The organism is Pseudoduganella sp. UC29_71 (genome assembly GCF_042693265.1).
Taxonomy (GTDB): Bacteria; Pseudomonadota; Gammaproteobacteria; order Burkholderiales; family Burkholderiaceae_D; genus Rugamonas.
Genome location: NZ_CP170549.1, coordinates 4,538,191 through 4,594,682, shown reverse-complemented (window position 1 = coordinate 4,594,682; position 56,492 = coordinate 4,538,191). Strand labels below are relative to the sequence as shown.

Here is a 56,492-nt window from a genome sequence, read left to right as displayed (position 1 = left end):
GGGCCTACCTGCGCACTTATGCGCAGGAGTTCATCCTGCAATTCGCGCCCGAACTGCGCCGCGCCGATATCGAAGTAGCCCTTGCCGGCGCTGAGGCCGCTTAGGTATATACTGACGCTCACTGTTGAGCCGCACTGCACCGATTTTTGAAACGTCGTTTTAAACTTCAGGGAGCGTCAAATGGGTATCGGCAATTGGAAGATAGGGACGCGGCTTGCCGCCGGGCTGGGGCTGTCGCTGGTGTTCATGGTGGGCATGTCCGTGGTGGGCATCGGCAATCTGGGCAAGCTGAACGACGGCACCGATGACCTGGCTGCCGACAAGGTGCCCAAGGTGATCGAAGCCTACGAGGCGGTGGGCGGCGTCAACGACATCGCCCGCGCCATGCGCAACGCCATGCTGTCCACCGATGCGGACACCGTGCGCAAGGAACTCAAGCGCGTGGACGACAAGAAGGCGGAAATCGCCGCCCATCTGGATAACCTCAACAAGCTGATCTCGGACGACACCGATGCGGAAAGCAAGGCCAGGCTGAAGGCCGTGCTCGACGCGCGTGCGCGCTACGACGTGGTGCAGACGGCCTTCATTGCCCGAACGGCCGACGCGGCCAAGCGCGACGAGAACGTGGTCTACCTGCTGACCACGGTGCGCAAGGAGCAGACCGCCTATCTCAATTCCCTGACCGATCTGGTCAAATACCAAACCGAAGCCGTGGCCAAGGCCAGCACGGACGCGCAGGCGGCCTACGTGGGCGCGCGCAACATGATGATCGCGCTGACGGTGATCGCCTCGGCGCTGGCGGCCGCCGTGGTGTACTGGATCACGCGCAGCATCACGCATCCGCTGAACCGCGCGGTGGGCGTGGCGGAAGCGGTGGCCAGCGGCGACCTGACGCAGCGCATCGAATGCGACACGGCCGACGAGACCGGTCAGCTGCTGCGGGCGCTGAAGAACATGAACGAGAGCCTGGCGCGCACCGTGGGACGGGTGCGCTCGGGCTCGGACACCATTTCCACCGCGTCGAGCGAGATCGCCAGCGGCAACCTGGATTTGTCCTCGCGCACCGAGCAGCAAGCCTCCAGCCTGGAGGAGACCGCCTCCTCGATGGAGGAACTGACGTCCACTGTCACCCAGAATGCCGAGAACGCGCGCCAGGCCACCACGCTGGTGGTGTCTGCCTCCGAGTTTGCCACCAGGGGCGGCAAGGTGGTGGGCGAAGTGGTGACCACCATGGGGGCTATCAAGGAAAGCTCGAACAAGATCGTGGATATCATCGGCGTCATCGACGGCATCGCCTTCCAGACCAATATCCTGGCCCTGAACGCGGCGGTTGAGGCGGCGCGGGCTGGTGAGCAGGGCAGGGGCTTTGCGGTGGTGGCGTCCGAGGTGCGCAACCTGGCGCAGCGCTCGGCGGCGGCGGCCAGGGAAATCAAGGCGCTGATCGGCGAGTCGGTGGAAACCGTGGACGCGGGCGCGCGGCTGGTGGAGGAAGCCGGCGCGACGATGGACGGCATCGTCAAGGCTGTGCGGCAGGTGGCCGACATCATGACCGAGATCAGCGCGGCCAGCCAGGAGCAGAGTTCGGGCATCGCGCAGGTGAACCAGGCCATCGTGTCGATCGACGATGTGACGCAGCAGAACGCGGCGCTGGTGGAGGAAGCAGCAGCGGCCGCGCAGTCGATGCGCGACCAGGCCGAGATGCTGGCCGAAGCGGTCAGCGTGTTCCGCCTGGCGGAGCAGCAGTACCAGGCGCACGCCGCGCCGCCGGTCCGCCGCCTGGCCGCCGCCTAATCGCCGCCTGATCGCCGCCTGATGCCGTAGGGCGGGTTAGACGCCACGCGTCGTAACCCGCCAAGCCGGTCACCAGCTATAGCCAGCCTTGGCATAGTAATAGCGCCCGTTGAAGCCGTTCGGCGCAAAGCCGCTGTACGGATTGATGCCGTTGTTGTTGAGGTTGTTCAGCGACGTCACCTGGTCCGGATACTTGTCGGTCAGGTTGTCGATGCCCGCGCTCAGCCTCCAGTTCTTGCCCAGCTTGACGCTGCCCGACACATCCAGCACCCACTGCGGGCTGTACACCTGGTCCTGCGCGGCCACGTTCTGCGGCACCGTGAAACTGCCGTAGCGCGTCACCAGGCCGCGCGCGCTCCAGACGCCCGCCGTGTAATCGGCCGCCAGGCTCAGCTTGTCCTTCGGCGAGCCCACCGTGGCGCGGTTCACCGTCTGGCGGTCGATCAGCAGCAGCTTGTTCGCCGTCAGCACGGCCGGATTGTCGGCGATGCGCACCACTTCGTTCTTGTTGTGGTTGTAGGCCAGCGTGAAGTCCACGCGGTCGCGGTTGGCCAGGTCCACGCGGTAGGTGCTCACCAGGTCCACGCCCTTGGTGCGCGTGTCCACCGCGTTGGTGAAGTAGCGCGCCGCGCCCACCGGCGCGCCCTGCGCCGCCAGCGTGGCCTTCAGCGCGTCCGGCAGGATCAGGTTGGCCGAGAACAGGATGCGGTCGTCGATGTCGATGCGGTACGCGTCCACCGTGGTGCTGAAGTTGCGGAATGGTTGCAGCTGCAGGCCCAGGCTCAGGTTCTTCGCCTTCTCCGGCTTGAGCGGCTGCGAGCCCAGTGCCAGCGCGGCGGTGCTGTTGACGGCGAAGGTGCCCGTTTCAATCGGCGTGTTTACGCCGTTGATGATGGAGAAGTTGGTGGTGGTGATGGTGTAGAACTGCTGCGCCAGCGACGGTGCGCGGAAGCCGGTGGAAGCGGTGCCGCGCAGCGAGAACGCGTCGCTGAAGGCGTAGCGCGCCGAGGCCTTGGCCGAGGTGGTGTTGCCGAAGTCGCTGTAGTTCTCGTGGCGCGCCGCCAGCGCCCCGGAGAACTGCCTGGTGAACGGCGCTTCAAGGTTCAGGTAGATGGACTTGTTGTTGCGGCTGTTCTTGCCCGCGTTGACCGGGCGGAAGCCGCTGAAGCCTTGCGAGCCGCTGCCGGTGTAGGAGGCCGCGTCGCCCGCTTCGATCTCGTAGCTTTCGCGGCGCGCTTCCACGCCGGTGGCCAGGGTCAGCGGGCCGCTCAGGCCGGGCACGGCGAACTCGCGCGCCAGGTCGAAATTGAACACGGACTGGGTGTTGGTCAGCTTGCCGAGGTGGAAGCTGGTGGGGCTCTTTTCCTTCAAGTCCTGGTTCACCGTGTTGTGGATGTTCAGGTCGAAGCGGTTGCTGCCGTAGTCCAGGCTGGCGTCCCAGCGCCACGCGCCGGCCGCGCCGCGCAGGCCAGCGGTCAGCGATTCGTCGATGGAAGTGCTGTCCTGCAGCGGCAGGAAGCCTTCCGGGAACAGGGGGCTGCGCAGCGAAGTGCCGTTCAGCGCGGTGCGCCAGGTGGCGGCTGCCTCGGTCTTGCGCTGGCCGAAATTGCCGAAGGCGTAGAAGTCGATGTCGTCGTTGACGCGCAGCTGGCTGTTGACGAACACGTTGCGCGGCTTGGTGTCCGGGTCGCCGTAGCGCTGGTTCACCTTGCCGTAGCGCGGCTCGGCGGGGTTGCGCAGGTCCGGGCCGGCGCGGTTGGTTGGGTCGCGGTCGGCCGCCTCGGCCGCCAGGCGCAGCCAGTTCCCGTTGCCCAGGTCGAAGCCGGCGGACGCTTTCAGCGTGACGCTCTGGCCGTCGCCTTCCTTGTGTTCGCCGTAGCCAATTTCCGCTTCGCCGCCCTTGGCGCCTTTTTTCAGGATGATGTTGATGACGCCGGCAATCGCGTCCGAGCCGTATTGGGCGGCGGCGCCGTCGCGCAGCACTTCAATGTGGTCGATGGCGGCGATGGGGATGGCGTTCAGGTCCACCGGCGCGGAGCCGCGCCCCAAGGTGCCGTTGACGTTGACCACGGCGGAGGCGTGGCGGCGCTTGCCATTCACCAGCACCAGCACCTGGTCCGGCGACAGGCCGCGCAGCTGCGCGGGGCGCACGGCGTCGCTGGCGTCGGCGCCGGAGGGGCGGGGGAAGTTCACCGACGGCAGCACGCGGCCCAGCACCGTGGCCAGTTCGGTCGAGCCGGAAGCTTGCAGCTCGCGCGCGCCGATGATGTCGACCGGCGATTCGGAGTCGGCGGTGCGGCGGTTCTTGGCGTAGGTGCCGGTGACGAGCACGGTCTGCACGTCGGCTTCCGGCGCCGGCTGCGCGGTTTGCGCTGCGGCCGGCAGGCCGAGCGAAGCGACCAGGCTGAAAGCCAGCAGTGCGCGGCCGGGGTGTGGTTGGGTGTGGCGGAAGCTCATCGTAAACTCTCTGGCATAGGGAAAGCCGAGAGCTTAACGATGAGTTGTCAACGAGGGAACGAATGCTTATTGCTAAGCTTATGTCCCACCGACATATGAGGACTTATTGCCCCGGGTTCGGCAGGCTGGCATGGATGGCGTCGATCTGCGCCACCAGTTCCGGCGCCAGCTCGGTGCCGAGCGCGTCGATATTTTCCTTCAATTGCGCCAGCGTGGTGGCACCGATGATGGTGGAGGCCACGAACCAGCGCGTGTAGCACCAGGCCAGCGCCATCTGCGCCGGCGTCATGCCATGCGCACGCGCCAGCGCGGCGTATTGCGCCACCGCTTCCAGCACGGCCGGACGCAGGTAGCGCGGGCTCCAGCTGGGCGGGAAGATGGTCAGGCGGCCGTGCGCTTTCGGATTGTCCAGGTACTTGGCGCTCAGCTGGCCGAATGCCAGCGGGCTGTAGGCCAGCAGGCTCACTTGCTCGCGGTAGCAGGTTTCGTTGAGCAGGCTGGTTTCGTAGTGGCGCGCCGTAAGGTTGTACAGGTTCTGGATGGTGGCGATGCGCGGCAGGCCTTTCATTTCGGCCTGCTTGACGAATTCATTCACGCCCCAGCACGATTCGTTGGACACGCCGATGTGGCGGATCTTGCCTTCCTGCTGCAGCTGGCCCAGCACGGCCAGCGTGTCTTCGATGGCCACGCATTCGCGCTCATTGGCCGGGTCGAACACGGAGGCGCCGAAGATGGGCACGTTGCGGCTCGGCCAATGCAATTGGTATAAATCGATATAGTCCGTCTGCAGGCGCTGCAAGCTGGCGTCCACGGCAGCGCGGATGTTGGCCGCGTCCAGGTTGTTGCGGCCGCCGCGCACCCAGTGCATGTTCGGGTTCGGGCCGGCCACCTTGGTGGCCAGCACCACGTCGGCACGCCTGCCGCTTTTCTTGAGCCAGGTGCCGATGTGGCGCTCGGTGGAGCCTTGCGTTTCGGCGCGCGGCATCACCGGGTACATTTCGTATGGCGATAAAATATGTCGGTTGTCACTTGGTATGACTGGCTCAAACGCTATGGGCTCGAGGTGAAAACGAGCGGAATAGCAATTCGTGAGAGCGAAAATCGTACAATAGCAGGCGCAGATGTAGTGTAATGGCTTCCTAACTGCAAATAAAGGCCAATTTTTTACATTTAGACAGTCTCGGCCTTAGAGTGATTTTTTCAAGATACTCACCATTCCTCGGCGCCGTGTCTCCAGCGCGGGTGCATAGGGGCCGCGGGCTGAGCTACAATAAATTGGTATAGGTACGCGTATGTGCCGTCCCCATCAAGCAATTCCGGAGAAAATCTGTATGGAAAAGACGCAACTTGGCACAAGCGGCATGTCTGTTTCGAAAGTCTGCCTTGGTACGATGACGTTTGGCGAACAGAATAACGAAGCGGAGGCCCACAGCCAACTTGACTACGCCCTCGATCGCGGGGTTAATATCGTCGATTGTGCGGAAATGTATCCTGTGATGCCGCGTGCTGAGACGCAAGGCTTGACTGAGTGCTTCATCGGTAGCTGGCTAAAAAAGAGCGGACGGCGCGATGACATCATACTGGCAACCAAGGTGGCCGGACCGAATCCCAACATGACGTGGATCCGCGGTGGAACGAACAACCTTGATGCGGCCAATATCCGTAGCGCCGTCGAGACGAGCTTACGACGCCTACAAACGGACTATATCGATTTATACCAATTGCACTGGCCGAGCCGCAACGTGCCGATCTTCGGCGCGACTGTGTTCAATCCGAACGCCGAGCAGCGCAGTGTGGCCATTGAAGACACGCTCGCCGTGCTGGGTAGCCTGGTCGATGCTGGAAAAATCCGTCACATTGGCGTATCGAACGAGAGCTCATGGGGCGTCAGTGAATTCATCAAGCAGGCAGCGCTGAAAGGCTTGCCGCGCATCGCCTCAATTCAGAACCTGTACAACCTGACGGCGCGCGGTTTCGAAACGAGCCTACTCGACGAAACCTGCTTTCGCGAGCAAGTAGGCCTGCTGGCGTATAGTCCGTTGGCATTCGGCCAGTTGAGCGCCAAGTACCTGGATGATCCGAAGGCGCACGGCCGCCTGACGATCTTCCCGGCTAGCTGGAGTCCACGCTATTTACGCGCCGAGGTATTGGCGGCTGTGAATGAATATGCCGCGCTCGCGCGCGCGAACAGCATGACGCCGGCGCAGATGGCGCTGGCCTGGTGTTATTCGCGCTGGTTCGTCGCCTCGACCATCATTGGTGCGACCACGCTGGCGCAGCTGAAAGAAAACATCGACGCGACCCAGACCGTGCTGTCTGAAGAAGTGACTAAGGCCATCAACGAAATCCACGCACGCCTGCCCAATCCGGGGCAGTAGTGAGAGCCAAGGGAAATATTGATTCGTAATGCCGTTTCCCCCAATTAGGTTCCCTCGGTTTTGCATCTCCCATCAGACGGCTCTTATGCGTCCTTCTTTTCCTGATTCTGCGCAAGTAGCATCTGGTCGCTCATGCCCAGCTACTGTGCTGTTGCGCTGATAGACTCGCAGGCCTTCACACGCCTGACCGCGGAGCCGGCAAGCTGACCCTGTAACTTGGTAGCCCCTCAATGCCAAGCATCCGTGGATACGAACACGCGACGATCAACACCTAAAAGCGGCCATGCAGGCCCACCTGCACACCGTGCGGCATTAGTTGCAAAGTGAAGGAGTGGTTGCTGCGATGTGCGTACCAGCCTGCCGCTGTGCCGATCGCCAAGCCGGCGAGCACGTCGGTTTGCCAATGCCCGCGCGTTTTCATCCGGGCATAGCCGTCGTAGGCGGGCAGCGCCGCCAAAGCATAGACCCATGGCTGTTCCTGTCCATACTCCAGGATAAATGGGGTCACCGCCGCCGCAAAGCTGGCCGTTTCACCGCTGGGGAAACTGCGGTCATGGGCCGAGCGGAACCATGCGTTTGGGTCATCGGTATTGCTTGGGCGCACGCGGCGAAAGGTTCGCTTCAGTACCTCGGTGCTTACCGCTGAAATCAACAGCGCATCCACCGACTTCCAGTTGGTGCGGCCGAAGCGCGTGTCGCCGCCTTCCCAGACCCCTGAGACAATTTCCGCAGTGATCAGCGTGCCGAGCATAATGTGCTGCGTCCGGCGTGCCCAGATGCCATCATTGTCTACGCCTAGCCGATGATCGATGCCAAGCGGTCCGTCAGCCGCCATGGCACTTGCCATCGACAAGCCACACAACATCCCCATCAGGGTTTGCTTCGATATAGCGGACATAAAGGTCTCCAAGGTAGCAATACATAAACAGAATGTGATGCTGTAGACAGGAATACTCTCACGCGCGCCGGCCCATTGCATTATTCGTTGTCAACTAGCTCGCGAATGACAACTTTGGTGGTTCTTTGCGCTGGCGGTGCCCTCATCGTTGCCGGTTCGCTGGTGGTCGTCAAGTACGGCTGAGGGGGCGCGGAAGGCAACGCGCGCTCGTAGTCCGTTGCCATGATCGCCGGCGTGCAGGAACAGTGTGGCACTATGCAGGCAGGCGATATGGCTCACGATGGCCGCTCCAGAAACAGAGATAGACGTCATCCCGGGCGCCTCGAAGCCGCGCTCCAGGCGGGCCAGCGCAAGCAGGTAGTTCGCCAGTATGATCGGTGAATCGGTAGTATTAGCAATTGAGCGCACGAGTTCTTGCGGCGTAGTGGTGTCGTTCTCCCGCAGTGCCAAATGCGCCAGCGTTTTGAAGATCGTTAAAGGCGAGCGCAACTGGCAAGACGCACGTCGTATGGAGCGGCAGCTCGCGATCAGATTCAGAACATCATCGCCATAGACGCAGCCAGGAGCCGTCGGAAAGCTGTCAGTCACGGCCTAGCCCCCAAGTGCTGGCACATTGCGCCAACTGGCGTCGCATGATCAGCGCAAGTCCGACGCACCACATACACGCCGCGCACCACCCTGCCAGCACGTCCGAAGGATAGTGCGCGCCCAGATAGATACGCGACATCCCGACCAGCATCACATAAAAGCCACCAGGGATCAGCCACAAAACAACACCTGGTCTCCCTGCCATCAGGATGGCTGTGGCGACCACCATAGCCATCGTCTGCATTGCGTGGCCACTCGGGAAACTGAAGCTGGTTTCAGGTGGTAGAAGCTGCCATAAATCGGGCCGCGGCCGTCCGAAGCTTAGCTTGGCAATGGCATTTAAGGCGGCAGCCCCACCGGTGGCCAACATCCAGTATAAGGCGCGAGGCTGCCGCTTCCGTAGAGCGACAAACACCACTACGTTGACCGGCAGCACGACCCAGGCCGACCCAATGGTTGAAGCGAATAGCATGCAATGGTCCAGAATAGGATGGGCGGTAGCGCGGAGCCAGTACAGCAACGGCAAGTCAAATCCAATTCGTTCCCGTTCTAGTACGTCTTCTGCCAGGGCTGAAAACAAGAGCAGCGGCAACAGCACACCCAGGAACAGCGGCAAAATTGCCGAGCTCGACAGGATGGTCCTAATCGCAAACCGGTACATAGACGCCAAGATGTCCTCCTGTTGAGCTGTCCTCTGTCCTCCCTTTCGCAGGTTACGCGGGAGGACGTTAGAGGAAGGTGAAATGCTTGTTATGTTTTCGATATGACGATTGCGGTTGCATACCAACTAGTACATTGCACTGTATTGCAGCCGCATAGCGTCGGGCTGTGCGTATGGCATCGGTGGTGACTTCACACAATCCTCACATCTGCTTGACGTGCCGTTGAGGACCGGAATGCTACCGTGCTTACCTCATTAGAATTCCCTCCCATGCCCCCCAGTGTGTAGATTCGCTCCGCGCCTTCGCGCGCACTACTTGCCATTGATCGGCGCAAGCTTCCTCGTCAGCGCTTTCAACTTTACCTTCTGGGAACGGTTCGTGGCCGCTGTCGGTGGATGGGAGTGGCACAAGCTGCCCTTACTCGCTGCCACTTTCATCATGCTGACACTAGTGTTCACCGCCGCGCTCAGCTTGGTGAATTTTCCACGCACCATCAAACCGGTGCTCATCGTCCTGGTTGTCAGCGCTGCGGGCGCGAGCTACTTCATCAACCAGTATGGCATCCAGATCGACAAGGCCATGATTCAGAATGTGATCGAGACCGATCTGCGAGAGGCCCGTGAACTGTTGAGCTGGAAAATGCTGCTCACGATCTCCTTGCTGGGGATATTGCCCTCCGTCCTTCTGGCACGCACGACCCTGGAGTTCGCGCCGCTGAAGCGCCATCTCGCGCTGGGCGGCGGCACGGCGGCGGCCTCCGTTCTGATCGCGGCGGCCATTCTTATTCTCTTCTTCAAGAGTTACGCACCTGCGGTGCGCGAGCACAGGGAATTGCGCTTCCTACTCACGCCCAGCAATGTGATACAAGCCATTAATGGCTACGCGCGTCAAAAGTGGGCCAAGCCATTAGTTGTCGCGCCGCTCGGCACCGACGCGGTGAAAGGCCCGACATGGAACGGCCAGCTGAGGCGCAGCGTTACGATCATCGTTCTGGGCGAAACCGCGCGGGCAATGAATTTTTCGCTGAACGGTTATGCGCGGCTAACCAATCCGCTGTTGACGGGACGGCCGGGACTGATCAACTTCAGCAATGTTTCCTCCTGTGGTACGTCGACTGCCGTGTCTCTGCCGTGCGTCTTTTCGGCACTCGGCCGGGAACACTACTCCGATACCAAGGCGCAGGGGCAGGAGGGCCTGCTTGACGTCCTTCGGCACGCTGGCTTCGGGGTGCTGTGGCGTGACAACAACTCCGGCTGTAAAGGCGTCTGCGCGCGTGTGGAATACGAAGACCTGTCCCAGCCCGAGGTGGGCAATGCCTTCTGTAATGCAGAGGAGTGCTACGACGAACGCCTATTGGAAAACCTGCCGGAAATTATACGCAATGCCAAGAAAGATCTGGTCATCGTACTTCATCAAAAAGGCAGTCACGGGCCAGCATACTGGAAGCGTTATCCTGCCGCCCATGGAAAATTCGGGCCTGTGTGCGAGACCAACGATCTGGAAAAGTGTTCGCGCGAGTCCATTATTGCCGCGTATGACAACACTATTCTCTACACGGACCTCCTGCTCAGCAAGACCATCGACTTACTTGAGAAAACCGCCAAGAGCGAGGATGTCGACACTGCTATGATTTATTTCTCTGACCATGGCGAATCGCTGGGGGAAAGCAATATGTATCTGCACGGCGCCCCCTATATCATCGCGCCGGAGGAACAGACCCACGTGCCCTTCATGCTATGGTTCTCGGAACGTTTTTCGCAGCGCTTTAGGGTCGATACTAAGTGCGTGGCGGCCCGTTCAGAGCAGAAATTCACACATGACAATGTGTTCCACTCCGTCCTGGGCCTGCTGGACGTCAGTACGGCGGTCTATAATCCCGGCCTGGACCTGTTCCATGCCTGCAGTCGTGACGGCTGATAGCGGAGCAAATCAATGACTTCGCTTCGTCGACGCATTACTGCCGCATACACACTGTACGCGCTCGGCTTCGTCATTTTTTTTGCCCTGGTCACCATCTTCGCAGTGGAGGGCATAGAAGGTCATCTTGTCGACGCGCGGTTGCGGCAAGCAGCTCTCTGGGCGGTTCCCCGCCACGCAGCCGGGCTGCCGATCGAGATGCCGGCCGGAATCAGCTTTCATCATGGCCGCGACATTCCGCACGCGCTGCGGGGCTTCCCGGATGGCGTCCACGACCTGCACATCGAAGGGCAGGGCCTGCATGTCCTTGCGGGAAGCGATCATGGGCGACCCTATGTGGTGGTTGACCACCAAAGCGACTACGACAAGGTCGAGCTGGTGGTTTACTCCATGCTCGGAAGCTGCTTGCTCGGCTTCCTGCTTTTCTCATATTTCCTTGCCGGCCACGTAGCACGCCGCGTCATTGACCCGCTTACCGCATTGTCCGCTGCTGTCGCGTCTGGCAACCAGCTCCCCAACATCCCCGATCCGAGTGAACTGGCCGCACTTGCCAAAGCGTTTGACGAACGTACCGATTCGTTGCGCCGCGCGCTGGAACGGGAGCGCTATTTTGCCGGCGACGTCAGCCACGAATTACGTACGCCGCTGACGATCATCCTGGGCGCGGTCGAGGTGCTGCAGGCACGCCACAGCTGCGACATCGACGCGGCGCCACTAGGCCGAATTTACCGTGCCGCAGTCGAGGGGAGCGAACTGGTGCAAGTCCTGCTGTTGTTGGCGCGCGCCCCCGCATCCGACAACTGGGCCCCGGTGGAGCTGGACGCAGTGGTGTCCAGAGAAGTCGAACGCCACACAGTGCTGGCATCGCAGAAGAAGATACGCCTGCATCAGGACGGAACGCTGCCCATGGTTGTCCATGCCCCGGTAGAACTGTGCAGTGCAGCCATAGGTAACTTGATACGGAATGCTTGTATGTACACCGAAGCAGGAGAGGTTGCTGTGCGGATGGAGCAAGGGCAGATCGTGGTGGAGGACACCGGGGGCGGCCTGCCTGACGCGGTTATTGCTGCTATCGAAAGCCGGACGCCGCTGCCCTCCGCCGGATCCGCCGGAACTGGCCTGGGGCTGAGCCTGACGATGCGCATTTGCGACCATCTCGGGGCGCGACTAGGTTACGAGGCTACGGCCAGCGGCAGCCGGTTCACTATCGCATTCGCAGCGGCTTAAGGACAAATCATGTACACCATATTCTCCCCCCAATTCCTCTCGCCGCGCGCCCGGTTCGCCTCAGTGGTGGCCATGGCCGTCTCCGGTCTGATACTGCTGTGGCTGGGGAATTTCACCAATCTCGACTTGCGCTTGGCAGAAGCCATGTTTGACGAGCGCACGCACAGCTTTCCTTGGCAACACGCTTGGCTGACCGAGCGCTTCGGTCATGAGATTGCCAAGCGCGTCCTCATCGGCCTGGCCTTGGTTCCCATCGTAATTTGCGTCGGCGACTTCGTGATGCGCCGTCCGCTGCTTACGCCGTGGTGGCGCCTGCGCTGCCAGGTCATTGCCGCCTGCGCGGTACTCATTCCTACCATTACTTCCTTGCTCAAACAGGCCAGTTCTTCGCACTGTCCGTGGGACCTGCGGCGCTTCGGCGGCAGCGAGACCTACTACCGGCTACTGGACCATGTGCCTGCTTGGGTTGATGCCGGCAAGTGCCTTCCGGGCGGACATGCGTCAAGTGCGCTGTGGTTGATCGGGCTGACGGTGCTCTGGCTGCCGCACAGGCCGAAGGCGGCGCTGCTCGTGGCGGCAGGGCTGCTAGTGCCGGGGCTGGCACTTGGTTGGATGCAGCAGATGCGCGGCGCGCATTTTCTGAGCCATAATCTGTGGTCGGCCTGGATCGCATGCGCAGTACTAATTGCCGTGCTCGAATTTGTGCAGTGGTATGTATCGAGGCAGTCCGGGGGAACTGAGGCGCGCAAAGTCGCCATCTAGCTAGAAAAGGGAACCATCAATGCCCGACAGCGACATCATTCATGACCCGCATGCGATGGTGCTGCGGGCAAGCGAACTCCTAGCGCAGAGTACTTTTCTGTTGGAGCACGTCATTCGCATTGCGACCGAAGGAACGGCCGTGGCGAAGCAGGTCGCCGGATCGATCAAGTGCCTTGCGGAGCGCCCGCACAATCAACTTGCGTCGTCAGGCGGCCGCCTGCTGTACGGCGCGCGGCTGTTTTTTGCAAGCTTGAAAGCGGGTACTGCGGCTAAGCAGGCGGCCCGTGCCGCGCTCGACGTTCGAGAACTCATAGGAGGTGCTGATGTGTCACCCATTCATGCACTGCAGTCCCGTCGCGCTTCAGCGTTGACCCTGCACATGGCGCAGGATCTCCTTAGCCAACTTAGCGAGGCTGCGAGGCTGCAAGCACCGGCATGGCAAATGGACAGAAATGAGGCCGACGCGATTCGGCATGACATCGCCGCTATGGCAGAGGCCGCCAAGCGGAATCGCATGATTGCAAACACGGCAGTCCAGGCCATTGAAGTATTGCTGTCGCAGGCGAGTAATTTCACGCGCGTGGCTAAGGACTCGAAGTGGTCGATATGGAGCTAACCAGGCGCGCCGTCCGCTGACGAAGCCCTCATTCGTAGGTGAAATCGTCCTTGCCCTTCTTGGTCCCGCCGAATGCGTATGACAGGCCGACATAGAGCACTTGGCCGCGCTGGTGGCGGCGGTAGGTGCCGCTGAATCCCGGCGTCTCATAGACGCGGAGCATGCGCTGGCTGTTGAACAGGTCGGACACCGTGGCCACCAGCGTCAACTGCTCGTCGAACTGCCGGCGGTAGCCCAGATTGGCGACCGTGACTGGCATCAAGTAGCCCTGCGGCGTCAGGCGCTTGCCGCGATAGCTAGCACTGAGCTGCAATCGATCCACGACACTGGCCTGGTAGTCCAGTGTACCCTTGCCGGTGAAGCCGGTGTTGGCGCGCGTGCCTGCTATGCCGGGCGTCTGTGATCTGCCTTGGCAAAACTAGACACTTCCGGACGCGAGTTTTTGGTTAATAATTCCTTAACGGGAGGGCTTGACCATGAAGCGCAAACATTTTCCGGCGGAACAGATTGTATCCGTGTTGAAGCAGGCCGAACTGGGCATGGCGGTTGGGGACATCGTCCGGCAGCTTGGCATTTCCGAGCAGACCTTTTATCGCTGGAAAAAACAGTACGGCGGCATGCAATCGGAAGGCGTGCGAGAACTCAAAATTTTGCAGGACGAGAACGCACGGCTGAAGAAGTTGGTGGCCGAGCTGAGCCTGGACAAGGCGATCCTACAGGACGTCGCGTCAAAAAAGTGGGACGGCCCGCGCTGAAACGAGCGGTGGTGGCATACATCATCGATCACTATGGATTGAAACTGGCGCGGGCCTGTCGACTGGTCAAGCAAGTGCGCAGCACGCAATATCTGTCGAGCAGGAAGGACCCCAAGCTGGCGCTGCGGCAACGCTTGCGGGAGCTGGCCCAAGTGCGCGTGCGTTGGGGCTACAGGCGGTTGCACGTGCTGCTCAAACGCGAGGGCTTCCAGTTGGGCGTCAACCAGACTTACCGCTGGTATTGCTTGGAGCAGTTGCAGTTGCGCGCCTGGCGCAAAAAGCGGCGCAAGAGTGCGGTTGCCCGTCAAGCGCGCATGCAACCCCGTCGGGCAAACGACGCGTGGAGCATGGATTTCGTCGCTGACCAACTCGCCGATGGAACCAAGATACGGCTGCTGACGATCATCGACATCTACAGCCGGGAATCCCTTGCCATCGTGGCCGGGCATCGCCTCCGCGGCGAGGATGTGGTCGCGGCGCTCAATCAGATCATTGCAAAACGCGCGCCGCCTCGGTGCCTGTTTGTCGATAACGGCAGCGAATTCTCGGGGCAGATGCTGGACTTATGGGCTTATCACCACCAGGCCAAGATCGATTTTAGTCGGCCCGGCAAGCCGACCGACAACTGCTACATCGAAACGTTCAACGGATCGCTGCGTGATGAATGCCTCAACGTCCACTGGTTCACCTCCTTGGCTGAGGTTCAGGCTATCGTGGAGGCCTGGCGCGTGGACTACAATGAGATTCGGCCTCACATGGCTCTCAACGACCAAACCCCGACGGTTTTCGCTCGGAGTACGGTTTCTGAAGGGCTTGAAATGGGCCATTAACCGACCAAACCATCGCACCCAAAGTGTCCATCGAACCCAAGCGGATCAAACCGACCAAACCATCGCCCCCAAAGTGTCCATCGAACCCAAGCGGATCAAGAAGGTATTTTGAACGGCTCGCGGGTGTCTAGCAGAGTCGTGGCGATTCAGTCATTCCAGACTTACCCAACCGTTACGTTTTCGACGCGGAGTCGATGTCGATTAATCGGTAGATGTCGCGAGGGAGAATCAAGAGTGCATCTAGCTCGTCAAACTGCTGGGCTCGGACCTTTTCGAGCTCATCCTGGAGAGCCAAATTTTTGGCCTCCAATTCTGCGATCCGCCTTTGTAGCACTGCTCGCGCAGACGTAGCGTATTTTGGTGCGATATCGTGCTGAAGCCGTCTTTGTACATCCCTTGCCTGACTGCAGGCTTCGGTAATTAATTGACGCCCGTTCCAGGATTTTTGGCTGAGCGTTTGACGGGTGAAAGTGTGACCAGTCCTTTTCTTTGAGTGGGCAATGATGTTCACCCAGGTCACGGGAATCCCGGCGTCAGGCATGCGCTCGATCATCTTACAGATCTGCTTCGCCATTTGCTCAGTCAGTAGTTCTTTACGGCCCGCCATTATTCATCCTCTATGTCGTCGTCAGGTTCAATTCGATATCGTTCGTCTCGTAGACCAAGAGTAGCAGGCGCGAAGGCGGGGAATTTTTCGACGAGGGCTTTCTCGTCTTCGAACACTTTGTCTCGGCCGCCATGAGTATCTAGCGCCATCTCCAGCCCCGGTGCTGCGTGGTGCTTGGGATTTCGATACTTCATCAGTGCGCCGGAGGTGACGGTGTCATCATCGAGTAAGCGTAAGTAACCGCGCGCCACGAATGCTTCCTCTAATCGTGTGCGTAGTAGTTTGTCCTTGATCGTGTCTTTGATTTCATGGAACTCGCTGATCAAGTGGTCTGCCAATTGATCAGGACTTAAGCCCTCTCGAATAAGGGTCAAAAGATGTTCCTCGAATGTGTCAGGACAGTCTGCGATTCCCTGATTATAGGCCGCCACCAAAGTCTCTAGTTGACGCATAATGCTAGTGGCCAGCAGCAACTCATCCTTTCGGATTTCGTTATTCGTTGGAAGGTGGCCTTTGACGCAAACGTTTTCATTGCAGGTCAAGCATCGTTTATATCGCCTGCAGGGCGTTTCGTGGTGTTGGTGTAGGCATACGCCGTAAATGCTCGGATAGACTATGATGATCTGTTCGCTGGTTCTTGCAATCGGGCGATCCTCCACAGCGTCCATCACTCGCTGTAGGCTTGTAACGCTAATGCCGGCGTCGTGCACAACGACAATGTCCGTCTTAAGTCCGTAGGTTTCCTCAAGTTTGCTTGCAAGCGCGAGGCCGCTCGACAGGTCGCTCAATTCTGCGATATCAGGCATTCGCGAGAAGGCTGCACGCTCCTCATCAGTTCTGAAATCGTAGGCCTTTAATTGTGCGAGTGACGATCGGTTTGCCCATTTATTGATGAGCACATCGGATAAATTTTCGCCGTATCGCAGAGCCATGGTGGTAAGCCAACGGCGTGGATCATGGGTATCCATTTCGGCAATCTGTATCCGGCCATCAATGGGAATTGTAATCCCCAATTTCTGAAACAGGGTCGGCGCGGTGCTATGGTTGTTGTTGACCTTTCGCTTTTTTAGCCGACCGCGAATGAGACTGGAATTGAGCGCGTAAGGTAGGTACGGCACATCTTCGCGGTCAAAAAGGAAAAGCATCTTGGCTAAATCGCCCTCGTAGTGATTCTCGTGGCAGACCTTTCGACAGGCCTCCATGGCCACCTGAACGCGTTGGAGCAAAAACCTTTCGACATCCGCCCAAGGCAAAAAATCTATTCTATGTCGAGAATTAACCGTCCCAGCTGCCGTAATGGTTTCTGGATTGGCCCCCTTGAAACTGACAAGCTTTAAAGCTTTGAATACGTTTCCGACAGCAGACTCCGTTCCGTTTCGGAGGGTCGTCTTGAAATACATAATTTTCGCCAAATTGCTCCGGCATAGCGCGTCCCCGCGCAGATGTTCGAACTCCGGAGGAAGATAAAGCGCGTTGGGGTTTTCTTGATACCATTCGATAAGCATCCGTGATCGGCTACCATTTTCCTTGATAATCGCTTCAGTGTAATTGAACGCGTCGATCATAAAGTTGAGAATAGGCTTAGCGCTCCACTGCGCGCCTTTGCTGCCCTTCATCGTCACCAATAGCATTTTGTGCGCTTGATATAAGGCGTCTTCGACGGTCAACGATCCTTGTGCATAATCACTAGCCGTCACAACATCGTCAATACTTGAACAAAGCACTTCGTTAATGCGCGATGGGGCACATAATTTCCTAGTCATGGCACAGATCGCCACTTTATCCAACGCATCTAAACGGGAGTCATTTTCAATAAGAGCATTTAATGCTTCATTCAGGGCTTCGATCTTTCGGTTCAACACTTCAGAAGACTTTTCTCTCGCCGCTGCGTATACCTTTCCCAAGGCCCGCAGCTCACTGCTAAGTTCCGAGCGCACATAATATCCAAGTCGGGGTATTACATCTTTGTCTGCCAGCAAATTCAGCTGAAAAGATAGCCTTACAAGGTGAGTATGAAGTCTGCCCGACGAGTACGGGTAGGCTCTGCAGTGAATAAGCGCGTGTTCTTCCACAGATCTAAGGTCCGACGAAGTTAAATCAAAGATCGTTTGACAATGTGTTTGAGCCAGGCGGCGAAACGCACTGATCGGTTGTGCCAAAGTTTTTGGTTTACCTGCGATTGCCATTTCGGCGACTAGACAGCGCATGACCTCGCAAAAGCTTCTGTCCTTCTCGATGAAGTCGATTGTTTGAGGGGGGAAATGCCAATCAGCCTGTTGGCTCTGATGCTGCGTTCGGATTAGCCATGTGTCTGCATCAAAGTCTACTTTAGGAAAACGTAAAGCCATGCGCCGTCGGCATTCGTGGATCCACAGATCCAATGCCTTCCGATGCCTGAGTGTGTTAATCTCTATTGCCGCATCCATGGCGGTCTCCGGATACTATGTTTTCTTTGTAACGGTCGGCGGCGTTCATGATAATAATTATCTGATATTTTGCAGTCAATGCCCGCTCAGTTAGATGTTGGAAGGGCCTTCCTCGTCGACTGCAATCGTTGATTTCCTGTTGAACGATATCAAGGTTGATGCTGTGATCAGCGTCCCAACACGGAATAAATCGACTGCATCCATAGCAGCTGATAGGAGCATATTCGCACTGGATCTGTTTTCCACATTCACCTGTCAGCTCAACGTTGCCCGTTCGCAAATTTTCGGATCTGACTGCCTGTTCAGGGAGCACCGGATCAAGTTTTGATCGAAAGTTTTCGAATACAGGTAGGTGATTTTCGAAGGCCGGCTGCATTGCATCACTCAGTACATCAATTAGTCCATGAAAAGCGATATCGACGTAAGCCCTGCAGACGTTATCCGTCGCATGTTTTAAAACCGCCTGGATTGTTTTTGATGAGGCGCCAGTGTGTGCGAGTTGAGTGCCGATCGTATGTCGCAGAACGTTTGCGCTGAGGGTTCCCGTCTTCTTTAGAAGTACTCTCCGGATTTGAGTGGGGTATGCACCAGTGAATCCTACCTGGTCTTCTAGCATCCCAAAATTCTCGTTAGCGTAAACGTGTACCCATTTTGAGCGATTGTTATGTAAGCGCCGCGCTGGGAACAAGCTCAGTTTACTGATATCGTCGTAATGAACGAGATGGCCGTACTTCTGAACCACATTCTGCCTCTGTTTCTGCAGTAACAAGCCAACTGGCTCGTTGATGCGATAACAGATTTTTTCGGGGCGTGCAACCCTAGATTTGGTAGGCAGTATGTAGAGAAAATACCCCCCGGATTTTGCGTCATAGACAAGATCGGATAATCGGATCTGGCGATAGCTCTCCGGCCTGCAAAATACCGCAAATGCTAAGTTCGCGAACGCAAAGTGCCCAATGTCTAGTTGTCCGGATTCGTAGGCCTGTTCACATCGGCTTAAGATGTTCACACAAGTTGCGCGGCTCAAGGCCTTGGCTAGGATCCGATCAATTTGCTGACCGTACACCCCTTTCTTCGGCCTCCTTTGAGGGAAATCTCTGGCTTGAATCTGTGAACTCCATAGGGGGGAGTGTGGTGAAAGATAAAACGCACGCCGTAGGCAATAGAGTTGCATTTCCTTAAGGCTATCTTTTATCGCTCCAACTGCTAGGAGAAACGATTCGTCTACGATGTCGATCTTCTGGTAAAAGAGATTTTGCTTATAAATGTTTGAGAGCAAATACTTAAGTTGTCTACTATAGTTTGCGATGGTATTAATACTTACGACGGTTCGCCATTCAATGACCAAATTTCTAAGATGGAAAAGGAAGTTGTCGGTGCAGCCTCGTGATAACTCAGAGAACGCGATTTTCACGGTGACTTTGTGCCGCACATTTTCAGCCCCGTCTTCCTCCGTCAGCGTGAAGTCATATGGATCATCGTCATCCCATTCCGCCAGGCTATTTCCGACCGTTTTGTAGCCCATGGTTCACCTCGCTAAACTCCAGCTCGCTTTGCGCGCAAGGTGGACATCAGATTTTCGTTAAAATCGCGAAGTGTAGCACTAGCTTGATCACTGAACGCTCGTGCGGCATAACGTTCAGGCTGCCTACTATTCATGGTCCAACCGTATCGGAACTTCATGCTATCCAGCGTCCGCTCGTCCGTCCCCTTCAGTTCAAGGAACATGCTTGCCGATGAATGACGTAATACGTAGCTATAGAAATCGTACTGCTTCTGATTGGTGAAGTATGGATCGCTTCCGACATCCAAGAGACCCAGTTCCGCCAAGCGCTTGCCTAGAGAGTTGAAGAGCTTAGTAATGCTGGCTCGATGCTTAATAGGCTCACCTTTTTCATTCAAGAATAAAAAACCGCCGCTGCGATTTTTTAGATGCTTAGATAGCATAGCGGCACGCTCGACGTTGATGTAAGTTTGAATTGCCTCGACGGTGAATGGCCATAACTCAATCATTGTTTCGCTTGCACTGTTCATCAACGTGCTTGCACCGAGTTTTAATACAGGCGTGTTCGACGTTGTGCGGGCGCGTACGTCCCGGTGGTCGATGATTGCAAGATGCCTAGAAGCTGGTTTGAAATCGGCTCTTCCAATGTTTCCAATGGTGCCTGGACGAAGGCCCTCACATGCCAATAGCACCATGGCGCGATCCCTGTGTAAGTTGCGAGAGACCTTGCCCTCAGTATTTCGAAACAATTGCTCCGGCCGCAGAAATACTTCTTTTATGATCGCGAGGAATTTGTCTGAAGGTAGGCTTTTGATGTCGTGATGGTGGCCTTGTTTAGTGCCTGCAATCGTATTCCGTAACTGCAACGTAGCTCTATCGTAGTCTTGACGAAGTTGTTGCCGCTGACTGCTTGAGTGAATGCTCGGTTCAAGGAAAACTTCACGAAAAAACTGAAGGAAGCTTGCAATGTGAGTCAATCGCTTCTCTGCGGTGTTCGGCTCCACAGCACATCGCTGCTGATGTGGAGCCTTACCGGAGTTAGCGCTTGTGAGCAATCTGACCTTTTTGTTGGACAGCGCTTCGATCTCGGGAAGTGGTCGGAAGCATAAGCCGGCAAGTTGTCGAACCTGTTCGTACTGCAGGCATTTGTCGTCAATGGCGAGACGTGCGAGGTCTATTCGGTTAGCGCAACAGAATCGGTAAAAAATCCTGAGTGACTGTGCAACTAGTTCGCGCGTGTGCGGATTGCTGAAGCGGTCGGCTAGGAACTTGCTAAGCGGATAGATAATCCTGCCATCTTCATGCAACAGGAGGCAACTTCCCCGGGCCAATACCAGCTTCATAAGGCACCATAAATTATTCGACGTGAAACCATTATTGTCCACGTCGAAAAATTTACAAGCCCAAAATCTGCTGGTCCTGAAGTGCCCTATAGATAGAAGAGATTACTAATTTTATTACAAACACCCTATAAAATCGTCATCCCATCTCGGCGGTGTCGATGAAGTTGATGCCGCGTGCGAGCGCGTAATCGAGCTGGCTGTGCGCGTCCGCTTCGGAGTTCTGCTCGCCGAAGGTCATGGTGCCGAGGCAGATCTTGCTGACCTTGACGTCCGTCGTGCCGAGAGTGGTGTATTCCATGCGGCCTCCTTATTTGCGGCGCACTGCGTCCGCGCAGTCGCGCACCAGTGCGGGGCCGGCGTAAATTAGGCCGCTGTACAGCTGCACCAGCTGCGCGCCCGCGTCCATTTTCACCTTGGCGTCCGCGCCGCGCATGATGCCGCCCACGCCGATGATCGGCAGCGCGTCGCCCAGCTCGGCCTTCAGCAAACGGATCACCTGGTTGGACAGCTCGAACACCGGCGCGCCGGACAGGCCGCCGGCTTCGGCGCCGTGCTGCATGCCTTCCACGGCAGTGCGGCTGAGCGTGGTGTTGGTGGCGATGACGCCGTCGATCTTGTGGCGCAGCAGCGCGTCGGCGATGTTCTTGACCTGGTCGCCGTCCATGTCCGGCGCGATCTTCAGGGCCAGCGGCACGTAGCGCTTGTGCTGGTCGGCCAGGCGCTGCTGGGCGTCCTTCAGCTGGGCCAGCAGGTCGTCCAGTTCCGAGCCGCCCTGCAGCTGGCGCAGGTTTTTCGTGTTGGGCGAGGAGATGTTGACCGTCACGTAGCTGGCGTAGGGGTAGACCTTTTCCAGGCAGTGCAGGTAGTCGTCGGCGGCGCGCTCGATCGGGGTGTCGGCGTTCTTGCCGATGTTCAGGCCCAGCACGCCTTCCTTGTTCTGGTAGAAACGCGAGGACTGCACATTGGCCACGAAGGCGTCCACGCCGCCGTTGTTGAAGCCCATGCGGTTGATGATGCCGTGCGCGGCCGGCAGGCGGAACATGCGCGGCTTGGGATTGCCCGGCTGCGCGCGCGGCGTGACGGTGCCCACTTCGATGGAGCCAAAGCCGAGGTCGGCCAGCGCGTCGATATAGGCGCCGTCCTTGTCCAGGCCTGCCGCCAGGCCCACCGGATTCTTGAACAGGATGCCCATCACGGTGCGCGGGTCCGGCTTGGGGGCGCGCACGACGGTGCGGGTCAGGCCCAGCTTGGAGGCCTTCTTGAGCGCGGGCAGCGTGAAGTGGTGGGCGGCTTCCGCGTCCATGGAAAACAGCATGGGGCGGGCGAGGGAGTACAGGAATTTGTCGGACATGGCGGGGGCTGGCTAAAAAAGTAGCCCGTATTCTACCTTGCCATCACGCTCCATTGCCCCTTGATGCGCGCTTCCAGCGGCTGGAAATTGATCTTGTAGGACATTTTCGGGCTGTCGCCGATCCAGTAGCCGAGGTAGACGTAGGGCAGGCCCAGCTCCTGCGCCTGCGTGATCTGCCAGACAATGTTGTAGGTGCCGTAAGAGGCGCCTTCCACGTCCGGATCGAAGAAGGTATAGACCGAGGACAGGCCGTCCGACAGCACGTCGATGATGCTGACCATGCGCAGCGTGCCGTCCGGCTCGCGGAACTCCACCAGGCGCGTGTTGACGCGGCTTTGCAGCAGGAACTGGGCGTACTGGTCGCGGCTGTCCTGGTCCATGCCGCCGCCGGCGTGGCGCGTGCTCTGGTAGCGCAGGTAGAGGTCGTAGTGCTCGTCCGAGAAGGACAGCGTGGCCACTCCCGCCGTCAGCTCGCTGTGGCGGTTCCAGGCGCGGCGCTGGCCGCGCGTGGGCCGGAACTCGCCCGCCACCACGCGCACCGGCACGCAGGCCTGGCAGCCGTCGCAGTACGGGCGGTAGGTGAAGATGCCGCTGCGGCGAAAGCCGTTGCGTACCAGCTCGGAATACACATCGGCATTGATCAGGTGCGACGGCGTGGCCACCTGCGAGCGGGCCTGGCGTTCGTCCAGGTAGCTGCAAGGGTAGGGCGCTGTCGTATAGAACTGCAGCGTTGCGAATGGCAGATCGTTCAGGTGCGTCATGCGCTTCCCGGGGCAGAAAATGGTGTCCGTGTGCATATCATAGCGCAGAAACCGGCGAACTCTGCACGCTAATCGGACGCGCGCGGGTATGGCTGCAACGGGACCCAGCCGCTGATGGCGGGCAGGCCGATATTGGCGCGCAAATGCTGCAGGAACCGCTCGCGCGGGATGGGCGCGGCGCCCAGCGAGGCCAGGTGGCCGGTCTCCTGCTGGCAGTCCACCATGGCCACGCCATTCTGTTTCAGGAAATGCACGAGGTAGGCCAGCGCGATCTTGGAGCCGTCCGTGACGCGCGCGAACATGGACTCGCCGTAGAACATGCGGCCGATGCACACGCCGTAGGCGCCGCCCACCAGTTCGCCGTCCAGCCACAGTTCGGACGAGTGGGCGTAGCCCAGCTGGTGCAAGCCGGTGTAGCCGGCGATGATGTCGTCCGAGATCCAGGTGCCGGGGCCGTCGCGGCGCGGCTCGGCGCAGGCGCGCATCACGTCCTCGAAGGCGGAATCGAAACGCACCTGCCAGCGGCCGCCGTCCGGATCGGCTGCGCTGCGCTGGACTTTCTTGATGGCTTTTTTCAGGCTGTCGGAGACGCGGAAGCGGTCCGTCATCAGCACCATGCGCGGGTCGGTGCTCCACCACAGGATGGGCTGGCCTTCGGAGAACCAGGGGAAGATGCCGCGCTGGTAGGCGGCCAGCAGGCGCGCCGGAGACAGGTCGGCACCGGCGGCCAGCAGGCCGGGCGCGTCGGTGGTCAGCGCCTCGGAGACGTCGGGGAATGGGGTATGGGCATCGAGCCAGGGGATCATACGTCGCTGCGCATGGGTTTCGTGATGTCCTGGGTGTGGAAGCCGTAGCCGCCGCCGCTGGCGCGCATGCGGGCGCGGTCGGCGAAGAACAGTTCCAGCGTGGTGCGGATGGTGGGGAAGGCCAGGTCGTTCCACGGGATCTGCTCTTCCGTGAACATTTGCACGTCCAGGCTTTCCTCGCCGGGCGCGAAGTCGAGGTCGCGCAGCGTGGCCAGGTAGAACATATGCACCTGGTGCACGCGCGCCACGTTCATCAGCGTGAATAGCGGACCCAGTTCGATATGGGCGCCGGCTTCCTCCACGGTTTCGCGCATGGCCGCCTCGGACGTGGTTTCGTTGTTTTCCATGAAACCGGCCGGCAGGGTCCAGTAGCCGTAGCGCGGTTCGATGGCGCGCCTGCACAGCAGTACCTGCAGCTGGCCGTCACGTTCCCAGACCGGGATGGAACCGAGCACCATCTTGGGGTTTTGATAATGGATGGCGGTGCATTGGGTGCAGACGTAGCGCGGGCGGTTGTCGCCGGCAGGGATGGTCAGTTCGACCGGGTGGGCGCATTCGGAACAGAATTTCATGGGAGGCGGTTCTAGTCAGCGGTTTCTCGTCACGGTAGTGCTTACTTTACACCGATTGCGGGCGCCGCGCGTAGCGCGTGCGCAAGCTATGCAGGCTTCGTGCCGGATAAACTCGATCTATCATCGCTGATTTTGGGATTGATATTGCCTAAAGTCTTGAGTTGCCCTATAATACGTTCATACAGACGCGGGGTGGAGCAGTCTGGCAGCTCGTCGGGCTCATAACCCGAAGGTCACAGGTTCAAATCCTGTCCCCGCAACCAGATACAGAAAGCCGTTGAATTCGAAAGAGTTCAACGGCTTTTGCGTTTTTGGTGCTTAGTTTTTCAGGAAGATCAGCGCATACAGCAGGAAAATTGACACAAGCGTGCCGCCGACGGTAATGAATATGCCGAGGCGAAGCGTGAGCTTGCGGCGGTTTTCCGCGCTATCGAGGTATTCCGCAAACCATTTCATGATGTGCTCCCGTACTGCAAAGTTAGCTTACCAGCAGATGCGTCACTGAATAGCTAATGGAGGTGAGTAAGGAACCTATGATCGATATTAGCACCAGCGGCGTTAAGGTGTTTTCTGCCTTACCTGGAACCTTGGCTATTGCATCGGACGTGCCGACGGTGACGAGTACAGATGCGGCCACGATGATCAGCACATGCCAAACTATCGCTATCCATGCAATGGCAGCGCTATGAGTATCTCTTCCGGCTGCAGTATTGCTGAGAAGGCCTGCTGCCTCGTAGCAAGCGGCTGCGCACATTGCAATAACCGGCCAATACAGTTGGCCGTCCTGAACTGACCACCTGATAAGCGTCTTGATCTTTCCCCTATGGGTGCGGCCAGCACCCAGCAAAGGCAACAGCGCAATTGGGGCGAGCAGGGGCACGCCGACATTCAGCAGGAACCAGCCCAGGAATTTGATGAGCTCCATAATCGCGCCTCGCGGGGGATGGGGCGAGCATAGCCGAGTGGGCGGCGCGGCGTTTTGGTGCGGATCAAGCTGCGGGTGGGACGGCGAGGGCGGTGCGCAGGTAGCCGAGCAGGGCGGGCGTCATCCAGGTGCCGGACAGGAGTTCGGGGTGCGCCTCATGCGCGCGGCGGATTTTTTCGCGGGTGGCGGGGGCGGCTCCGGCATGGCGCTGGAACAGCGCAAGCCATTGCCGCGCCAGCGCTTGCGTGCGGCTGTCGTGCGGCGGGGCGCCTGCGGCCATCTGCGCTTGCACCGCTGTGATCAGCGCGAGCCACTCGCCGGTTTGCGCGCCGCTGTGCGTGCGCATGTGGGCCAGTTCGGCGTCGTCCAGATAGTTTGCGTAAAGGGTCAGCTTGAAGGCGCTGAAGGCTTGCGTGACGTATTGCTTCAGTTCGGGCGTGATGCCGCTGTGCTGGCGGGACGACCGGCGCTCGGCCATCATGGCGTTCAGGCGGCGCGCGAACTCCGGGTTGGCGGCGGTATCGCGTTCGAGCATGGCCATCCATTGCCGCGCCAGTGTTTGCGCCGGTTCGCTGTCGGCTGCGGTGCCTTGCGCCATCAGCGCTTGCACGGATGCTACCAGCGCGGCCCATTCACACTGCGCTGCGTTGCCCGCCAGCGGCAGCGCGGCCAGCTCTTCCTTGCTGAAGTACTGCTCGTAGGTGGCCATGCGCTCCAGCGCGGACAGCCAGTCGGCCAGCTCCGGCTGTGCGCCACTGTCCAGCTGCTGCCGCAGCTGCGCCAGTTGGGCGCGGAGCGCGGCGGCCTGCGCGATCTGCCGGTCCAGCGCGGCGATCTGTTGGCTGACGATGTCCGCCAGCGGCGCGCCGGGCTGCGCGAGGAAGCCGGCAACGTCGGCCAGCGGCAAGCCGAAGCGGCGCAGCGCCTGGATCTGGTGCAGGCGCGCCACGTCGGCTGCGCTGTAGAGCCGGTAGCCGGATGCGGCGCGCGCGGACGGCTTGAGGAGGCCAAGGCTGTCGTAGTGGTGCAGCGCGCGCACCGTCAGTCCCGCGCGCTTGGCCAGCTCGCCGACGCGTATCATCGCCTTGCCGCCGCCGGCTTGCCCGCCGTCGCCGTCCCCGCTCCTGCCGCGTGCTCCGTTGGTGTCGCGCCAACTGCTGCGTCGCCGCCTGCCGTGGCGCGGATGATGCCGGTGCTGCCGGCGAGACGCAGGTTGTCACTGCGGCCGCGCAGATAGCGCTGTGTCAGCTCGTCGCGCCCGAAGTGCTCGATCCGGCTGTAGCCCATGCCGAGCAACAGCGCTTCCAGTTCGGCAGGGGCGAAATTGCTCTTCCAGGGCTCGCCGCCCTGGGCCAGGCTGGCCGATATCGCTTCCATGGCGGCGCGCTCGGCAGCCTCCAGCAAGTGCGGAGCGATGACGAAATCGAACACCACGCTGCTGCCCGGCGCGCAGGACGCAATGTAGCTCAGCGTGTGGGCCACGTCTTCCGGCGCGAGATAGAGCGTCACGCCCAGCCAGGTGAAACAGGCGGGCGCCGCGCGGTCGAAGCCCGCTTGCGCGAGGCCGTCCGCCAGCGCGGTGGTCCTGAAGTCGACGGCGGCGTAGCGCACCGCGTCCGGCACGGCGATGCCTGCGGCGGCCAGGCGCGCGCGTTTCCACTGCTGCGTGGCGGGCAGGTCCACTTCGAACACGCGCGCCTGCGGCGTCAGGCTGCCGCGATAGGCCGAGGTGTCCAGCCCCGCGCCCAGGATCACATGCTGCGTTACGCCGCGCTGCTGCGCTTCCTGCCAGGTGTCTTCGGCCAGCCGGCTGCGAATCACAAGGATGGTGCGCAGGGCCGTGGTGAGGGCGTCGTGGAAACGTTCCGGGGTGGCGCGTACTTCGGCTTCCCGTTCGATGCCGATGATGCGCAGGGCCAGCGGATCGTCGAGGATCAGCGGCGCGTCCAGCAACTGATGCGCGGCGCGCAGAGTGGCGACCATCATGGCGCTGGGCTTGGGGCTATCGTCCTGCATGTCGTTCCTTTCGTGGTCATGGAGAGAATAGCCTAAAGCCTGACGCTGCGTGAGGGTCAAGCGCCGGCACAGCGCAATAGCGGGCTGCTTTCCTTTATGATGTCGGCTATGCAACGCTTACTCATTTTCCTGATGGCTTGCCTGGCCTGTTCCGCGCTGCGCGCCGACGGCTCGGCTGGCCGGCCCGCGCACCCTGCGCTGGCGCAACTGCCCGCGCGCATGCTGTGGGCGTGGGAGCGGCCGGAAGACTTGCGCTGGCTGCCCGCCGATACCGGTGTGGCCTATGTCGCGTCCACCATCCTGCTGCGCGGCGAGGAGGCGCTGGTCCATCCGCGCGCCGCGCCGCTGCTGCTGGCCGAGGGCGCGGCGCTGGTGCCGGTGCTGCACGTGGACGCTTCCTGGCGCGTGCCGCCGGCGCTCAGTGCGCAGCAGTCCGCGCGCATCGTGCAGGAATTGCTGCGCGTGGCGCAGCGCGGCAACCGCAACGTGGTGCAGCTGGATTTTGAAGTGCGCCGTTCGCAGCGGCCTTTCCTGGCGCAGACCATGGCCGAGATCCGGCGCCGGCTGAACCCGCGCATCGCGCTGTCCGTGACGGCGCTCGCTTCGTGGTGCATGGACGATGCGTGGCTGCCGTCCGGCGTGGCCGACGAGGTGGTGCCGATGGCCTTCCGCATGGGGCCGGGCCAGGACGCGCTGCGCGAACGCCTTGAGCGCCACGGTTTTACCCAGCCTGTCTGCCGCGCTGCGGCGGGCTACGCGAGCGATGAGCCGCCGCTGCGCAGCATCGCCGCGCGCGGCTATTATTTTTCTCCCCGGCCGTGGACCGCCGCCAGCTGGCGCGCCACGCAATCCGACTCTTACTCCGCCATCCCATGAAACGACTCCGCATTCTTCCTTCCCTCCTTGCCGCCGCGCTGTTCCTTGCGCTGCCCCAGGCCGCGCTCTCGAGCGGCGGCGACGGCTTCAGCGCCAACCGCTTCGCATCCGAGTACCAGGTTGCGCCGGGCGTGCTGCCGCAGTTCGCAGGCGGCAACCTGGGCGTGCTGCCCGGGACTTACTGGCGCGTCTACCAGTACCTGGCGTACCAGGCTGCGAAGGGCCGTCCGCTCACGGCGCAGCAGCTCGCCGCGCTGGAGCTGGACCGCTGGCACGTGGGCAAGGGCAGCGACTGGGACTACAGCTATGAGGCGGAGAAGAACGGTTCCGGCGCCTGGCTGAAGGAGCGCGCGGCGTACGCGAAGCAGTGGGGCCTGGCGGACGTGAAGCTGGACGTGATGGCGGACGTGGATCACGCCAGCTACGTCAACTGCCATGCCGACGCGTTCAAGCAGGCGGCGTTGACCATGAAGGCGCGCGCGCAGCTGGGCGCGGGCGGCAAGGCGGACCAGTGGCACAAGGCCTGGCTGCAAGGCCAGGACGCGGTGTTCGCCAACTGCGAGGAACCGCCGTACCAGTATGGCTCGCCGCAGCCGAAGCGCGTGGCGAAGCTGCCGCCGGCGGTCCCGGCGGAGGCGCCGGATTGGCTGAAAGCCGACCAGGCTTACCAGACCGCCGCCGCGCATTTCTACGCCCGCAATTTCGATGCCGCGCGCAAGCAGTTCCAGGCGGTGACGCAGGACGCCAAGTCGCCGTGGCGCACGCTGGGCGGCTACCTGGCGGCGCGCAGCCTGATACGCAGCGCCACGCTGGAGCAGGACGGCAAGGCGCCGGACCGCGCGGCCAAGCTGGCGCTGGCGCGCAAGGAGCTGGAGGCGCTGGCGCCGTCCTATGCGCCGGCCAGGCAAATGATCTCGCTGGTGGACGCGCGCCTCGATCCGGTGGCACGCACGGCGGTGCTGGCGCGCAGGCTGGAGCAGGAGCCGTTCAGCGCCGAGACGCCGCGCTTGCTGAGCGATTACCTGGTGCTGCTGGACAAGCAGCCGCGCAGCGCGATGATCGCCGCGCAGGAGCCGCTGACGGCGTGGATAGGCAGCATGCAGGCCGAGGCGCCGCTGGACATCTATGAAAGCCCGAACAGCAAGGACGTGCAGCAGGCGCGCGCGCAAGCGTTGACGAATTTGCGCGCGCGCTGGCTCAAGCAGAAGGACGACGGCGCGCTGTGGCTGGCGCCGCTGCTGACGCTGGCCCATGCTGGCGAATTGACGGAGGCCGAGAAGAAGGCCGCCGCCGCGGTGCCGGCCCGGTATCCCTTGTACGTGACGCTGCAGTACCACCTGGCGCGGCTGGCCATCGCCGAGAAGCAGGCGGCGCAGGCGGACAAGGACATCGACCGCGTGATGGCCGGCCATGGCAAGGCCATGTCCGTGGCCACCACCAACCGTTACCTGGCGCTGAAGATGTTCTCGGCCGGGACGCTGGACGAGTTCCTGAAGGCCGCGCCGCGCAAGCCCGACCTTGCGGAGGCGGGCGAGCCGATCGACAGCAAGCCGGCCGAGGGCGAGACCGACGAGGACTTCGGCCGTAGCGTGTACCGCTATTTCCCGACCAGCGAACTGCGCGCGCTGCTGGCGCATCCGCGCCTGCCCAGGCAGTGGAACGATCCTTTGCAGGAAACCCTGCTGGCCCGCGCGCTGATCTTCAACGACGAGGCGACGGCGCTGGCGCTGCTGGACGGCGTGGCGCAGGGCCGCAAGACCACCGAGCACCTGTATGCGCGCTACCGCAAGGCGGCCAGCGGCGCGGAGCGCAAGCTGGCCGGGGCGCTGATCCTGGTGAACACGCCGGAGCTGAATCCGTCGGTGATCGACGCGCAGGGCCGCAGCCGCAACTGGGGCTGCCGCTCGGGCGGCATGGAGCAGCCGGGGTCCGATCCGGCGCAGCCGCCGCGCTACCTGAGCGCCGAGCAGCTGGCGGCGGCGGGCAAGGAGCAGCAGCAGTTGCTGAAGCTGCCGCTGCGCACGGAGTTCATCGCGCCGACGCTGCTGGCGTGGGCGAAGCAGAAGCCGAACGACGAGGAGGCGCCGAAAGCGCTGCACTTCCTGGTGGCGTCCACGCGCATGGAGTGCCCGTACGGCACGGACAAGGAAGAGAAGGACCAGCTGCGCTCGCAGTATTCGAAGGAAGCCTTCAACCTGCTGCACAAGCTGTACCCGAACAGCAAGTGGGCCAGGCAGACCAAGTACTTCTTCTGATCAGTCCTCGGCGCGCGGATGCAGGCTGGCCCACAAGTGGGCCGCCGCCATGGTGCGGTGGGGCGCGTAGCGCCTGAGGATTTCCTCGGTGCGCGGCATGTCCGGCTTGCTGTCCTCGCCGAGCAGCGCCTGCAGCGCGGCGCGGATGGCGACGTCGCCGTGCAGCGAGCAGTCGGGGTAGCCGTAGCCGCGCAGCAGGCCGTAGTTGACGGTCCACGGGCCGATGCCTTTCACGGCCAGCAGCGCCTTGCCGATGTCGTCGATGCTGTTGCCCGGGCCGGGCGCCAGATCGAGTTCGCCGCCAGCCACCAGCGCGGCGAAGCGCAGCAGGGTTTCTGCCTTGGCGCGCGAGAACTTGCGGCTGGTGAGATCGTCCACTTGCAGGCGCGCGGCGCTGGCCGCGTCGGGGTAGCACCACAGGCCGCTGCTGTGCTGCGTGCCTGCCTGCAGGATAAAGGTGCGGCGCAGCGAGATGGCGAAGGGCAGGTTGATCTGCTGGCCGATGATGGCCCAGGTGAGCGCTTCGAACACGGTGGCCGACTGCACGATGCGCAGGCCGGGCTGGCGGCGCGACAGTTCGCCCAGCAGCGCGTCGTTGGCGGCGAAGTCGAGGAAGGGCTGGGGATCGATGCGCAGGCCCAGCACGTTGAGCACGGCGCCATGCGCCTGCTCGGCCAGCGCGGCGGGCAGGCCGGCTGCGGGCGCTGTTGCAGGCGCTGCTGCTGCTGCTGCTGCTGCTGCTGCTGCGCCCGGCAGATCGGCCTGCACCGCGTACTCGGCATAGCCGGCGCCGGGCGGCAGCGCGATGTCCAGCACCAGCGGCACGCCGTCCATTACCACGCCCTTGCGCAGCCGTTGGGGGCTGATCTGCTCGGCCACGCTTTCCGCGTCGCGGCTGTGGAAGGCCAGTACGTCGTGCAGGCGGTAGCCTTGCGGCAGCGGGATGCGCTGTTTCATGCGGACGCCGACTTGCGCAGCCAGCCGAAGCCGGGTTTGAATCCCGTCACCAGCGCGGTGCCGACAATGACGATGGCCGAACCGGCTATCGTGTACCAGCCCACCACTTCATTCAGGAACACGGTGCCCAGCAGGATGCCGAACAGCGGGCTAAGGAAAGTGACGGTCAGTGCCGACGTCGGGCCGACGTCGCGGATCAGGCGGTAATACAGCAGGTAGGCCACGCCGCTGCACAGCACGCCCAGCGCAAGCGCGGCGCCCATGATGCCCACCGTGGGTGTGCCGGGCTGCGGGAAGAAGGCCAGCGAGGGCAGCACCAGCAGGGCGGCGGCCCACATGCTGCCGTGCGCGTTGGCGAACGGCTCCACCGCCTTGGCCGACTTGGCGTAAGTGCTGGCGATGCCGTAGTTGAAGGCGGCAAACAGCGCGGCGGCAATCGCCACCCCGGCGCCTTCGCGCGAACTGACATGGTCGAAGCCCACCAGCAGCGCCACGCCGCCGGTGCCCATGACGAGGCCCAGCATCACCCGCGCGGACACCATCTGGCGCTGCCAGACGGCGCCGATAAGGGCGCCCCAGATCGGCGCGGTGGCGTTCAGCACCGCCATCACGGAGGCGGACAGCGTGCGCGCGGCGTAGGCGTACAGCAGGAAGGGCAGGGCGGAATTGAAGAAGCCCAGGATCAGGTAGTGCTTCCAGTTCTGGCGCAGGTCGAGCGGCTTTTTCATCAGCAGCGCCACGGCCAGCAGGAACAGCGAAGCGAACACCACGCGGTATTCGATCAGCACCGCCGGCCCGAGCACCGGCGCGGCGATGCGCATGAAGAGGAAGGAGCCGCCCCAGATGGAGGCAAGCAGGATAAGGCGCAGCAGGTTGGCAGTACTCATGGGGGCTGGGTCCGATGGATGGTTGGGCGGCGCCATTGTGCGGCCAGCGCCGGATAGGCGCCAGCCGGTTCTTGCTTTTGAATTCGTTCTGCTACCGGATGCTCAGGTCACCACGCAGGCGTTGGGCGCATCCGGCGTGGATGGCGCCTCGGGCGATGCGGCGTGCTTGATCTGCAGGGCGGACGGCACGCCGTTCTTCACCGCCGTCATTTCGGCCAGGATGGAGATGGCGATTTCGGCCGGCGTCTTGCTGCCGATGTACAGGCCGATCGGGCCGTGCAGCTTGTCGAGCTGCGCTTCCGTGACGTCGAACTGCACCAGGCGTTCGCGGCGCTTGGCGTTGTTCACGCGCGAGCCGATGGCGCCGACGTAGAAGGCGTCCGACTTGAGCGCCTCCATCAGCGCCAGGTCGTCCAGCTTGGGGTCGTGCGTCAGCGCCACCACGGCGCTTCGGTGGTCCAGGCGCATCTCCAGCACCAGGTCGTCGGGCATGGCGTGCACCAGCTGCACGCTGTCCACCTGCCAGCCGGCGCGGTATTCCTCGCGCGGGTCGCACACGGTGACGTGGTAGTCCATGGCGGTGGCGATCTGCGCCAGGAAGCGCGACAGCTGGCCGGCGCCGATGATGAGCAGGCGCCAGCGCGGGCCGTGCTGGGTCACCAGTTCGCCTGGGCGCAGTTCCAGCACATTGCCAGCCGTGGTATGCGCCAGCTGGACCGCGCCGGTGGCGAGGTTCAGGCGGCGCTCGACCAGCTGGCGCTGTTCCAGCATGTCCAGCAGTTCGGCGATGCGGCTGTGCGCGCCCAGCGGCTCGATGGCCAGTTCGATGGTGCCGCCGCAGGGCAGGCCGAAGCGGTGCGCCTCGTCGGCGGTGATGCCGTAGCTGACCACTTCGGGTGCGTTGCGGGTAATGCCATGCTCGCGCACGCGGGCAATCAGGTCGTCTTCGATGCAGCCGCCCGAGACCGAGCCGACCACGCGGCCGTCGTCGCAGATGGCGAGCGTGGCGCCGATCGGGCGTGGGCTGGAGCCCCAGGTCTTGATGACGGTGACCAGCTCGGCGCGGTGGCCGGCGGCGACCCAGGCGGCGCTGGTTTTGAGTACTTCGAGGTCTATGCTGTCCATGGCCTTAACTATACTACGGCGCTGGCACTCCGTTTTGTCAGCGCAGTTTTTTGCGGCAGACGTACTTGAAGGCGGTTTCCGTGTGGCTGCCGGCGGCCGGTTTTTCGGCGTCGTACTGTTCGTATTTGAAGTTGCCCACCGCTTCGCCGCGCGCCAGGGTGGCGGGGTAGAAGGTCTGCGCCAGCAGCGTGACGCTGTGGTCCTTGCAGGCGTACAGGTACTGGGCTTTCAGCGAGCGGTAGGCCTTGCCGTCGGCGGCGGTCTGCGGCTTGCTGTAGGAGACCAGGGTCCAGGCCTTGCGGGCGTCTTCGGGGCCATCCTCCACCCTGGCGACGCTGCCCTTGTCCACGTAGAGCGTGGCGCTGCGGTTGCCGGACAGCTTGCTCCAGTTGGCGCCCTGCGCCGCCTGGGCGAAAGCGGGGAGAAGCAGCGCCGCCAGCAGCGGCAGGGCGGCGCGCTGCATCACGGCACCAGCGGCTTCTTGGCCACCAGCTTGGCCTTGATCTCGGCCACGCCTTTGTCGATGGCGGCAAAACGGGCGGCGGTGCCGGGGTGCTGCGCGGTGTAGCCGTTCATCACCGAAGCCGGGTATTGCGACGACAGGCGCTGCCAGAAGGGCTTGACGCGCTCGATGCTGTAGCCGGCGCGCGCCAGCATGTACAGCGCCAGGTTGTCGGCCGCCGCGTCCAGTTCCTGCGGCACCGCCTTGATGCCGCCGCTGCCGATCAGCAGCGACAGGTCCGGCTTGGTGCGCACCAGGTTGTCTATCATGCTGCCCACGGCCGCCGAGTTGCGCATGGCGCCGGCATGGCCCAGCACATTGTGGGCGATGTCCTTGGCCAGCACGTAGGCGATGGCTTCGTCGCTCTGGGCGAAGTTCATCATGCCGCGCGTGATCAGCACGCGCTGGCCGTCGGCGTAGGAATTGATGTTGTCGGCGTTGCCCAGGTGGACGCGGATGGCGCAGGCGCGCGTGACGGGCACCTTGAGCGTCTGGTTGTTGCCGTTGCGGGCGACGGTCATGTCGAGCGCGGCCTGCTTGCCCACCAGCGGGCCAAGCACCTCTGCCGCCTGCGATTCGGCGTCCGGCCCGCCCGGCAGGGCCTTGCCCTCCACGGAGACCAAGCCGTCGCCTTTGCGCAGGCCGGCGCGCGCGGCGCCGCTGCCGGCCAGCACGGAGCTGACCTGCAGGCGTTCGCCGTAACCCAGCACGGCGCGCGCGGCTTCGGAAAATTCACCCGGATAGGAGTAGCGGTTCTGCGCGGTGAAGCCGAGCAGGTTGCGCGCCATGCTCTTGCACAGGTCCGCGTTGTTGATCAGCAGCGGGGCGGACACGCGCGACAGGCGGTCCTGCAGGTTCACCATCACGCGCAGCGCGTCCTGCGCGGCGGCTGCCTTGGCGCTCAGCACTGGCTGTTGCGGTTCTGCGGGGGCTGACACGGCGGGGCCGGGCTGCGGGGCGCCGGCCTGCGGCGCAAACGTGGAGCAGGCCGATAGCAGCGCCGCCGCCAGCGTTGCCGCCGCAGTTGCCAACGTCCTGCCTGCCGGTCTTGCCGCCCGTGCCGCCACCGTTACCGTCACCGCATTCGCGGTGGTTTGCGCCTTGCCTGCCATTCGTGTGTCCTCAGTGTTTGCCGGTGCTGCCGAAGCCGCCTTCGCCGCGTTCGCTGCCGCCGAATTCTTCCACCACGTTGAAGCCCACTTGCAGCACAGGCACGATAATCAGCTGGGCCAGGCGCTCCATCGGGTTCAGCGTAAACGTATTGTGACCCCGGTTCCAGGTCGACACCATCAGCTGGCCCTGGTAGTCGGAGTCGATCAAGCCTACCAGATTCCCGAGCACGATGCCGTTCTTGTGTCCCATGCCGCTGCGCGGCAGGATCATGGCGGCGTAGCCCGGATCGCCAATGTGGATGGCCAGGCCGGTGGGCACCAGCACGGTCTGGCCGGGCTCGATCACCAGCGGCGCGTCGATGCAGGCGCGCAGGTCGAGGCCGGCGCTGCCCGGGGTGGCGTAGGCCGGCATCTGGTCTTTCATGCGCGGGTCGAGGATTTTGACGTCGATATTTTTCATTGGAACAGGGAATGCTTGTCGATGCGTTTGGAAATTTCGGAAATCAGCTGGCGCGCCAGCGTCAGCTTGTCGGCGCGCGGCAGGATGGTATGGCCGTTTTCGTCGAACAGGATGATGGTGTTGTCGTCCTGGCCGAAGGTCTGGTGGCCGATGTTACCGACCAGCAGCGGAATGCCTTTCTTCTCGCGCTTGGCCGCGCCGTATTCGAGCAGGTTCTCGGATTCGGCGGCGAAGCCCACGCAGTAAGGATAGCCGGCCAGGTTGGTGCGGGTGGCCACGGTGGCCAGGATGTCCGGGTTCTGCTCGAACTTCAGGTCCGGCACGGTGCCGTCGCCTTTTTTCTTCATCTTCTGCGTGCTCGGATTGGCCACGCGCCAGTCGGCCACGGCGGCCACCGAGATGAACACGTGCTGGCCGTGCACGGCCGACAGCACTTCGTCATGCATCTGCTGCGCGCTCTGCACGTTGATGCGCTGCACGCCGAACGGCGTGGGCAGCGCGGTGGGGCCGGAGATCAGCACCACGTCGGCGCCGGCTTCGCGCGCGGCGCGCGCCACGGCGTAGCCCATCTTGCCCGAGGACAGATTGGTGATGCCGCGCACCGGGTCGATGGCCTCGAAGGTGGGGCCGGCGGTGATCAGGATGCGCTTGCCGGCCAGGACTTTCGGCTGGAAGGCGGCGATCAGTTCGGCCAGCAGCTGCTCGGCTTCGAGCATGCGGCCCAGGCCCACTTCGCCGCAAGCCTGTTCGCCGGCGGCGGGACCGAAGACCTGCACGCCGTCGTCCTTGATCTGCTGCACGTTGCGCTGGGTGGCGGGGTTCTGCCACATCTCCACGTTCATGGCCGGCGCCACCAGCAGCGGCACCGTGCGCGGACGCGCCAGGCACATGGTCGAGAGCAGGTCGTCGCACACGCCGTGCGCCAGCTTGTAGATGAAGTCGGCCGAGCAGGGCGCGATCAGGATGGCGTCCGCATTGCGGGTGACGTCGATGTGGGCCATGTTGTTGTCCACGCGCGGGTCCCACTGGCTGGTGTAGACCGGCTTGCCGGACAGCGCCTGCATGGTGACGGCGGTGATGAAGTGGGTGGCCGCGTCGGTCATCACCACCTGCACCGAAGCGCCTTCGCGCGTGAGCGCGCGGCACAGTTCGGCCGCCTTGTAGCAGGCCACGCCGCCGGACAGGCCGAGGACGATTTTTTTGCCGCTCAGTTCCATAACTGCTCCTACTTGTTCACTCTGCGCAGTTCATCGAGGATGAACAGCGCGGCGCCGACGCAGATGGCCGAGTCGGCGATGTTAAAGGCCGGGAAGTGGCCCAGGCTCTTCCAGTGGAAGTCCAGGAAGTCCACCACGTGGCCGTACAGGATGCGGTCGATCACGTTGCCGATGGCGCCGCCCAGTATCAGCGCCAAGGCCCAGCAGAACATGCGCTGGCCGGCGTGCTTTTTCAACAGATAGACGATGTACAGCGCCGCGCAGATGCCGATGGCGGTGAAGAAGTGGCGCTGCCAGCCGCTTTCGTTGGACAGGAAGCTGAAGGCCGCGCCCTTGTTATAGGCCAGCACCAGGTTGAAGAAGGACGTGACCGTCACTTCCTCGCCCCAGCGGAAGGTCTTGTTGATGGTGATCTTGGTGACCTGGTCCAGCAGGATGACGATGAAGGCGATGCCCAGCCATGGCGTCAGGCCGCCGGAAGAGGACTTGGAGGAAAAGCTTTTTGGTTTGGATGCCATGGACGATAGGATAGGGTTGCGTAGGGCGGGTTAGCGCAGCGGTGCTGCGCGTCACCCGCCGGGGAGTTTAAGCGAACTTGCGCTTCTCGCCCGCACCGAACAGATTGCTGTGGCAACGGCCGCACAGTGTCGGGTGGTCGGCATGCGCGCCCACGTCGGCGCGGTAGTGCCAGCAGCGATCGCACTTGGCCGCGGCCGATGCGGCAACGGCCACCGCTTCGTCGGCTTCCGAAGCCACCTGCACTGCCTTGGCCTGCGAGGTGATGAAGACGAACTTCAGGTCCTCATCCAGGCTGGCCAGCAGCTGGTACTTGTCGCCGAACGCCTTGATTTCCAGCTCGGCCTGCAGCGAGGAGCCGATGGCGCCCGAGGTGCGCAGGTCTTCCAGCTGCTTGGTCACGCCGGTGCGCACGTCGCGCAGGGCGGCGTACTTGGCCAGCAGGGCTTCCGAGTCCGCCACGGCAGGCAGTTCCCACCAGGTTTGCGTGAAAATGGTTTCGTCGCTGGCCTGGTAGGCTTCGGCGCCGGCGAACACCGCCCACGCTTCCTCGGCGGTGAAGGACAGCATCGGCGACATCAGGCGCAGCAGGCTTTGCGTGATGTGCCACAGCGCGGTCTGCGCCGAGCGGCGCTGCTGCGAATCGACGGCCGAGGTGTACAGGCGGTCCTTCAGGATGTCCAGGTAGAAGCCGCCCAGGTCTTCCGAGCAGTAGTTCTGCAGCTTGGACACCACCGGATGGAACTCGTAGCTCTCGTAGTGCTTGGCGATGTCGGCCTGCAGGCGCGCCATGTCGGCCAGCGCGTAGCGGTCGATCTCCAGCAGCTCGGCCACCGGCACGGCGTTCGCCTTCGGGTCGAAGTCCGAGGTGTTGGCCAGCAGGAAGCGCAGCGTGTTGCGGATGCGGCGGTACGACTCGGTCACGCGCTTGAGGATCTCGTCCGAGATCGACAGCTCGCCGGTGTAGTCGGTGGCGGCCACCCACAGGCGCAGGATGTCGGCGCCCAGCTTGTTCGACACGTCCTGCGGCGACACGGTGTTGCCGATCGACTTGGACATCTTCTTGCCTTCGCCGTCCACCACGAAGCCGTGCGTCAGCAGCGCCTTGTAGGGCGCGGCGCCGTTCAGCATGGAGGAGGTCAGCAGCGAGGAGTGGAACCAGCCGCGGTGCTGGTCCGAGCCTTCCAGGTACAGGTCGGCCGGGAAGGCGCTTTGCTCCTTGTGCGAGCCGCGCAGCACGGTCTGGTGCGTGGTGCCGGAGTCGAACCACACGTCCAGCGTGTCCTTGTTCTTCTCGTACAGGGCCGCGTCCGCGCCCAGCAGGGTGGCCGGATCCAGCGACAGCCAGGCGTCGATGCCGTTCTTCTCGATCAGCTGCGCCACCTGCTCCAGCAGCTCCGGGGTGCGCGGGTGCAGGTCGCCGGTTTCCTTGTGGATGAAGAAGGCCATCGGCACGCCCCACTGGCGCTGGCGCGACAGGGTCCAGTCCGGACGGTTGGCGATCATGCCGTGCAGGCGCGCCTGGCCCCAGTCCGGGAAGAACTGCGTCTCGTCGATGGCCTTGAGCGCGGTCTGGCGCAAGGTAGGGCCGCCGTCCTTCGGGTGCGCGTCCATGCCGGCGAACCACTGCGACGTGGCGCGGTAGACGATGGGGGTCTTGTGGCGCCAGCAGTGCATATAGCTGTGGTCGAACATCTTCAGCTCGAACAGCGCGCCGGCCTCGCGCAGCGCGTCGCAGATCGGCTTGGAAGCTTCCCAGATGGTCAGGCCGCCAAACAGCGGCAGCGTGGGCACGTATTTGCCGTCGCCCATCACCGGTTTCAGGATCTCGTCGTCCTTCATGCCGTGCGCCTTGCAGGAGATGAAGTCGTCCTGGCCGTAGGCGGGCGCCGAGTGCACCACGCCGGTGCCGCTCTCGGTAGTCACGTAGTCGGCCAGGTAGACCGGCGACAGGCGGTCGTAGAAGGCGTCGCGGGCATGCAGCGGGTGCTTGAAGCTGATGCCGGCCAGGTCCTGGCCCATGCAGGTGCCGATGGTCGTGCCTTCGAGCTTGTAGCGCGCCAGGCAGGATTCCACCAGGTCTTGCGCCAGGATCAGCAGCAGCGGCTGGCCGTCGCGCTCGGCCTGCACCAGCGCGTACTTCACTTCGGCGTGCACGTTCAGCGCCTGGTTGGACGGGATGGTCCACGGCGTGGTGGTCCAGATCACGATGAAGCCGTTCTGCGTCGGCAGGGCCGGCAGGTCGAAGGCCTTGGCCAGCTTGTCGAATTCATGGAAGGCGAAGCCGACGTCGATGGCCGGATCGCGCTTGTTCTGGTATTCCACTTCCGCCTCGGCCAGCGCCGAGCCGCAGTCGAAGCACCAGTTCACCGGCTTCAGGCCGCGGTAGACATAACCCTTCTCCAGCAGCTTGCCGAGGGCGCGCAGCTCGTCGGCTTCGTTGGAGTAGTTCATGGTCAGGTAAGGATTCTCCCACTCGCCCAGCACGCCCAGGCGGATGAAGTCCTTCTTCTGGCGCTCCACCTGCTCGTAGGCGTAGGCGCGCGCCTTGGTCAGCACGTCGGCGGTGGGCAGGTTCTTGCCGTGCAGTTTTTCGATCTGGATCTCGATCGGCATGCCGTGGCAATCCCAGCCGGGCACGTAGGGCGCGTCGAAGCCGGCCATGGTGCGGGCTTTCACCACCATGTCCTTGAGTACCTTGTTGACGGCGTGGCCGATGTGGATGTCGCCGTTGGCGTAGGGCGGGCCGTCGTGCAGCACGAACTTCGGACGGCCGGCGGCGGCCTTGCGGATGCGGTGGTAGATCTTTTTCTCTTGCCAGTCTTTGACCCAGTTCGGCTCGCGCTTGGCCAGGTCGCCGCGCATAGGGAACGGGGTTTCGGTCATGTTGACCGGGTATTTGCTTTCAGCCTTCTTTGGTTTGTTGTCGGACATAGCGATCTTCAAGTGGGTGTATCGGGGGGACTGCTGCGGGTACTGCAGGCAGCGTCAAATTCGGTCGGTGGCGTTGACGGCGCCGGTGCTGGTGCGCTTGGCGAACCAGGCGCGCGCGAGTTCGGCGTCGCGGTCGATGGCCGCCGTCAGCGTGGGCAGGTCGATGAACTTCTCTTCGTCGCGGATCTTCTCCAGGAACTCCACGCGCACGTTCTTGCCGTAGCAGGACTGGGCGTAGTCGAAGATATGCACTTCCAGCAGCACGCGGCCGGCGTCTTCCACGGTGGGGCGCACGCCCAGGCTGGCCACGGCCGGCAAGGGCTGGTCCGCCAGGCCGTGCACCTGCACGATGAAGATGCCGCCCAGGGCGGGGCGGTGCGGCACGCGCAGGTTCAGCGTGGGATAGCCGATGGTGCGGCCCAGCTTGGCCCCGTGGATCACGTGGCCTGAAATCGCATACGGGTGGCCCAGCAGCTGCTCGGCGTGCGCGAAGTCGCCTTCGGACAGCGCGGCGCGCACGGCCGACGAGGAAATGCGGGTCGAACCCTTCATCACCGTGGGCAGGGTGTGCACCTCGAAGCCGTACCGCTTGCCGGCCTCGATCAGCATGGCCACGTTGCCGGCGCGGCGCGCGCCATAGCAGAAGTCGTCGCCCACCATCAGCCATTTCACGTGCAGGCCGTCCACCAGCACGTTCTCGGTGAATTCCTGCGGCGTGAGCGAGGCGAAGGCATTGCTGAAATGCTCCACGATGACGCGGTCGATGCCGTTATTCTCCAGCGACTGCAGCTTGTCGCGCAGGTTGGCGATGCGGGCCGGAGCCTTGCTCAGGTCGCCGGCCTTGCGCGCGAAGAATTCGCGCGGGTGCGGCTCGAAGGTCATCACGGCCGCCTCCAGGCCCAGCTGGTCGGCCGCCGCGCGCACCTGCGCCAGCAGCGCCTGGTGGCCGAGGTGGACGCCATCGAAGTTGCCTATCGTCAGCGCGCAGGGCGCGCGCGCCGCTGCATTGGGAAGTCCGCGAAATACCTTCATGGGAATCTGGAGCGAAAAACTGGGCTAAATGGGGGATTATACGGACTGTTGGCCGGATTCACATGGGGAAACACCCGAAAAGCAAAAAAGCGCTGCGGGCGTGAGCCGGCAGCGCTTTGGTTCCCGGACGGGAAATTACATCGGGTGGTTGATCTGCATGATGTTGTAGCGGGCCAGTTCGGCTTCGCCTGCCGTGCCCTTGACCGCCTTCAAGGTGGCGATGGCGGCGGCTTTCTTGCCGGCAATCGCCTGTGCCTGGCCGTAGTGCAGCTTCATCTCTTCAGGACGGCGCGCGGTGCCGAACTTGATGGCTTGGTCCATCAGCTTCAGGCCGGCGTCGCCTTTGCCTTCGCTGACCAGGGCGTAGCCCAGGTTGGCCAGGCCATCGGCGTCCTTGTTCTTGATGAACTCGGCTTCGGCGGTGGCGCGGTTCTTCTGCGCTTCGGCTTCGGTCTTCACTGCCAGGTCCTTGAGGCGCTGGTGGCGGCCGGCGTCGGCGCCGGTGCCCAGGGCGCCCTTCTTGTAGCCCTGGTCGATCACTTTCAGCGCTTCGGCCGGGTTGGCCACTTGCAGCGCCAGCTGGCCCATTTCCATGTATTCGTTCGGCTTGGCCAGCAGGCCCAGCTGCATCTTCAGGCGCAGCAGGTCCAGGTTCAGCGTGCTCGAGAAGCCAGGCTTGCCGGCCACGCGGTTCAGCAGGTCGGCCCAGTAGCTGGTCTTCGGGTAGCTGCCGGCCAGTTTTTCCAGCGTGGCCACGTAGCCGGCCTTGTCGTTCTGTTTCAGCTGGATGTTGGCCAGCATCTGCAGATTGGCTTCGGACTGCTTGCCGCCGGCTTGCAGTTCCTTGGCCGCTTCGGCGTATTTGCCGCTGATGTAGTAGGTCTGGACCAGCAGGTCATGCATCTGGGCGTCGTTCGGATTGTCTTTCAGCGCGCGCTGAATCCAGGTGATGGCCTTCGGGTAGTCCTTGGCGCGGTAGTAGATGCCGGCCAGGGCTTGGGTGAATTTGGGCGATTCCGCAGCGGACAGGCGGCCGGAGTTGACCACGGCTTCAAACGCGCGGGCGGCGGTGTCGTTGTCGCCGGCGGCCGCTGCGGCCGAGGCGCGCACGCGCTCAATCTGGTATTTCTCGAATTCGGTTTTGCCACCGACTGCGTCGGCTTCCTTCAGTTTGGCCAGCGCTTCCTTGTGCTTGCCGGAGCTCGTCAGCTTCTGTGCTTCCTGCAGCGGCTTGCCAACGGCGGCGCTGACGGCGTCAGCAGCGTAGGCAACCGAGGTCAGACCGGTCAGGGGAGCGGCAGCGGTGAAACCGATGGCGGCCATCACCAGGCCGAGATGGGCGAGACGAAACTTGGTCATGAGGAAGTATTCTTTCTGTAAAAACGAAATAGGCAGGAAGACCTGCCTATCGCGGAAAATAGTACGGATTATTGGAACTGTTCGTTGCCGACCAGACCAATCTTGGTCACACCCAGACGCTGGGCCGAAGCCATCACGCCTGCCACCGATTTGTACGACACCAGCTTGTTGGGGCGCAGATGCACCTCAGGCTGGTCAGCTTGCGCTGCCACGGCGACCAGTTTCGATTCCAGGGTAGCGCGGTCAGGAACAACCTGGTTATCCCACAGAATCGTACCGTCGAAGTCGACGTCAATCGTAATGACCACTGGGTCCTTGGTAGGCGGCGGCGGGGTGCCGACCGGCATGTTCAAGTTCACCGAGTGGTTCGCTTTCGGAATGGTGATGATCAGCATGATGATCAGTACCAGCATGACGTCGATCAGCGGCGTCATGTTCATTTCCATCATTGGTTCGGGATCCGCACCGGCGGACGGCGAACCGACATTCATACTCATGGTGTTTCCTTTGTAGAAGGTGACTGGACCTGCCCCGGCCAAACCGCCGGCCGGGGCATCGAGGGTCAAAGGCCTGCGCCTTAACCCTTGTCAGGTGGTTCGGTGATGAAACCGACCTTCTGGATACCAGCACGCTGAGTCGTGAAGATCACTTTGCCGATCGACTCGTACTTGGTTTCTTGGTCACCACGTACGTGCACTTCCGGCTGCGGCAGCTTCACGGCCTCTTTTTTCAGAAAATCGAACAGCTCATTCGTGTCCGCCATTTTCTTTTGATTCCAGTAGATGTCGCCATCCTTGTTAACAACGATGTTGACGTCTTCCGGTTTGGTCTGAATTACCTGGTTGGTCTCTTCCGGCAGCTTGATCTTCTGCAGTTTGAGAACGACCGGGCTCGTAATCAGAAAGATAATCAGCAGAACCAACATGATGTCCACGAGGGGCGTCGTGTTGATTTCTGACATTACCTGATCTTCTCCGCTATCGGAGCCTACGGACATCGACATGGTTATTATCCAATCTTTTTAGCGCCGCCAGCACGGATAGCCGAGTCAGCGGTCGACATTGCGCCCGAGATCAGCACCGAGTGCACGTCGGCGGAGAAGGCGCGCACGTCTTCCATGGCGGACTTGTTACGACGCACCAGCCAGTTGTAACCCAGAACGGCAGGAACTGCCACGAACAGACCGAAGGCGGTCATGATCAGTGCTTCACCCACTGGACCTGCCACTTTGTCGATCGACGCGTTACCGGTCATACCGATGTTGATCAGCGCATTGTAAATACCCCAAACGGTACCGAACAGACCGATGAACGGTGCGGTCGAACCCACGGTAGCCAGGAAGGACAGGCCGTCTTGCAGGCGCGACTGGACTTTGTCCACAGCGCGCTGGATCGACATGGTCACCCAGGTCGACAGGTCGATTTGTTCCAGCAGGGCGCCGTCGTGGTGCGCGGTAGCCTTGGTGCCGGTTTCAGCGATGAAGCGGAATGGCGAACCGTCGGTCAGGGTGGCGGCGCCGGCAGCGATCGAGGATGCTTTCCAGAACTTGGCAGCGGATTCTTTCGACTGCTTGAAGATCTTCATCTGGTCAATCAGCTTGGTGACGATGATGTACCACGAACCCATCGACATGATCGACAGGATGATCAGGGTGCCACGGGAAACGAAACCACCGTTCCAGACGGCTTCGAAGCCGAATGGGTTTTCCACTTCTTCAGTCTTGGCTGCTGGAGCCGACGCTGCTGCTGGAGCTTCTGCTGCTGGAGCTGCTGGAGCTGCCGCTGCATCCGCTGGCGCCGCTGCAGGTGCCGAAGCGGCTGCCGACGCTGGTGCGTCAGCCATGGCTGGGGCGCTGACCAGGGCGGTTGCTGCGGTCACCGAGAACAGCACAGCGGCCAGTACAGCGGACAAACGGGTATTCTTAAACATGCTTCCTCCAAATTGATAAAATAATCAGTTCGCTGAAATGTCAACGAAGTACTAAGTGGGACGTAACTGCTGCCCCGGTTTTTATTCCAGCGTCCAGACGTATTGCATTTGCATCCACGCTTGCTCCGGCTTGCCGTCGGTCATGCCAGGCTTGAATCGGCACTTGGAAATACCCGCCATTGCGGCTTTGTCCAAATCCCTGAAGCCACTGGATTTCACTAATTTGGATTCGACGACGTGGCCGTCTACACCAATCAGGAACGATAACGTGACCGTACCGGTTTCTTCATTGCGCAGGGAGGATTTAGGCCACTCTGGTTTTGCGCAAGTGTTGAAGTCGGCAACTGCAGGCACGTGTACCGATTTTGCAGGCGGCGCTGGCGGTGCCGGTGGGGCAGCTGGCGCCGGTTTCTGCAGTTCGTTCGTCGCAGGTTTCACGTTGGTCGCATTGGCGATCACGTTCTGCTGCGGCGGCGGCTGCTGCACGTTCACCTCAACCGGAGGAATGAAGGGCGGTGGTGGCGCCTTCATCTCTGGTGGTGGTGGCGGTGGTGGCAGTTCTTTCGGAGGAGGTGGTGCCACTTCCTCGATGATCTTGGTTTCTACGGGTTCGACCATTTTGGCGACCAAGCGCTTGCCCAAGCCCGATACGATCCCGTAGGCAACCAGGATGTGTAACAAGACCACGACGGTTATGCCAGTCAGGTTCTTCTTGGCGTCCTTCTCGTTATGACTGAAATTCATGCCTGCTTTCTCCAATACCAACTCTTTTGTACTACCTCGAACCCCGTTATGGCGACAAAAAGCTCCAGCCGCATCCGGGACGTCGGCGAATTATACATACGAATCCTTCAATTTACATAGAATTTTGATCCCTAAAACCGGTTAAATTTCATGTGCTTAGCTGCGTTTTGCGGCCCGCCGCTGCACCGTTCTGGCACAAAAAGCAAGACTTCCCGGCACGTTTTTGGGGAGTTTTTTTTCGCCCCTTCACGATGTTTATTTTTCCGCCGAAAAACGGAATTTAATGCTGGGATTGGCCTGACCAACCACGTAAAAGTTGGTCGACACCGTTGCTTGCATGCAACTCAACCACGCTTGCAATATGAATAGTATAGAAGAATTTTGCTGACGGGCGCCCGTTAAGGTGGTCTTAAAAATTGTTCTATCTATATGCGCCGCGCTTCTGTGCCGCGCGGCGCAGTTGGGGACGGGGCGCGGCGCCCCGGGGTCGGTCAACCGCCGCGGTTGCGCTTCTCACGCTTGACTTCGAGCGTGTTAATAACATTGCCATGCGGGTCCACTGTTTCCAGGTGGACATCAAAGCCCCACAGCCGGGCCACGTGCTTGAGCACCTCGTTGGCCTGCTGGTTCAGCGGGCGCCGGTTGAACTGCGTATGGCGCAGCGTCAGCGCGCGGTCGTCGCGGGTATTGACCGACCAGACCTGGATGTTGGGTTCGCGGTTGCCCAGGTTGTACTGCTCGGCCAGCTGCTGGCGCACGTAGCGGTAGCCCAGCTCGTCGTGGATGGCCGAGACGTTGAGCTTTTCGTTCTTGTCGTCGTCCAGCACGGCGAAGAAGTGGAACTCGCGTATCAGGCGCGGCGACAGGTACTGGGCGATGAAGCTTTCGTCCTTGAAGTTGCGCATGGCGAAGTCCAGGGTCTTGCGCCAGTCGCTGCCGGCGATGTCCGGGAACCATTCGCGGTCCTCGTCGGTGGGGTGCTCGCAAATGCGGCGGATGTCGGTCATCATCGCGAAACCGAGCGCATAGGGGTTGATCCCGCTGTAATAGGGGCTGTGCACCGGCGGCTGGAACACCACGTTGGTATGGCTCTTGAGGAACTCCATCATGAAGCCCTCGGCCACCACGCCCTCGTCGTACAACTGGTTCAGGATGGTGTAGTGCCAGAACGTGGCCCAGCCCTCGTTCATCACCTGGGTCTGGCGCTGCGGGTAGAAGTACTGGCTGATCTTGCGCACGATGCGCACCATCTCGCGCTGCCACGGCTCCAGCAGCGGCGCGTACTTCTCTATAAAGTACAGCAGGTTTTCTTCCGGCTCGGGCGGGAAGCGCGGCGCCGGCTTGTCGATCTCTTCCTCGTCGCGGCGCGGCAGGGTGCGCCACAGCTCGTTGATCTGCGACTGCAGATAGGCCTCGCGCTCTTTCTGCTTCTGCTGCTCCTGGAACAGCGACAGCTTGGCCGGCCGCTTGTAGCGGTCCACGCCGTAGTTCTGGATCGCGTGGCAGGAGTCCAGCAGCAGCTCCACCGCGTCGATGCCGTGGCGCTGCTCGCATTCGGCGATGTAGTTCTTGGCAAACACCATGTAGTCGACAATGGCCTCGGCGTCGGTCCAGGTGCGGAACAGGTAGTTGCCTTTAAAGAAGGAATTGTGCCCGTAGGCAGCATGCGCGATGACCAGCGCCTGCATGGTCAGGCTGTTCTCCTCCATTAAATAGGCGATGCAGGGATTGGAGTTGATGACGATCTCGTAGGCCAGCCCCATCTGGCCGCGCTTGTAGCCCTTCTCGGTGGACAGGAAATGCTTGCCGAAGGACCAGTGGTTGTAGGAGACCGGCATGCCCACCGAGGTGTAGGCATCCATCATTTGTTCGGCGGTGATGATTTCCAGCTGGTTGGGGTAGGTGTCCAGGCCGAAGTTCTGGGCGACACGGCGGATTTCCTCGTGCGCCTGCTCGATCAGCTCGAACGTCCATTCGGACTGCTCGGGCAACGCGCGCGGGTGCGGTTGGCGTTTGGTCATCTGGTTCATATCGTGGCCGTCTAGGTAGGCTGCTTATTTGGGCTGCTTCTTGAACAGTTCGCGGAACACCGGATAGATGTCGGCCGGCGTGACGATTTTCTGCATGGCGAAGTGCGGGTGCAGGTCCGGCACCTGGGCATACTGCTCCCACAGGTTCTGCGGCGGCCCGTCCGTGATCTCGACATAGGTGTAGTACTGCACCTTGGGCATGATGGTGTTCACCAGCAGCTGCTTGCACAGCAGCGAGTCGTTGTCCCAGTTGTCGCCGTCCGAGGCCTGCGCCACGTAGCTGTTCCACTGGCCGGCGCCGAAGCGCTCGTCGATGATCTTGTTGAGCAGGTGCAGCGCCGACGACACCACCGTGCCGCCCGACTCGCGCGAGTGGAAGAACTCGTCCTCGTCCACTTCCGCCGCCGCCGTGTGGTGGCGGATGAAGACCACCTCGATCTTGTCGTACACGCGCTTGAGGAACAGGTAGAGCAGGATGAAGAAGCGCTTGGCCGTGTCCTTGCGGCTCTCGTCCATGGAGCCGGACACGTCCATGATGCAGAACATCACCGCCTGCGTCATCGGCTTGGGCACCTTGATGCGGTTGCTGTAGCGCAAGTCGAACGGGTCGATATAGGGGATGGCCAGCAGCCGCGTGTGCAGGTGGTGGATCAGCTTGCGCAGCTCCACCACATACGGGTCTTCCATCGGCGCGCCGGCCTCGAGCAGGGCCTGCAGTTCGCGCTCGGCTTCCAGCAGCCGCTTGCGCGAACTGCCGCCGACGGCGATGCGCCGGCCCAGCGCGCCGCGCAGCGAGCGCAGCACGTGGATGTTGGACGGCGTGCCGGACACGGTGTAGCCGGCGCGCTGGTTCTTGAACTCGGTGGTGGCGGTGAGCTGGGTCTTGACCAGGTTGGGCAGTTCCAGGTCCTCGAAGAAGTAGTTCATGAATTCTTCGCGCGACAGTTCGAAGATGAAATCGTCCTCGGAGGTCTGGTCGCTATTGCCGGCCTTGCCGCGCCCGGACCCGCCGCCGCCCTTCGGCCGCGCGATCTGGTCGCCCTTCTGGTATTCCTGGTTGCCCGGGTTGATCACTTCCCACACGCCGCCATGGGCATGGCCGAACGAGGGCTCGTTCACGTCCTTGACGGGAATGGAAACCTTTTCGCCATTCTCGACGTCGGTGATGGAGCGGCCCTTGATGGCCCGTCCCACCGCGTCCTTGATCTGGCCTTTGTAACGCCGCAAGAAACGTTCGCGGTTGACTGCGGACTTGTTCTTGCCTTGCAAACGACGATCAATGAGGTAAGTCAAAGTGCCTCCTGCTGCTACATGGATTCCGGCGTCGGGGCAGGGCGGCTGTTGGACCGTCCCTGCTCCGTATTATCGCACCGCCGGCTTAGGATGACTTCCTCACGCGCAGATACCACTCGCACAGCAAGCGCACCTGTTTCGCGGTGTAGCCTTTTTCCACCATGCGCGCCACGAAGTCGGCGTGCTTGTTGGCGTCCTCGGCGCTGGCCTTGGCGTTAAAGGAGATCACCGGCAGCAATTCCTCGGTATTCGAGAACATTTTTTTCTCGATCACCGTGCGGAACTTCTCATAACTGGTCCAGGCCGGATTCTTGCCGCCGTTGTTGGCGCGCGCGCGCAAGCCGAAGTTGACGATCTCGTTGCGGAAGTCTTTCGGGTTCGAAATCCCGGCCGGCTTCTCGATCTTCTCCAGCTCGTTGTTCAGCGACTCGCGGTCGAAGCTCTCGCCGGTGTCCGGATCGCGGTATTCCTGGTCCTGTATCCAGAAGTCGGCGAACGTCACGTAGCGGTCGAAGATGTTCTGGCCGTATTCGGAATAGCTCTCCAGGTAGGCGGTCTGGATCTCCTTGCCGATGAACTCCACGTAGCGCTGCGCCAGGTGCTCCTTAATATAGGAGAAGTATTTCTGCTCGGTCTCCGGCGGGAACTGCTCGCGCTCGACCTGCTGCTCCAGCACATACAAGAGGTGCACCGGATTGGCGGCCACTTCGGTGGTGTCGAAGTTGAACACCTTGGACAGGATCTTGAAGGCGAAGCGCGTCGACAGCCCGCTCATGCCCTCGTCCACCCCGGCGTAGTCCACGTACTCGTGGATGGACTTCGCTTTCGGGTCGGTGTCCTTCAGGTTCTCGCCGTCGTACACCAGCATCTTGCTGAAGATGGAGGAATTCTCCGGGTCCTTCAGGCGCGACAGGATGGCGAACTGGGCCATCATCTTCAGCGTGCCGGGCGCGCACGGCGCCTTCTCCAGCGAGGAATTCACCAGCAGCTTGTCGTAGATCTTGATCTCGTCGGTCACGCGCAGGCAGTACGGCACCTTGACGATATAGATACGGTCGAGGAATGCCTCGTTGTTGCGGTTGTTCTTGAAGGCCTTCCACTCGGACTCGTTGGAGTGCGCCAGGATGATGCCGTCGAACGGGATCGCGCCGAAGCCCTCGGTGCCCTTGTAGTTGCCCTCCTGGGTGGCCGTCAGCAGCGGGTGCAGCACCTTGATGGGGGCCTTGAACATCTCGACGAACTCCATCAAGCCCTGGTTGGCCAGGCACAGGCCGCCCGAATAGCTGTAGGCGTCCGGATCGTCCTGCGCGTAGTCCTCCAGCTTGCGGATGTCGACCTTGCCCACCAGCGAGGAAATGTCCTGGTTGTTCTCGTCGCCCGGCTCGGTCTTCGAGATGGCGATCTGCTTCAGGATGGACGGGTAGCGCTTGACCACGCGGAACTGGTTGATGTCGCCGTTGAATTCGTGCAGGCGCTTGACGGCCCACGGACTCGGGATGTTGCGCAGGTAGCGGCGCGGTATGCCGTAGTCCTCTTCCAGGATGGTGCCGTCCTCGGCCTCGTTGAACAGGCCCAGCGGCGACTCGTTGACCGGCGAGCCCTTCAGGCAGTAAAACGGCACCTGCTCCATCAGCGACTTGAGCTTCTCGGCGATCGACGACTTGCCGCCGCCCACCGGACCCAGCAGGTAAAGGATCTGCTTGCGTTCCTCCAGGCCTTGCGCGGCGTGGCGGAAGAAGGACACCACTTGTTCGATCACTTCCTCGGTGCCGTAAAACTCGCGGAAGGCGGGATAGATCTTGATGACCTTGTTGGCGAAAATGCGCGACAGGCGCGTGTCGTTGCGCGTGTCGACCAGCGTGGGTTCGCCGATGGCGGCCAGCATGCGCTCGGGCGCGGTGGCATAGGTCAGCCTGTCCTTCTTGCAGAGCGCGAGGTACTCTGTCATCGACATTTCCTCTTCCTTGGTGCGCTCGTACCGTGCTGCGTAGTTGTCAAAAATGGTCATTTGAATGTCCTTTGATGTAAACCTGCTAGTCACTTGGTCGGCAGTCAAGACGGCTGCTGGCCCTGGTCTTAATCGATACCTACTCCTGTATGTTTGTTCTTTTTTTGTCGTTGCCAGCTGCCTGTGCCGGCACGGATTGCCCGTACCTTGGAGCTGAACTTTGTGGCCGTGCGGTGGACTTTTGCCGGCATGTTTGTGTGTATGTCGAAACGCATCTTACGTCTATGAAATTTATTATTGCGCTATTGGTTCAGGAAGTCAAAAGGTATGTCGTAACTTACTTAATTGGTTTATGCAACTTATTGATTTTAAAGCGGAAAATAGTCATAAAACATAAATTTTAAGTGGTATTCAGGGCGTTTTTCCGGTGCTTTTGTGCCACATTAGCACGGCTGAAGCGGTCATGCCGACACCCATGCAAACCGTGCGCGCATTTTGCTTTGCCGTTAAGATGGCCGCATCGCGATACACATGAAAGAAACAACATGAACAACCAGCTACGCACCGTGGTGCAAACCATGCCCAAGGCAGAACTGCACATCCACATTGAAGGTTCGCTGGAGCCGGAACTGATCTTCGCGCTGGCCGGGCGCAACGGCGTGGCGCTGCCCTACGCGTCGGTGGACGCGCTGCGCGCCGCCTACGCCTTCACCGACCTGCAATCCTTCCTCGACATCTACTACGCCGGCGCCAGCGTGCTGCTGCAAGAGCAGGACTTCTACGACATGACCGCGGCCTACCTGAAAAAGGCCGAGCAGGACAACGTTCGCCACACCGAAATCTTCTTCGACCCGCAAACGCACACCGCGCGCGGCGTGGCCATGGCCACCGTGTTCAACGGCATCTACCGCGCCTGCCAGGACAGCCCGGTCAGCGCCACCCTGATCATGTGCTTCCTGCGCCACCTGTCCGAAGAAGACGCGCTGGCCACGCTGGACGCCGCGCTGCCGCACCTGGACAAGATCATCGGCGTCGGCCTGGACTCGTCCGAAGTAGGCCACCCGCCGGAAAAATTCGCGCGCGTATTCGCACGCTGCCGCGAGCTGGGCCTGCACCTGGTGGCGCACGCCGGCGAAGAAGGCCCGCCTGCCTACATCCAGTCGGCGCTGGACGTGCTGCAGGTCGAGCGCATCGACCACGGCGTGCGCGTGCTGGACGACGCCGCGCTGACGGCGCGCGTGGCGCGCGAGCAGATCGCCCTGACGGTATGCCCGCTGTCGAACACCAAGCTGCGCGTATTCGACCAGATGCAGGACCACAACCTGGTACAGCTGCTGGACGCCGGCCTGATGGCCACCGTGAACTCCGACGACCCGGCCTACTTCGGCGGCTACCTGAACGACAACTTCATCGCCACCTTCGAAGCGCTGCCGCTGGGCCTGTCGCACGCCCAGCGCCTGGCCCGCAACAGCTTCCAGGCATCCTTCCTGCCGCCGGAGCAAAAGCAGCAATTCCTGGCCGAAGTGGACGCCTTCTTCGCCGCCATCCCCGCCTGACCGCTAACTGCCTAAGCGCCTACCGCCTACCGCCTACCGCCTACCGCCATCAAGCGGGCTGTGCCGCATTCGGGGTCAGACCCCGAATGCGGCACAGCCCGCCAGGAAGATTGGAGCATCGCATGTTCAAACTTGCTTTACGGATGACCTTGCGCGATTGGCGCGCCGGGCAGCTGCGCTTCCTGCTGGTGGCGCTGATCGTGGCCGTGTCGGCGCTGTCGGCGTCCGGCTTTTTCATTGACCGGCTGCGCGCCGCGCTGGACCGCGACGCGCACCAGCTGCTGGGCGCGGACATGGTGGTGAACGCGGACCAGCCGGTGGACCCGGCATGGCGCGCGGAGGCGCAGCGGCGCGGTTTGCTGCTGGCCGACACGGTGGTGTTCCCCAGCATGGCGCAGGCCGGCCAGGGTGAGGCGGTGCTGTCGCAGCTGGTGTCGCTGAAGGCGGTCAGCAGCGGCTATCCGCTGCGCGGCCGCGTCAAGACCAGCACCGATCCCGAGCAGGCCAACGACGGTGTCGGCGTTGCCGCGGACGATGTGCCGCAGCCCGGTACGGCCTGGGTGGACGCCGGCCTGCTGGGCGCGCTGAAGACGGCCGTGGGCGACGAGATCAAGCTGGGCGACAAGAGCTTCATGGTGGCGCGCCTGATCGCGGCCGAGCCGGACCGCGGCGCGTCCTTCATGAACTTCGCGCCGCGCGTGATGCTGCCGCTGCCCGACCTGGCGGCCACCAACCTGGTGCAGCCGGGCGCGCGCGTCACCTACCGCCTGCTGCTGGCGGCGCCGCCGCAGCGTGGCGAGGAGATCAAGGCGTACGAAACCTGGCTGCGCGCGCAGATCGAACAGGGCGGTGTGAAAGGCGTGCGCGTCGATTCGCTGGAAGCGGGCCGCCCCGAGATGCGCTCGACCCTGGAGCGCGCCGACCGCTTCCTGTCGCTAGTGGGCCTGCTGTCGGCCATGCTGGCGGCGGTGGCCGTGGCCATGGCCGCGCGCCGCTTCATGACGCGCCACCTGGACGCCTGCGCCATGCTGCGCTGCCTGGGCCTGACGCAGAATCAGGCCACGGCCATGTACCTGATCGAGTTCCTGCTGGTGGGCCTGACGGGCAGCGTGATCGGCGTGGCGCTCGGTTTCGGCAGCCATTTCGTGCTGCTCGAGGCGCTCGGCAAGCTGGTGGCGAACGACTTGCCGCCGGCCAGCATCCGCCCCGCGCTGCAAGGCGTGGCCACCGGCATGCTGCTGCTGGCCGGCTTCGCGCTGCCGCCGATACTCCAGCTGCGCAACGTGCCGCACAACCGCGTGATCCGCCGCGAGGCGGCCCCGCCGCAGCCGATGGCGCTGGCCACCTATGGCCTGGGCCTGGGCAGCTTCGTGCTGCTGCTCCTGTGGCAGGCCGGCGATGCCAAGCTGGCGCTGATGACGGCGCTCGGCTTCCTCGGCGCGTTTGCCGTGTTCGCGCTGGTGGGCTGGCTGGGCTTGAAGTCGCTGAAATCCCTGCGCGGCGCCTTCAGCCACCAGGCCTGGCGCTTCGCCGTGACGTCGCTGCAGCGCCGTCCGGGCGCCACGGTGATCCAGATCGTGTCGCTGGCGCTGGGCCTGATGGCCTTGCTGCTGCTGACCGTGGTGCGCGGCGACCTGATGACGGCCTGGCGCAACGCCACGCCGGCCGATGCGCCGAACCGCTTCATCATCAACATCCAGCCGGAGCAGAAGGACGAGATCGCGAAGCGACTGGCCAGCGCCGGCGTGGTGAACGCGCCGCTGTACCCGATGATACGGGGCCGCCTGGTTGCCGTGAACGGCGAGGCCATCACCGCCGCCACCTACACGGACGACCGCGCGCGCGGCCTGGCGGACCGCGAATTCAACCTGTCCACCATGGACAGCATGCAGGACGGGAACCGCATCGCGGCGGGCAAGTGGTTCAACGATGCCGCCGTTCCAGCCGGCGCGGCGGAAGCGTCGGTGGAGGAGGGCATAGCCAAGACCTTGCGCCTGAAGCTGGGCGACACCATGCGCTTCGATATCGCCGGCTCGCCGGTGGAGGCGAAGATCACCAGCTTGCGCAAGCTGGAATGGGGCTCGATGCGGGTGAACTTCTTCGTCATCATCAATCCGAAAGCGATGGCGGACACGCCGCAAAGCTGGATCACGGCCTTCCACCTGCCCAAGGCGCAGGCCGCACTGGGCAACGCGCTCACGCGCGACTATCCCAACCTGACCATCGTGGACGTGGGCAGCGTGCTGCGCCAGGTGCAGGCGGTGCTGGACCAGGTGATCATGGCGGTGGAGTTCCTGTTTGCCTTCACCCTGCTGTCCGGCGTGCTGGTGCTGTATGCGGCGCTGATGGGATCGCAGGACGAGCGCACCCGCGAGGCCGGCCTGCTGCGCGCGCTGGGCGCGACGCGCAAGCAGCTGTCGCAGGCGCAGCTGATCGAGTTCACGCTGGTGGGCGCGCTGGCTGGCCTGCTGGCGGCGACCGGCGCGGCGGCCATGGGCTGGGGCCTGGCCACCTACCAGTTCAAGTTCGAGTGGGCGTTCAATCCCGGCGTGTGGCTGGCCGGCCTGGCGGTGGGCGCGCTGTGCGCCATCGCCGGCGGCTGGCTGGGCTTGCGCGGCGTGCTGCGCAAGCCGCCGCTGCAGACGCTGCGCGAGGCCTAACTACGTGGCCTCGCCGGCGTACTGCGCGTGCGTGTACGGCTGCTCGTGCAAGTAGCTGGCTGGCAGGTCGAACAGCGCCCAGTAGTAGGTCTGCTCGCCCTGGCATACCTGCGGCTCCCGGCAGTAGCGCTGCCAGCTGCCGCCGATGGCCTTGTCGTACATGCCGTCGCCGCCCCTGTGATGGAAGAAGGGCAGCACCTGGCGCTGCTCCAGCGCTTGCAGCAGCGGGCGGGGCGCGCCGCTGTCGCGCGCGATCTCGTACTGCGCACGCATGCCCGCTTCGGTCTCCACCACCATCAGCTGGGCTGCTCCCGCACCGTCTATCAGCAGGATGCCGTTCGGCTGCGGGAAGATGTAGTGCTCCACAAAGCCGTGGCCCTGGTAGAGCTGGCGCACCACCTCGGCCACGGCCGCGCACTGCAGGAAGCTGTACTCGTGCATGGCCAGCAGGCCGTGCGCCACGCGCTCCTGGTCAAGGAACCAGGCTTGCTGCATCTGTGCGATCTGGCGCGCGAGTTGCGGCAGCGCGTGCGCGTCCTGCTTGCGCACGTAGCGGTCTATCAGGCCGTTGTTCATGGCGTCGATGGCCATGCGTTCCTCGGCCGCGTCCACCAGCAGGATCTTCTTGCAGGGCAGGTATTGCAGCGCGCGGCAGAAATCCAGGCCGTTCATGTGCGGCATGTAGAAATCCGCCACCAGCACGGCCGGCACGGCAAAGCGCTCGCGCCGGCTGCTGACGCGGAAGATGCCTTCCACGTCCACCGTCACGCTGCGCGCCGGCAGGTCGTGCTGCACGCGCAGCGGCGCGCGCGCGTGGCGCGGGCTTTGCGTCAGCCAGGCCAGCGCTTCGTCGGCCTGGTGAAAGACCTTGCGCGCGTGGTCTTGCAACGGCAGGTTCTTCAGAAATGAGCTGCCGTCGTCCACCAGAACGGTGAGCGTGGGGTGGGCATAAAGAGGCAGTTTCATTTGCTTCGGAACTTTTGATCAAAGTGAAAGTTTCACCCGAAACCGCACTTTACTGTTTGATGAATATCAAGCTTTTGCGCTGTAAGCTATGATGGAGGGTATGAATGAGCCACAATCCCTGTATGACACCATAGGCGGCGAGACCAAGCTGCGCGAGATGGTGGACCGCTTTTACGACCTGATGGAACTGGAACCGGAATTTGCCGGCATCCGCGCCCTGCACCCGCCCAGTACGGAGGGCTCGCGCGACAAGCTGTTCTGGTTCCTGTCCGGCTGGATGGGCGGTCCGGACTCCTTTGTCGAGCGCTTCGGCCACCCGCGCCTGCGCGCGCGGCATTTGCCGTTCCCGATCGGCACCAGTGAACGCGACCAGTGGCTGCGCGCCATGGCCTGGGCCATGGAGGATGTCGGCATTGCCGAAGCGCTGCGCGTGCGGCTGATGGAATCGTTCTACCAGACGGCGGACTGGATGCGGAATCATCCGCACTAAACCTGGCTTATGACCCATATCGAATTCTTCGTCCTGCTGGCGCTCGGCGCGCTGCTCCTGGTGCTGCAAATTCTTGCCCTGCTGCGCGGGCGCAGCCAGGGCGGCGGCCATGCGGAGCTGGCTTCCCACATTGAGCGCGTGGAGCGCGAAGTGCGCATGCAGCTGCAGGCCACGGCGCAGGCGTCGCGCCAGGAGATGGGCCAGACCTTGTCGCAGTCGCACGCGGCCACGGTACAGCAGCTGGACGGCATGCGGCGCCAGATCGAGGTGCTGACCGAATCGAACGCGCGCCGCCTGCTGGAGGTGCGCGCGACGCTGGAAGTGAAGATGCGCGAGCTGCAGACCGATAACGGCGCGCGGCTGGAGGAGATGCGCAAGACGGTGGACGAGAAGCTGCACGCCACGCTGGAGGCGCGCCTGAGCGCGTCGTTCCAGCAGGTGTCGGAGCGGCT

At 62.1% G+C, this 56,492-nt stretch carries 50 protein-coding genes, 1 tRNA gene and 2 pseudogenes (2 of these 53 only partly in view); 15 read left to right on the top strand and 38 right to left on the bottom strand.

Translation table 11 applies throughout. The features are described 5' to 3' along the window. Both ACFJI2_RS20400 and ACFJI2_RS20395 read left to right on the top strand, forming a co-directional pair. Positions 1-104, top strand: partial view of a CysB family HTH-type transcriptional regulator gene (locus ACFJI2_RS20400; RefSeq protein ID WP_107872809.1) — the final stretch only. Its footprint begins 829 nt before the window's first position; only the last 104 of its 933 coding nucleotides appear in the window; the start codon falls outside the window, past its left edge; it ends in the stop codon at positions 102-104. A gap of 76 nt (positions 105-180) precedes the next feature. Then, positions 181-1,791 carry a methyl-accepting chemotaxis protein gene (locus tag ACFJI2_RS20395; RefSeq protein WP_377701629.1) on the top strand — a complete coding sequence of 537 codons (1,611 nt, stop codon included), beginning with the start codon at positions 181-183 and terminating at the stop codon, positions 1,789-1,791. A gap of 69 nt (positions 1,792-1,860) precedes the next feature. Here the strand turns inward: ACFJI2_RS20395 and ACFJI2_RS20390 are convergent, their stop codons facing one another. After that, positions 1,861-4,248, bottom strand: coding sequence for a TonB-dependent receptor plug domain-containing protein (locus ACFJI2_RS20390; protein WP_377701628.1), 2,388 nt, complete (start codon positions 4,246-4,248; stop codon positions 1,861-1,863). Positions 4,249-4,351: 103 nt separating this feature from the next. Next, positions 4,352-5,248 (bottom strand): annotated as a pseudogene (locus ACFJI2_RS20385) (aldo/keto reductase); the annotation flags it as partial. A gap of 331 nt (positions 5,249-5,579) precedes the next feature. On the opposite strand from ACFJI2_RS20385, the gene ACFJI2_RS20380 reads away from it, so the two are divergent. Beyond that, a complete protein-coding gene (locus ACFJI2_RS20380) occupies positions 5,580-6,626 on the top strand; it encodes an aldo/keto reductase (protein ID WP_377701627.1) in 1,047 nt (348 codons plus the stop codon). 271 nt (positions 6,627-6,897) lie between these two features. Here ACFJI2_RS20380 and ACFJI2_RS20375 read toward each other — a convergent pair whose 3' ends face one another. The 3 genes from ACFJI2_RS20375 to ACFJI2_RS20365 all read right to left on the bottom strand — a co-directional run bounded on the left by ACFJI2_RS20375 (position 6,898) and on the right by ACFJI2_RS20365 (position 8,773). Then, entirely contained in the window at positions 6,898-7,524 is a 627-nt protein-coding gene (locus ACFJI2_RS20375) for a phosphatase PAP2 family protein (protein WP_377701626.1), read from the bottom strand. 90 nt (positions 7,525-7,614) lie between these two features. Then, a complete protein-coding gene (locus ACFJI2_RS20370; protein ID WP_377701625.1) occupies positions 7,615-8,112 on the bottom strand; it encodes a hypothetical protein in 498 nt (165 codons plus the stop codon). Next, positions 8,105-8,773: a phosphatase PAP2 family protein gene (locus ACFJI2_RS20365; protein ID WP_377705877.1), complete on the bottom strand. Its 669-nt coding sequence runs from the start codon at positions 8,771-8,773 to the stop codon at positions 8,105-8,107. Before ACFJI2_RS20365 ends, ACFJI2_RS20370 begins: the two co-directional genes overlap by 8 nt. 280 nt (positions 8,774-9,053) lie before the next feature. Between ACFJI2_RS20365 and ACFJI2_RS20360 the strand changes: the two genes are divergently transcribed. From ACFJI2_RS20360 to ACFJI2_RS20345, 4 genes are read left to right on the top strand one after another with little or no spacing between them, the layout of a single operon-like run. Next, positions 9,054-10,691, top strand: a complete 1,638-nt coding sequence (locus tag ACFJI2_RS20360; RefSeq protein WP_377701624.1) for a phosphoethanolamine transferase — start codon at positions 9,054-9,056, stop codon at positions 10,689-10,691. A gap of 15 nt (positions 10,692-10,706) precedes the next feature. Then, positions 10,707-11,918, top strand: a complete 1,212-nt coding sequence (locus tag ACFJI2_RS20355; RefSeq protein WP_377701623.1) for a sensor histidine kinase — start codon at positions 10,707-10,709, stop codon at positions 11,916-11,918. A gap of 9 nt (positions 11,919-11,927) precedes the next feature. Further along, positions 11,928-12,680, top strand: coding sequence for a phosphatase PAP2 family protein (locus ACFJI2_RS20350; RefSeq protein WP_377701622.1), 753 nt, complete (start codon positions 11,928-11,930; stop codon positions 12,678-12,680). A gap of 19 nt (positions 12,681-12,699) precedes the next feature. Further along, a complete protein-coding gene (locus ACFJI2_RS20345) occupies positions 12,700-13,296 on the top strand; it encodes a hypothetical protein (protein WP_377701621.1) in 597 nt (198 codons plus the stop codon). Positions 13,297-13,324: 28 nt separating this feature from the next. On the opposite strand, the gene ACFJI2_RS20340 is transcribed toward ACFJI2_RS20345, so the two are convergent. Continuing rightward, entirely contained in the window at positions 13,325-13,684 is a 360-nt protein-coding gene (locus ACFJI2_RS20340) for an outer membrane beta-barrel protein (protein WP_377705876.1), read from the bottom strand. Between the two features lie 88 nt (positions 13,685-13,772). Between ACFJI2_RS20340 and ACFJI2_RS20335 the strand changes: the two genes are divergently transcribed. Beyond that, a protein-coding gene (locus ACFJI2_RS20335; RefSeq protein WP_377701620.1) for an IS3 family transposase occupies positions 13,773-14,881 on the top strand; the annotation gives its coding sequence in 2 pieces (ribosomal slippage) (positions 13,773-14,025 and positions 14,025-14,881; 1,110 coding nt in all). Between the two features lie 172 nt (positions 14,882-15,053). Here ACFJI2_RS20335 and ACFJI2_RS20330 read toward each other — a convergent pair. The 9 genes and pseudogenes from ACFJI2_RS20330 to ACFJI2_RS20290 all read right to left on the bottom strand — a co-directional run bounded on the left by ACFJI2_RS20330 (position 15,054) and on the right by ACFJI2_RS20290 (position 24,251). Continuing rightward, positions 15,054-15,488 carry a hypothetical protein gene (locus ACFJI2_RS20330; RefSeq protein WP_377701619.1) on the bottom strand — a complete coding sequence of 145 codons (435 nt, stop codon included), beginning with the start codon at positions 15,486-15,488 and terminating at the stop codon, positions 15,054-15,056. Beyond that, complete coding sequence (locus tag ACFJI2_RS20325; protein WP_377701617.1) at positions 15,488-17,914, bottom strand: hypothetical protein; 2,427 nt, start codon at positions 17,912-17,914, stop codon at positions 15,488-15,490. The genes ACFJI2_RS20330 and ACFJI2_RS20325 overlap by 1 nt, the downstream gene beginning before the upstream one ends. Next, positions 17,892-19,439: a hypothetical protein gene (locus ACFJI2_RS20320; RefSeq protein WP_377701616.1), complete on the bottom strand. Its 1,548-nt coding sequence runs from the start codon at positions 19,437-19,439 to the stop codon at positions 17,892-17,894. Before ACFJI2_RS20320 ends, ACFJI2_RS20325 begins: the two co-directional genes overlap by 23 nt. Positions 19,440-19,450: 11 nt before the next feature. Then, positions 19,451-20,761, bottom strand: a complete 1,311-nt coding sequence (locus ACFJI2_RS20315; protein ID WP_377701615.1) for a hypothetical protein — start codon at positions 20,759-20,761, stop codon at positions 19,451-19,453. 142 nt (positions 20,762-20,903) lie between these two features. Then, a pseudogene (locus ACFJI2_RS20310) lies at positions 20,904-21,059 on the bottom strand (aldo/keto reductase); the annotation flags it as partial. Positions 21,060-21,068: 9 nt separating this feature from the next. Beyond that, on the bottom strand, positions 21,069-22,112 hold the full coding sequence (locus tag ACFJI2_RS20305; protein WP_377701614.1) for a quinone-dependent dihydroorotate dehydrogenase: 1,044 nt from the start codon (positions 22,110-22,112) through the stop codon (positions 21,069-21,071). A 32-nt stretch (positions 22,113-22,144) separates the two neighbouring features. Then, a complete protein-coding gene (locus ACFJI2_RS20300) occupies positions 22,145-22,873 on the bottom strand; it encodes an arginyltransferase (RefSeq protein WP_107873279.1) in 729 nt (242 codons plus the stop codon). A 68-nt stretch (positions 22,874-22,941) separates the two neighbouring features. Next, positions 22,942-23,679, bottom strand: coding sequence for a leucyl/phenylalanyl-tRNA--protein transferase (gene aat / locus ACFJI2_RS20295; protein WP_377701613.1), 738 nt, complete (start codon positions 23,677-23,679; stop codon positions 22,942-22,944). After that, complete coding sequence (locus ACFJI2_RS20290) at positions 23,676-24,251, bottom strand: NUDIX hydrolase (protein ID WP_377701612.1); 576 nt, start codon at positions 24,249-24,251, stop codon at positions 23,676-23,678. The genes aat and ACFJI2_RS20290 overlap by 4 nt, the downstream gene beginning before the upstream one ends. 186 nt (positions 24,252-24,437) lie before the next feature. On the opposite strand from ACFJI2_RS20290, the gene ACFJI2_RS20285 reads away from it, so the two are divergent. Further along, positions 24,438-24,514 (top strand) — tRNA-Met (locus ACFJI2_RS20285). A 55-nt stretch (positions 24,515-24,569) separates the two neighbouring features. Here ACFJI2_RS20285 and ACFJI2_RS20280 read toward each other — a convergent pair. The 4 genes from ACFJI2_RS20280 to ACFJI2_RS20265 form a co-directional block, all read right to left on the bottom strand. Then, complete coding sequence (locus tag ACFJI2_RS20280; RefSeq protein WP_377701611.1) at positions 24,570-24,707, bottom strand: hypothetical protein; 138 nt, start codon at positions 24,705-24,707, stop codon at positions 24,570-24,572. 22 nt (positions 24,708-24,729) lie between these two features. Next, on the bottom strand, positions 24,730-25,176 hold the full coding sequence (locus ACFJI2_RS20275; RefSeq protein ID WP_377701610.1) for a hypothetical protein: 447 nt from the start codon (positions 25,174-25,176) through the stop codon (positions 24,730-24,732). Positions 25,177-25,240: 64 nt separating this feature from the next. Continuing rightward, positions 25,241-26,257, bottom strand: coding sequence for a MerR family transcriptional regulator (locus ACFJI2_RS20270; protein WP_377701608.1), 1,017 nt, complete (start codon positions 26,255-26,257; stop codon positions 25,241-25,243). Then, on the bottom strand, positions 26,254-27,192 hold the full coding sequence (locus tag ACFJI2_RS20265; protein WP_377701607.1) for a class I SAM-dependent methyltransferase: 939 nt from the start codon (positions 27,190-27,192) through the stop codon (positions 26,254-26,256). Before ACFJI2_RS20265 ends, ACFJI2_RS20270 begins: the two co-directional genes overlap by 4 nt. Positions 27,193-27,300: 108 nt before the next feature. Between ACFJI2_RS20265 and ACFJI2_RS20260 the strand changes: the two genes are divergently transcribed. Both ACFJI2_RS20260 and ACFJI2_RS20255 read left to right on the top strand, forming a co-directional pair. Further along, on the top strand, positions 27,301-28,068 hold the full coding sequence (locus ACFJI2_RS20260; protein ID WP_377701606.1) for a hypothetical protein: 768 nt from the start codon (positions 27,301-27,303) through the stop codon (positions 28,066-28,068). Continuing rightward, complete coding sequence (locus tag ACFJI2_RS20255; RefSeq protein ID WP_377701604.1) at positions 28,065-30,323, top strand: hypothetical protein; 2,259 nt, start codon at positions 28,065-28,067, stop codon at positions 30,321-30,323. The genes ACFJI2_RS20260 and ACFJI2_RS20255 overlap by 4 nt, the downstream gene beginning before the upstream one ends. Here the strand turns inward: ACFJI2_RS20255 and ACFJI2_RS20250 are convergent, their stop codons facing one another. The 18 genes from ACFJI2_RS20250 to ACFJI2_RS20165 all read right to left on the bottom strand — a co-directional run bounded on the left by ACFJI2_RS20250 (position 30,324) and on the right by ACFJI2_RS20165 (position 50,428). Then, positions 30,324-31,280 carry a DNA-3-methyladenine glycosylase family protein gene (locus tag ACFJI2_RS20250; RefSeq protein WP_377701603.1) on the bottom strand — a complete coding sequence of 319 codons (957 nt, stop codon included), beginning with the start codon at positions 31,278-31,280 and terminating at the stop codon, positions 30,324-30,326. Continuing rightward, a complete protein-coding gene (locus ACFJI2_RS20245; protein WP_377701602.1) occupies positions 31,277-32,167 on the bottom strand; it encodes a DMT family transporter in 891 nt (296 codons plus the stop codon). Before ACFJI2_RS20245 ends, ACFJI2_RS20250 begins: the two co-directional genes overlap by 4 nt. Positions 32,168-32,269: 102 nt before the next feature. Then, positions 32,270-33,292, bottom strand: coding sequence for an XdhC family protein (locus tag ACFJI2_RS20240; protein ID WP_377701601.1), 1,023 nt, complete (start codon positions 33,290-33,292; stop codon positions 32,270-32,272). Positions 33,293-33,329: 37 nt separating this feature from the next. Next, the gene (locus ACFJI2_RS20235) at positions 33,330-33,755 is read right to left on the bottom strand and encodes a surface-adhesin E family protein (RefSeq protein WP_377701600.1); all 426 of its coding nucleotides are present in this window, start codon (positions 33,753-33,755) and stop codon (positions 33,330-33,332) included. After that, entirely contained in the window at positions 33,755-34,906 is a 1,152-nt protein-coding gene (locus tag ACFJI2_RS20230; RefSeq protein WP_377701599.1) for a M48 family metalloprotease, read from the bottom strand. Before ACFJI2_RS20230 ends, ACFJI2_RS20235 begins: the two co-directional genes overlap by 1 nt. Positions 34,907-34,916: 10 nt before the next feature. Then, positions 34,917-35,366 (bottom strand): dUTP diphosphatase, encoded by a 450-nt coding sequence (gene dut, locus ACFJI2_RS20225; protein WP_025595571.1) that lies wholly within the window; start codon positions 35,364-35,366, stop codon positions 34,917-34,919. Continuing rightward, on the bottom strand, positions 35,363-36,583 hold the full coding sequence (coaBC, locus tag ACFJI2_RS20220; RefSeq protein WP_025595574.1) for a bifunctional phosphopantothenoylcysteine decarboxylase/phosphopantothenate--cysteine ligase CoaBC: 1,221 nt from the start codon (positions 36,581-36,583) through the stop codon (positions 35,363-35,365). Before coaBC ends, dut begins: the two co-directional genes overlap by 4 nt. Positions 36,584-36,591: 8 nt before the next feature. Then, on the bottom strand, positions 36,592-37,101 hold the full coding sequence (gene lspA / locus ACFJI2_RS20215; protein ID WP_377701598.1) for a signal peptidase II: 510 nt from the start codon (positions 37,099-37,101) through the stop codon (positions 36,592-36,594). A 67-nt stretch (positions 37,102-37,168) separates the two neighbouring features. Next, positions 37,169-40,033 carry an isoleucine--tRNA ligase gene (gene ileS / locus ACFJI2_RS20210; protein WP_377701597.1) on the bottom strand — a complete coding sequence of 955 codons (2,865 nt, stop codon included), beginning with the start codon at positions 40,031-40,033 and terminating at the stop codon, positions 37,169-37,171. 54 nt (positions 40,034-40,087) lie between these two features. After that, complete coding sequence (locus tag ACFJI2_RS20205; RefSeq protein ID WP_377701596.1) at positions 40,088-41,065, bottom strand: bifunctional riboflavin kinase/FAD synthetase; 978 nt, start codon at positions 41,063-41,065, stop codon at positions 40,088-40,090. A gap of 135 nt (positions 41,066-41,200) precedes the next feature. Continuing rightward, positions 41,201-42,424: a tetratricopeptide repeat protein gene (locus ACFJI2_RS20200; RefSeq protein WP_377701595.1), complete on the bottom strand. Its 1,224-nt coding sequence runs from the start codon at positions 42,422-42,424 to the stop codon at positions 41,201-41,203. A gap of 68 nt (positions 42,425-42,492) precedes the next feature. Further along, positions 42,493-42,921 carry a biopolymer transporter ExbD gene (locus ACFJI2_RS20195; protein ID WP_181260123.1) on the bottom strand — a complete coding sequence of 143 codons (429 nt, stop codon included), beginning with the start codon at positions 42,919-42,921 and terminating at the stop codon, positions 42,493-42,495. Positions 42,922-43,001: 80 nt separating this feature from the next. Next, complete coding sequence (locus ACFJI2_RS20190; RefSeq protein ID WP_056393885.1) at positions 43,002-43,427, bottom strand: biopolymer transporter ExbD; 426 nt, start codon at positions 43,425-43,427, stop codon at positions 43,002-43,004. A gap of 5 nt (positions 43,428-43,432) precedes the next feature. Beyond that, positions 43,433-44,353 carry a MotA/TolQ/ExbB proton channel family protein gene (locus ACFJI2_RS20185; protein WP_165930484.1) on the bottom strand — a complete coding sequence of 307 codons (921 nt, stop codon included), beginning with the start codon at positions 44,351-44,353 and terminating at the stop codon, positions 43,433-43,435. 81 nt (positions 44,354-44,434) lie between these two features. Beyond that, complete coding sequence (locus ACFJI2_RS20180; protein WP_377701594.1) at positions 44,435-45,097, bottom strand: energy transducer TonB; 663 nt, start codon at positions 45,095-45,097, stop codon at positions 44,435-44,437. 491 nt (positions 45,098-45,588) lie between these two features. Continuing rightward, positions 45,589-47,127 carry a SpoVR family protein gene (locus ACFJI2_RS20175; RefSeq protein WP_025595591.1) on the bottom strand — a complete coding sequence of 513 codons (1,539 nt, stop codon included), beginning with the start codon at positions 47,125-47,127 and terminating at the stop codon, positions 45,589-45,591. Between the two features lie 24 nt (positions 47,128-47,151). Further along, positions 47,152-48,420, bottom strand: a complete 1,269-nt coding sequence (locus ACFJI2_RS20170; RefSeq protein ID WP_025595592.1) for a YeaH/YhbH family protein — start codon at positions 48,418-48,420, stop codon at positions 47,152-47,154. 85 nt (positions 48,421-48,505) lie between these two features. After that, positions 48,506-50,428 (bottom strand): PrkA family serine protein kinase, encoded by a 1,923-nt coding sequence (locus ACFJI2_RS20165; RefSeq protein WP_025595594.1) that lies wholly within the window; start codon positions 50,426-50,428, stop codon positions 48,506-48,508. A 485-nt stretch (positions 50,429-50,913) separates the two neighbouring features. Here ACFJI2_RS20165 and ACFJI2_RS20160 point away from each other — a divergent pair, with 485 nt between their 5' ends. Together ACFJI2_RS20160 and ACFJI2_RS20155 are read left to right on the top strand one after the other, a co-directional pair. Beyond that, a complete protein-coding gene (locus tag ACFJI2_RS20160; protein WP_377701593.1) occupies positions 50,914-51,924 on the top strand; it encodes an adenosine deaminase in 1,011 nt (336 codons plus the stop codon). A gap of 122 nt (positions 51,925-52,046) precedes the next feature. After that, positions 52,047-54,584 carry an ABC transporter permease gene (locus ACFJI2_RS20155; protein ID WP_377701592.1) on the top strand — a complete coding sequence of 846 codons (2,538 nt, stop codon included), beginning with the start codon at positions 52,047-52,049 and terminating at the stop codon, positions 54,582-54,584. Here ACFJI2_RS20155 and ACFJI2_RS20150 read toward each other — a convergent pair whose 3' ends face one another. Further along, positions 54,585-55,550 carry a hypothetical protein gene (locus ACFJI2_RS20150; RefSeq protein ID WP_377701591.1) on the bottom strand — a complete coding sequence of 322 codons (966 nt, stop codon included), beginning with the start codon at positions 55,548-55,550 and terminating at the stop codon, positions 54,585-54,587. 91 nt (positions 55,551-55,641) lie between these two features. Here ACFJI2_RS20150 and ACFJI2_RS20145 point away from each other — a divergent pair, with 91 nt between their 5' ends. Together ACFJI2_RS20145 and ACFJI2_RS20140 are read left to right on the top strand one after the other, a co-directional pair. After that, positions 55,642-56,040: a group II truncated hemoglobin gene (locus ACFJI2_RS20145; protein ID WP_107873277.1), complete on the top strand. Its 399-nt coding sequence runs from the start codon at positions 55,642-55,644 to the stop codon at positions 56,038-56,040. A gap of 9 nt (positions 56,041-56,049) precedes the next feature. Beyond that, a protein-coding gene (locus tag ACFJI2_RS20140) for a DNA recombination protein RmuC (protein ID WP_377701590.1) crosses the window boundary here: on the top strand, positions 56,050-56,492 show its 5' portion. Its footprint extends 823 nt past the window's final position; 443 of the gene's 1,266 nt are visible here — the first part of the coding sequence; it begins with the start codon at positions 56,050-56,052; its stop codon lies off the right edge, out of view.

Bases quoted from the DNA above. Each gene is read 5' to 3' on its own strand.
- ACFJI2_RS20395 (WP_377701629.1), top strand. From the start codon at position 181: ATGGGTATCGGCAATTGGAAGATAGGGACGCGGCTTGCCGCCGGGCTG.
- ACFJI2_RS20390 (WP_377701628.1), bottom strand. From the start codon at position 4,248: ATGAGCTTCCGCCACACCCAACCACACCCCGGCCGCGCACTGCTGGCT.
- ACFJI2_RS20380 (WP_377701627.1), top strand. From the start codon at position 5,580: ATGGAAAAGACGCAACTTGGCACAAGCGGCATGTCTGTTTCGAAAGTC.
- ACFJI2_RS20375 (WP_377701626.1), bottom strand. From the start codon at position 7,524: ATGTCCGCTATATCGAAGCAAACCCTGATGGGGATGTTGTGTGGCTTG.
- ACFJI2_RS20365 (WP_377705877.1), bottom strand. From the start codon at position 8,773: ATGTACCGGTTTGCGATTAGGACCATCCTGTCGAGCTCGGCAATTTTG.
- ACFJI2_RS20355 (WP_377701623.1), top strand. From the start codon at position 10,707: ATGACTTCGCTTCGTCGACGCATTACTGCCGCATACACACTGTACGCG.
- ACFJI2_RS20350 (WP_377701622.1), top strand. From the start codon at position 11,928: ATGTACACCATATTCTCCCCCCAATTCCTCTCGCCGCGCGCCCGGTTC.
- ACFJI2_RS20345 (WP_377701621.1), top strand. From the start codon at position 12,700: ATGCCCGACAGCGACATCATTCATGACCCGCATGCGATGGTGCTGCGG.
- ACFJI2_RS20330 (WP_377701619.1), bottom strand. From the start codon at position 15,488: ATGGCGGGCCGTAAAGAACTACTGACTGAGCAAATGGCGAAGCAGATC.
- ACFJI2_RS20325 (WP_377701617.1), bottom strand. From the start codon at position 17,914: ATGGATGCGGCAATAGAGATTAACACACTCAGGCATCGGAAGGCATTG.
- ACFJI2_RS20320 (WP_377701616.1), bottom strand. From the start codon at position 19,439: ATGGGCTACAAAACGGTCGGAAATAGCCTGGCGGAATGGGATGACGAT.
- ACFJI2_RS20315 (WP_377701615.1), bottom strand. From the start codon at position 20,761: ATGAAGCTGGTATTGGCCCGGGGAAGTTGCCTCCTGTTGCATGAAGAT.
- ACFJI2_RS20305 (WP_377701614.1), bottom strand. From the start codon at position 22,112: ATGTCCGACAAATTCCTGTACTCCCTCGCCCGCCCCATGCTGTTTTCC.
- ACFJI2_RS20300 (WP_107873279.1), bottom strand. From the start codon at position 22,873: ATGACGCACCTGAACGATCTGCCATTCGCAACGCTGCAGTTCTATACG.
- aat (WP_377701613.1), bottom strand. From the start codon at position 23,679: ATGATCCCCTGGCTCGATGCCCATACCCCATTCCCCGACGTCTCCGAG.
- ACFJI2_RS20290 (WP_377701612.1), bottom strand. From the start codon at position 24,251: ATGAAATTCTGTTCCGAATGCGCCCACCCGGTCGAACTGACCATCCCT.
- ACFJI2_RS20280 (WP_377701611.1), bottom strand. From the start codon at position 24,707: ATGAAATGGTTTGCGGAATACCTCGATAGCGCGGAAAACCGCCGCAAG.
- ACFJI2_RS20275 (WP_377701610.1), bottom strand. From the start codon at position 25,176: ATGGAGCTCATCAAATTCCTGGGCTGGTTCCTGCTGAATGTCGGCGTG.
- ACFJI2_RS20270 (WP_377701608.1), bottom strand. From the start codon at position 26,257: ATGATACGCGTCGGCGAGCTGGCCAAGCGCGCGGGACTGACGGTGCGC.
- ACFJI2_RS20265 (WP_377701607.1), bottom strand. From the start codon at position 27,192: ATGCAGGACGATAGCCCCAAGCCCAGCGCCATGATGGTCGCCACTCTG.
- ACFJI2_RS20260 (WP_377701606.1), top strand. From the start codon at position 27,301: ATGCAACGCTTACTCATTTTCCTGATGGCTTGCCTGGCCTGTTCCGCG.
- ACFJI2_RS20255 (WP_377701604.1), top strand. From the start codon at position 28,065: ATGAAACGACTCCGCATTCTTCCTTCCCTCCTTGCCGCCGCGCTGTTC.
- ACFJI2_RS20250 (WP_377701603.1), bottom strand. From the start codon at position 31,280: ATGAAACAGCGCATCCCGCTGCCGCAAGGCTACCGCCTGCACGACGTA.
- ACFJI2_RS20245 (WP_377701602.1), bottom strand. From the start codon at position 32,167: ATGAGTACTGCCAACCTGCTGCGCCTTATCCTGCTTGCCTCCATCTGG.
- ACFJI2_RS20240 (WP_377701601.1), bottom strand. From the start codon at position 33,292: ATGGACAGCATAGACCTCGAAGTACTCAAAACCAGCGCCGCCTGGGTC.
- ACFJI2_RS20235 (WP_377701600.1), bottom strand. From the start codon at position 33,755: ATGCAGCGCGCCGCCCTGCCGCTGCTGGCGGCGCTGCTTCTCCCCGCT.
- ACFJI2_RS20230 (WP_377701599.1), bottom strand. From the start codon at position 34,906: ATGGCAGGCAAGGCGCAAACCACCGCGAATGCGGTGACGGTAACGGTG.
- dut (WP_025595571.1), bottom strand. From the start codon at position 35,366: ATGAAAAATATCGACGTCAAAATCCTCGACCCGCGCATGAAAGACCAG.
- coaBC (WP_025595574.1), bottom strand. From the start codon at position 36,583: ATGGAACTGAGCGGCAAAAAAATCGTCCTCGGCCTGTCCGGCGGCGTG.
- lspA (WP_377701598.1), bottom strand. From the start codon at position 37,101: ATGGCATCCAAACCAAAAAGCTTTTCCTCCAAGTCCTCTTCCGGCGGC.
- ileS (WP_377701597.1), bottom strand. From the start codon at position 40,033: ATGTCCGACAACAAACCAAAGAAGGCTGAAAGCAAATACCCGGTCAAC.
- ACFJI2_RS20205 (WP_377701596.1), bottom strand. From the start codon at position 41,065: ATGAAGGTATTTCGCGGACTTCCCAATGCAGCGGCGCGCGCGCCCTGC.
- ACFJI2_RS20200 (WP_377701595.1), bottom strand. From the start codon at position 42,424: ATGACCAAGTTTCGTCTCGCCCATCTCGGCCTGGTGATGGCCGCCATC.
- ACFJI2_RS20195 (WP_181260123.1), bottom strand. From the start codon at position 42,921: ATGAGTATGAATGTCGGTTCGCCGTCCGCCGGTGCGGATCCCGAACCA.
- ACFJI2_RS20190 (WP_056393885.1), bottom strand. From the start codon at position 43,427: ATGTCGATGTCCGTAGGCTCCGATAGCGGAGAAGATCAGGTAATGTCA.
- ACFJI2_RS20185 (WP_165930484.1), bottom strand. From the start codon at position 44,353: ATGTTTAAGAATACCCGTTTGTCCGCTGTACTGGCCGCTGTGCTGTTC.
- ACFJI2_RS20180 (WP_377701594.1), bottom strand. From the start codon at position 45,097: ATGAATTTCAGTCATAACGAGAAGGACGCCAAGAAGAACCTGACTGGC.
- ACFJI2_RS20175 (WP_025595591.1), bottom strand. From the start codon at position 47,127: ATGAACCAGATGACCAAACGCCAACCGCACCCGCGCGCGTTGCCCGAG.
- ACFJI2_RS20165 (WP_025595594.1), bottom strand. From the start codon at position 50,428: ATGACCATTTTTGACAACTACGCAGCACGGTACGAGCGCACCAAGGAA.
- ACFJI2_RS20160 (WP_377701593.1), top strand. From the start codon at position 50,914: ATGAACAACCAGCTACGCACCGTGGTGCAAACCATGCCCAAGGCAGAA.
- ACFJI2_RS20155 (WP_377701592.1), top strand. From the start codon at position 52,047: ATGTTCAAACTTGCTTTACGGATGACCTTGCGCGATTGGCGCGCCGGG.
- ACFJI2_RS20150 (WP_377701591.1), bottom strand. From the start codon at position 55,550: ATGAAACTGCCTCTTTATGCCCACCCCACGCTCACCGTTCTGGTGGAC.
- ACFJI2_RS20145 (WP_107873277.1), top strand. From the start codon at position 55,642: ATGGAGGGTATGAATGAGCCACAATCCCTGTATGACACCATAGGCGGC.